Raw genomic sequence first — 57,671 nt, 5'->3', positions numbered from 1 at the left:
TTATTATGAGCTTGATCTATAAAATTTTCGGGACGCATAATTATACCGCCGTGAGGATTTTCCTTATTATTTTTTCAAGCCTTACACCTTTCCTGGTTTACCTTATCGCAAGAAACACCGTCAATGAAGAAACCGGCTTAATTTCCGCAGCGCTCGCGGCCATTTCCCCTTTGTTAATTTATAATTCATGGTGGGTGCTTTCAAACACATTCATGTATTTTACCCTGGCCCTGGGTGTATATCTTCTTACACTGCCCATGGAAAAACTGAAACCTCCGGTATTTCTGGCCTGTGGATTATGCATAGGCCTCGCGACCCTTTCAGTTCAATATGGAACAGCGTTTTATTTCCCTCTGCCTTTTATATGGGCATATTATAAATTCCCAAAAAACCGGCTAAAAAACGCCTTATTGATAACTCTTGGAATATTTATCCCCGTTTCTATCTGGATGGCGCGCAATTATATTGCTTTTAAAAAAGTTATCTACAATAACACAGAAAGCGGCGTCCGTTTCTGGGGCGGGAACAATCCCAGGGCCGACGGTAACTGGCTCCCGTGGATCGGCTCAGCCCGCTTCTTTTTTGACAGCCAGAAACCCGGGTGGCACGATGCATCCAATTGGATAGAGTTGTCGGAAAAAATGGGATATCCTTTTCAGGAACTCGTTCTCAATAAAAAAGACACATTGTCTGAACCTGAAATTAACGGACGTTACTTTAAACTCGCGATAGACTGGATTAAAAACAATCCCATTAAATATTTTAAACTGCTTGGGAAAAAATTTTTAATCTTATGGCACCCTTTTTCAAAACATTCAGTAAGCCCCTTTTTATCAAACACTTTCAGGAACATTTCTTTTTTATTCGAACTTATCATCCTGCCGTTTTTTTTGCTTGGAATCGCCGCAAGCATAAAACAATGGAAAAATTATATTTTTTTATATCTCCTTATCATTCACCAGATTATTATAGCGTTATACCACTTCGGAGATATACAGCAAAGAATGCGGGTCGGGAGCTTTATACTTATTTTTTCGGCACTTGGAATATATTCCGCAAAAAATACCTTAACAAGATTAAAAAAAGGGCAATATGAAAAATAACATTTTTAAAACAATAATTTTATTTGTCCATATTTTTATTTTATTCAGCGGCTGCCAAAAATCCACGGAGAAAAAACCAGCTAAAAATTATGGAGTAAAAGGCGTTGTAACTTACCAGGGCAAACCTATAGACTTCGCATTCGTTTATCTTTATAACGACGAAGATACCGGTTATAAAAAACAATACACTGCTATCTCTGAGGCAACCAAACGCGGCGGAGAATACTCAATCTCTCCAAAGCCAGGGAAGTATTTTCTTTTAGCGCGAAAACGCTGGAATTACGCCTCGACGGGACCTTTACGGATTGGAGATTACCAGGTAAATTACAATCAAAATCCTATTACCGTCGAGGAAAACAAATGGCTTGATATAAACCTTGAATTGGAAGAAATTAAAACTGAATCTCTGGCAGCCTCGCCAAAAAACACAGGGATAAAAGGTAAAATAGTTTCAGGAGCGGATAATATGGAAGGTGTATTTATTTATGTTTATTTAAACAGCGACAGTGACTTGCGCGGACCGTCTTATCATGCTTTGACAAAGCCGGACAAAGCCGGAAATTTCCTGCTTGATTTACCCGCGGGCAAATATTATGTTACCGCCCGGAAAAGAGCAAATAAAGATAAATTCGGAGGCTTAAAAAAAGGCGATTTAAACACCGACTATGAAAAGAACCCTGTGGAAGTCAAAATAAATAATTACACAAATCTTAGGTCTATTGTTTTAGAAACAATAGACCCCGGGAAATTAAAAAGCATACTGGAGGGTGAGATAAAACCAAATACCCAAACGATTATCAGTGGAACAATTAAAGATAAATCAGGCAGGCCAAAAGAAGGAATTTACGCGTTTGTATACCAGGATTCACAAATGATAGGAAAACCTTTATACCGCTCTGTTGTGACGCAAAAAGACGGATTTTACGAAATCTTTCTAAGCCGCGGCGGAAATTATTACCTGGGCGCAAGAAATACCTTCGGCGGGCCTCTCGCCCCGGGAGATCTCGTCGGCGCATATAACGGGACAACTGAACACATAATAAATATTAAAGATAATGAAATCAGAGAAAATATCGATATTGTCGTCGAAGAATTTTATTAACCCCCATATCCCCCTTATCAGGGGGATAGTTCATAATTTCTCCCCTGATAAGGGGAGATAAAGAGGGGTTTGGGATATTGAAATGAAAAAAAACTATTGGTTTTTATTAATTCTGTCTTTAGCTTTTCTTTTGCGTTTCCTGTATATTTACTATTTTACCGGTTTTTACTCTTCACCGGAATCCCATGGTTATTTTCTTGAACAAGTGGGTTATAATCTTTCACAAGGTGGAGGGTATGGTTCCAATCCGGACGCTCCGACTGCAAAAAAACCTCCCTTGTACCCTGCTTTTATTGCTTTAATCTACCTTTTTTTTGGGCATAATTTCGCCATGGCCAGAATAGGCCATATTTTTTTAGCTGTTTTAACCTGCATTTTCACATTCATGTTTTCTGAAAACCTCCTTCGGAATATTTCAAAAACAGACAACTTTTCTCTGTTCCCTTATTTTTCTTTAATAATCCTGAGCATCATTCCCTCTTATATTTATGTCTCAGGCTGGTTTTTAACTGAAAATCTATGCGTTCTTTTTTCCCTGCTGACAATCTATTATCTTTTAAAGACGGAAATAACCCCGTCTTTTTTCAACCAGGCCGCATCAGGGCTTTTTCTCGGATTGACTAACCTGACCCGCCCCAATTTTATTTCTTTTCTTTTTATTATTCCTCTATGGGCCTTTTTAAAATTTCCAAAAAAAGAGGCGGCTAAAATATTTTTAATAATTACCTTAACGACATTAACAGTCATAGCACCATGGATGATAAGAAATTGGAAAATTTTTAACGGTTTTATCCCCATCGCTACGGGCGGGGGCAGGATGTTCCTTGCCGGCAATAATCCCCAGGCACAGGGCGACGCAATCCTTGTCAGCGGTTCACCCCGCCTCTATTATTCCGAGGGGATACCGCAGGGGGATGAAAAAAGAGACTGGACAAAATGGGAGGGAGACACGTGGCAAAACATGTATCTTTCCGAACTTGACCCTGGGAATTTTTCTTCAGGCTTAAGCGAAAAGGAAGCCGACAGAAAATATTACCTGCAGGGGCTTATCTGGATTAAAGATAACCCGCTTCCCTTCATCAAACTATTACCTCGAAAAATTTACTGCTTCTGGCAGTACTGGAGTCCCCATACCCGCTGGCCCGCGATACCGGTCAAGTTAAAATTAATTGACCTGTTATTTTATGTTTCCTTCCCGGCCCTTGTTTTTTCCGGGTTTATTTTTTCTCTAAGGCAAAAGCGGACTTTTCTTCTTCTTTACCTTGTCCTGTTTTATTCCCAGATAACCACCCTCGTATTTTTCGGTGACGCCAGGCAAAGATTCCTGTTTCTGCCCTTTCTCGCGATCTTTGCGGGATGGGGATTAGAAAATATTATTATTTTTTGCAAAGCCAAATTCAGTCAATATAAACCGTATTAAAAACAGTAAAATATTTATTTTATATATGCTATAATTCGTTTATAAAATTCAATCGACAAGAAAAAAGATATAAATAAACTCTAAGTATTATATTATAATATGCCAACAATTCTACAAATATTAGGCTGGAGATTATTTTTTTATGCTAATGAAGGAAACGAACCAATTCATATCCATTGCAGGAAAAGTGAAAAAGAATGTAAATATTGGCTCCTTGTTAGTGAATTTGACTTAGAAGAGGTTTTTGCCTATAATATGAGTAGAAAAGATAAAAGAGAAATTAAAAAAATCATCTTTGAACATTTTGAATATATTGAACAACAATGGAAAGATTTTCAAAAAAGGAAAAACTAAATGGATAAGATTCATAAAATAAAAAATATCAAAATAGTTGGGAATAAATTGATAATAAATATTGATGATAAAGAACATACATACCAACTCAAAGAAATTTCGGAGAGATTATCCAAAGCGAGCACTATCGAAAGAAATAAATTTGAAATTTCTCCTTCAGGTTATGGCATCCACTGGCCTTTAATTGATGAAGATATTTCTATTGATGGTCTTCTGGATATAACCCATTCACCAAAGAAAAAAATAAAATTTCATAACTGTTCATTACACTCTAATGCCTATGACAGTAATTGAAAAATATTATTAGCTAATATTAAACTAAATATTCCTGTTTGCAAGACATCCCGCCGAAAGATAAACAAGCCCTGCCAGAAGAATAGTCAGGTTATAGCCGATACTCATTGACAAGACCAGGGCAAGCAGTGAGCCGAATACCGAGCTTGCTCCGTTGACCGCCCATACATAAGAAATGGATCTGCTTTCCTTAAGCGCGTTTATTCCCAATGGGAAAGGCATCCCCATAAAAAAGCCCAGAGGGAAAAGCAAAAATATAGTAAGGATATATTTGAGATAATAAGGCAGTGGAATAAAACTGTTAAATACACTGTCCAGGGGATAGCTGTAAAACAGTATTAAAAAAAATAAAAAGATAAAAATTGCTGCTTTTCGCTTCAAAAGGCCTTCCATTTTTTTGCTTGCCAGGCTCCCCGCCGCGCTGAATAAAAGCAGGCTGAAAAGAATAAGTGAAACCGCGTAAACGGGGTGCCCCAGTAAAAATATAAATTTTCGGATAAGGGTAATTTCCACAAGCATATATGCTATCCCGAGAAAAGAAAAATATGACGGAATTGCGATACTTCTTTCTTTAAAACCAAAAACCGCAATCAGCAGCAGATTTATAAATAAGAATATCAATAAAAATTTTCTTAATGTAAAAACCACTTTTAAAGGGAAATCCCTTTTTTCCTTCGGGCAGTGCCCCAGCCAGAAATCCACCGGTTTTAAAAATGTGGAAAAGAAGGGCCGGTCATCGGTGCTCGGGCGGACATCCAGAGGATAATTTTTATAGAAGGCCTTTTCATCTTTTGCGTTTATAAAATCAAACAAGTCACCTTCGCCTTCAAGACCCGGATAGTATAAAATATCGAATTGTTTCTCACTGCAGATTTCTTTTACTTTCCCAATCTCTTCCTGTGTGAACCTTTCTTTTTTCATTACAAAAATATTCATGCCGCGTTCCCTCAAAAGCATCAAATGTTTTGAAAAATCCTTTTCACCCCTTGTTTCCAACGATGCCCTTGCCAGGGAAAAAATCCTGAGTTTTTCCTCAGGGACAAAGGGCTTGATTATCGTTATCATGCCTCCCGGGTTAAGGTGATCTAAATAATCGATAAACGCCTCCTTCGTATAAAGATAATTTTCCGTGAAACTGAATGCTGACGCAACAGGATCAAGATAGGCGTAAACCTGCGTGGCGGTAATTAAATCATATTTTTTACCGCCTGTTTTTACTGCGTTTCTCCCGTCATCTACAATCGCGGCAACATTTTCCAAGCTGTAGGGGCTCCCGCTGAATTCTTTAAATTCGTTATCAACAAAATCAATAACCAGGGGATTTATCTCCGCGGCATCGATTTTCCTGGAGTTAAAAAATTTCGCGAGGAGAATTTCTTTGCCGCCGCCGGGGCCGATTATCAGCACTTCAGGCTGTTCCAGCAAATAGTATGGCAATGATATTAAATCATATTTAAGGAATTCCAGCTTTGATAAATCCCCGTCAAAATTTATTATCGGGGTGTAGTCTATTTCATTAACAACCATATTTAAGTGGGGCGGGACAAAACCTGTATACACGGAGCTCAAACCCCATAAATTGCCTATTTCCATATCATCCTGGAACGGATAAACCGCAACGTAGGAGTAAGAATTCCACCGGCTTTTCAATATATCTTGAAACCTTGACCTTACAAAATTTATTTTCGCGGGATTACTTTTAACGGAATATATAAATAATACTGATATTATAATCAATAATACTGCCAAAAATACTTTTTCTGTTTTTGAGAAAGAAAGCGATAAAAACCCTAAACCTATTCCGGAAACAGCTATAAATATAAATAAATTCGGGCCGCCGAAAACAGGAAGCAAAACAAAAATTAAAATACAGCCCAAACTTGCGCCAAACAAATTCCAAAAATATGTTTTTTCAATCTCAAAAGATGAGACGGTCAAAAACAGGCTTGATAAATATCCGCTTAAAACAAAGGGTAAAAGCATGAAAAAAAAACTAATCCACATCAAAAAAAGTGAGAATATTCCCGGATTGTTCAATACTATCTGTGACGGCCTGTAAAAAGGGTGCCGGAAATAATTAAGCAGGTTTGATACTTTTTCAGCATTTAATGACAGGAAAAAAAGCATCAAAAAGACAAAAATAAAACTAATACAATAAAAGATAAAAGAATAGAAAACAATTTTAGTGTAATTATTCCTGGCATAGTTCTGTGTCCAATAATAAAATACAGCTCCGATGCTTAATCCCATAAGGGCAAGGGCAATAGACAGGGAAGCAAAATGATAATAGATAATAACGGCAAAAATACGCGTTAATAATATTTCATAGAAAATTGTGGTTAAGGAAACAATGAATATCCCGGGTAAATGGCGTTTTTCAGGCAAGAAAAATCTAAAATTCATTTTTTATCAGGTTTACGCTGTGTGTGCGACTAATTTTAAGATATTTGTAGGTTTTGTCTGATTTTTTGCTTTAGTCTCAGCCTTAGGCGGATTAATTCCGCAAAAATCAGGCAAAACCTTCAAAAAAAAGTCACACATGGACTTTAAAAGTGATAATAATGGGGGCAATCCTGTTCATAAAGCTCAAAATATTTTTTTGTCATTTCTTTTGTAAGCCAGGGTTTAATTTTTAATAAAGCGTTATTAAAATACTCCTCTTTTATTTCACCGCTTTTATTTTGCACAGCCTGGAGAACCACGTCTTTGCACAAATTTTCTATGTCCCAGCCGGTATAACCTTCAGTGTTTCTGGCAAATTTCTCCAGATCCAGTTTATTTTTTCCCGCAAGATTTATTTTATTAACAAAAAATTTAAACATATATTCCCTGTCAACGGACGAAGGAGGGGGAACAAATATTTTTCTGTTAAACCTTGATTTTTCCTTAAAAAGGCACTGGTCGACCGCATCAATGCGGTAGCATGAGCCAGCCAAAGCAATATCTCTTATTCCTGAAATATTGTCAAGCTCTTCCAGAAATACAGTAGTCATTTCCCTGTCGGCAAAGGCAGAAGGTTTACCGCGGCTGAAACACCCTCCCCCTTCAGGTGCCCCCCTTCCCCCTGAAGGGGGTAATGGCCATGAATAATCAGCATGCGGCTGGGGCGCGAGCCACTCGGTATCCGAAACAAAAAGAACACACGGCCGGTTAAGACGGGCGGTTTTAAATGCCTCCTGCAGATCACGCGGCTTGCCTAAAATTTCCCGGCCGGAAACATAAACCAGCCTCACCTCTGCGTGGCTCGCGGCGGCCTCCGCCATCATTTTTATACCCACCCCCAGCGGCCCCCAGAGCATTACGCCGGTGGGAAGCTGTATTCCTTGTCTTTCCAATTCGCTTCCGCATACCAGTGGCAGGGAAACCAATTGTTTAACCTTTTCCTTAATCCCGGGATAACCGGCAATATTATCCCATGTAAGGACCGGTTCGCGGTTTTCGTAATAAACGCCCTGGGCTAATTTGTTGTGCATATAATCATGTCTCCTACTTTTATTTCCCCGCCATGCAAAACTTTCGCAAAAATGCCTTCTTTTGGCATCACACAATCTCCAACCTTATAAAAAACCTGGCACCGGGAATGGCATGTCTTTCCAATCTGCGTTATCTCAAGCAAAGCCTTCCCAATCTGGAGTTTTGTTCCAGGGGGCAGATGCATTAAATCTATGCCTCTGGTGGTTATATTCTCCGCAAAATCGCCGGGATTAACAGCGAGTTTTTTCTTTCTCGTTTTAAAAATTGATTCAACGGCTAAAAGGCTTACTTCCCTGTTCGGCGTCTTTGCGTGAGCATCATTTTCAACGCCAAAATTTTCTTTCAGTAAAATTTTTGCGACCCTTTTTTTACTTACGCCTTTTTCCGAGCTTATATTTACTGAAACCACCTCGCCGGTAATTATATCAGGCTTCTTTTCGGGCATAACTTCCACTTTTTCCTCCCTTTTTAAAAACTAAACTGATTTCTCCGATTTCCATACTTTTGTCAACTGCCTTGCACATATCATAAACCGTAAGTCCCGCGACAGCTACCGCTGTCAGGGCCTCCATTTCCACACCGGTCCTGTCTTTTGTTTTTATAAAAGATTGTATTTTAATTTTGTTATTTGCCTTATCCATTTCCAATTCCAGGCCGACATGCGTCAGATTAATCTGATGGCACAGCGGGATCAGCTCCTGTGTTTTTTTCGCGGCCATTATTCCCGCGATTTTTGCTGTTTCCAGGACGTTCCCTTTTGCAATTTTATTTCTATCTATTAACTTTATTATTTCAGGACTTACTCGGACAACACCCGAAGCAATTGCCTCTCTCTCGGTCACATCTTTATGCCCGACATCAACCATTTTGACTTTACCTCTTCCATCCAGATGAGATAATGTTCTCGTTGTTCGTTGCTCGTTGCCCGTTGCTCGTAACTTCTGACTTCTGACTTCTGACTTCTGCATTTTATTTTACCCTCCAATCTCAGCCATCGTCCTCCGGCATTCTGTAAAAAAATCGTTATTAACATTCAAATTATGTTGTTTAGGTTTGGTTAAAAGGGCTTTCTGCACCATATCAGCCAAATCTTTTTCATCTGCACCGGATCTTATCATATTTTTTATATCAACCTCAGTATCTGAGAAAAGGCATAAACGCAATTTTCCATCCGCGGTCAACCTTAAACGGTTGCATTTTTCACAAAAACATAAAGAAATCGGGCTTATAAACCCTATTGTCCCTTTTGAATCTTTTAACCTGAAATAATCAGCCGGGCTTTTATCGGTTTTATTGACCGGTATAAGTTTACCATATTTATTTTCGATAATTAACTTAATTGTTTCCACCGGGATAAAACTGCCATGCCAGTCGATCTCCCTTTCCTTAATGGGCATGAATTCAATAAACCGGACATGTAGATTTTTGTCTTTTGTTAATTTTGCAAAATCCGGGATTTCATCATCATTTATTCCCTTTAACGCCACGACATTTATCTTAACAGGGTTTATTCCCAAATCCAGCGCTTCATTTATGCCTTTAATAATTTTAATAAAATGATTATTTTTACTGCCGGTAATGCTTTCATATTTTTCTTTTTTTAATGTATTGACACTTATATTAACTCTCGTCAACCCCGCTTTAAAAAGCCCATCGACTTTTTCCTGGAAAATCACGCCGTTTGTAGTCAGGCTTAAATCTTTCAGCCCCGGGATGGTTTTTATCTCTTTAATAAAATCCACAATACCCAGGCGAAGAAGCGGTTCCCCCCCTGTAAGTCTTACCTTGTTTACACCCAATCCCGCAAGGATTCTGACAAAACGCAATATCTCTTCATAACTCATAATTTCAGAAGAAGATATTAATTTTACCCCTTCTTTGGGAAGGCAATATATACAGCGCAGATTACACCGGTCAGTAAGAGATATACGTAAATAATTAATTTCCCTGCCAAAACTGTCTTTTAACATGTTTTTTTACTTATTTAAAGTATCCAAATCTATATCAAACGGTTTCAAAATAATCTCTATATCTTTTATTTTATCATCAATTTTTATTTCAATTCCTTCTTCATTATAATTTCCATAAAGTTCCTCCAATTTCGGAGGGCCGCCGTATTTTATTCTTCCAATAATAAAAAACCTGCCTGTTTCAGCAATATTTACTTTAAATCTTCCCTCATTATCCGACGGTTTCGACATATAATCAGGCCGGCCGTTTATTTCTTTAGAACGGTAAACCATGGCATAACCGCCCTGGACAGGGCCGCCTCTTTCATCTTTCAGCACACCCTCGATAAAAATGGAGGTATTGGGTGATAACGGGGACAGCAGCATTTTCCCTTCGATTTTTCCCATCAGTATCTCAATTTTTACAATATCTTTCAATTTTAATTCTACCGGATTTTTATCAAACCTGCCGGAAAAATCGCCTTCTTTCAGGGGCCCCACATCTTCTTCTTTCGCCCTTTTCCTGGCGATAATAAAATATCTTCCCGGTCTTAAATTAATTTCTGCCACACCATTATCATCGGTCATATCAGAAATATGGTCCGCGGGCCCGCGAAAATCCGCATTGTTATTCAAATAAATGTATAACCTGCTCCCCTGCATCGGGTTCCCGGATAAATCCCTGATAGAAGCTTCAACCCGGCCCAGACCATCGGGAATTTCAGTATTTTCTATCTTCCGGCTTTTTGCTTCACAAAAGCTGTGATATCCGGCATTTATTATAAAAAAAATTGTCATCCATATTATTTTTTTCATAAATTCCTTTTTATTTTATTAACCAAATTTTGCATTCTTTCATTGAATTTTTCCTTGTCTCCGCTGGTTTTCCCGCCAATTAAAATTTGGCCGGAAGAATATTTAATCCAAACTCTCTCAGAGGAAATAAAAAAGGTAAGACACAACCCGCACAAAACCCCGCCTAAAGCGGCCCATGTAAACCATAAACACGGCTCATAACTGAGTTGAAGTCCTGTAAAATAATTCCTATACGCGTCCTGGTTAAATCCCCAGAAATAAATATTCAGCCCTTTATAATTTATGGATTTGTTAGGGCTGACGGATTCTCTTAGTTTTATTTCCCCGTTCTCAATTATATTTAAAAGGCTCTCGCTGCTTTTAACGAGATATAGATTATTTAATACTTTAATGGAATAAGGCAGCGGCATACTATTCCGGTAACCTGTATCTTTAGCAAAAATCCAGTAATTTGAAATAAAATTCCCGTCCCGGTAAATTTTAAAAAGGACTGCCGGGTCATGCATAAATTCGGAAATAGAATATACTTCATTATTCATCACCATGCTGTCCGGCAAAAAATCGAAAAAGACAATTTTATCATTTTTGTAAAATATTTCATCACCTTTTTTTAAAGAAATTCTTTTGTCCCCTATTTCCGCCTCAATTACAGGTGTATAATAATCAACATTCAGGTCTTCGACCCTGATTGTAAAAGGCAGAACCTGATATTTTTTTTTCGTCCAGTTGTAATAAGTATCTGTCTCTTTTTGTTCAAATATACCTACAGTGCCGACATAACTGAATAACGCGCTGATTGTCCCGGCTATAATAACTAAAATAATGCTGAAATGTGTAATATATGTCCCCCATGAATGAATTTTCCCCTTTTCTCCGTAAAATATTCCTTCATTATTATAAATCTTATAACCATCAGATGACAAAAATTCTTTTAAAAAGAGGGGGTTTTGGGGAGCTAAGCATGAAAAATGAAAAGGTAAACTAAGTATATAATTGTCTTCAACCGCATAAGATACCCCTGTCAATTTTCTCCAATTTGATTTTAAACGGTCATAAGTACAAACAGTTAAATTAACAAATAATAAACCTATTGCTGAAATAAATATAGGGGAATGATAAAATTCACCTGTTTCAAAATAAGACAGCCATATTGAAGGATCCAGGGGGGCCACCCCGGAATCAATTTCTCCGCGATTAAATATTGTGCCAAAAATTGCAATTACTGCCAATAAGAACAATAAACTTACTGCTAATTTTCTGGATTTAAAAAATTGGTAAATCCGGTCACCAAGCCTTTTTGTCAACATTTAAGCCTTTTGTGAACTTTCTGGCGGGATAAATAAGACTAGTGCTCTGGCAAGTTAATTTTTGATAGATAGCAGAGGCTATTTTGTCCTGATTCAAGGCGCTCGGAGCGCAGCATACCCTCTGTGGTATGGTAAGCGACGAGCAACGCAGAAGCAGGGCAAAAGAGCCCTGCCCTTCGGGAATGCCCATCTTTGGCCAATTTCTTCCTCACTCCTCCTTGATGTATCACTGCGGATACATCGCGTCGTCCTTCGTCGAAATTGTCTCAAATCTGGGGCATTCTATCTATCAAAAATTAACTTGCCAGAGCACTATCAGGTTACCATCGTAAAAGGCAACCTGCTAGTAAAACCAAGCCTTTATTTTTTTAATATCCTCTCAGCCTCTTTAAAGCCTCCTGGGCTAACTTATAAATTAAATCATTAAAAGGGGCAAAAATTCTTTGATAAGCGTTGATGGCCTCTTCTTTCTGGCCCAGCTGTTCATAACATTGGCCTATACTATACCAGCTGTAATTTACTAAATCACTATTCGGATATTCACGAATAAGCTTCCTGTAACTTTCAATTGCCTTTGGATAAAATTCTTTCTGTTCATAAATCCTGCCTATCTGGAACATGGCATTATCCGCTAAATTACTTGTGTCAAATTTATAAACCAGGTTTTCATAAGCGCTTAACGCTTTATCAACATAATCTTTCCGCTTATTTTCATCCTGCTCTAATTTACCTTGCTCTTCATAAACCTGCCCTTTCCTGAAATTGGCATTATCCGCCCATGTCCCTCCAAAATAGAAATCTATTACCTCATTATAACGTATAACTGCCGTATCATAACCTTCCAGAAGTTCATACGTATATCCCATAACATATAACATATCGTCATTCCATATCATATCAGGATAAGCGCGTTCCTGTTCTTCTATGGTCCATTTCCTGGCAGCTAACGGGTAAATTAAATGCTCATAGGGATACCCGGCAGATGTTGACTCAAAAAAACTAATTGCGTTCCAATAATTCTTATTCGCAACCGCTATATCGTCAACATCTAATACATCTTCAATCATTCTTTTATTACCAATATTAAAACTCACAAGACCCTCTTCCAATGGATTTACAGATGTCACTTTCGCGCTGACGTGGGCAATGCCGCCATTTTGCAATATCGGAGACGTATAGGTGGCATAAGCCTTACCCTCATTATTAGTCAAACCGTTCCCCTCATCCAAAACCTGTCCTACATCACAGGAGAAATATACTTTTATTTCAGGAACAGGATTTTCGAAACTATCAAGCAATATGACTTTTATCTGCGCCCGTTCCTGGCCGTCAGCTTTAATTTTGCTGTTCTGGGCGCTTCCTTCCACTTCTCCCCATGGGCTGTTGATCGGATTGGCCGGAGTTCCAATAGGCCTTGCCTCAATAAGGAGATACCTGACTCCTCCCGCGAGTAAAACTACACCAATTGTCTCTCCCACAGGACCTCCCGGCGCCTCCGGGGCAATTGCCTGGATTATGGTAAGACCGGTCTTTGTCCCTGCGGTATAAACTGCTTTTGCCTCGCCATTTTTATCCGTAAAAGGCTGGGTTATTTCAATCTTCCCGCGTTTTAATTCCAATTCTTCGGCCTTCGGGAGACCGTAGTATTCCGGCCTTTTATAGTCCTCGATATAATCACGGATTAAGAATTTAACTTCCACATTTTCAATAGGTTTATCACGGTCCAATTTATTGGTGTCCGGTTCATAATCTTCACTATATGGATCATTGATTATCTGGTCATCTCCGATATAACCTAAAAACGCGCTGATAACAGAAACCGATTTCCCATTGGCTTCTATCCTTAACGGCTTCGCCCTTAAAGAAATATATGCCGTCCCGTTACTTGTCCGCGGCTGCCCGGGGGTGGGAGTCAGGGCCTCCAGAAGAATATTCACCGTCCCTGTTTTTTTAGTAGTAACATATGTTACTCCTGCGTAACCGGTAGAACGGTCCTCAGCGGCAATATATCCCGTTTCAACTACATAGCCGGCTGTATATGTGGACACAACCATGCCTTTTGAATCAGTAACCCCTATTAAAGGATTCATATCTCCATAACCGCCGACCAGATGAAATTCTACCTCCCTGTTTTTCAAAGCGTTATTATGCCTGTCGCGCAATGTGGCAGTAATAACAGATTTCCTTGCTTCATCAGCATCATTTTCATTAGTAGAAATTTCCTCTGTACTTCTATCCATATTGACAATTATTATTGTATCAATCTTATAACTTGTTACCTGGATTTTATTTGACATATTGCCGTTTCTGTCCACAAGATAACCGGTTATGCTGACGGGGTTCATCCTGTCGCCCTGGATGATTCTATAGCTCCCGTTGTATATACCGGGATTATTCGGGTCTTCCGTCATTCGTATATTCCGTCTCATTGTCCCAATATCAAAATAGGCCACTCCTCCCGGCTCGCCTATCAAGGTGACTTTTAGTTCGTTGTTTACAACCAGGTATTGCCTGCGTTCATTTGACAAAACAGGGACTATCCCGTCCATATTAGTGTAAACAGGTTCAGTTGTTATCTCCTGTATCACAGGGGCCGTAGTATCGCTGGATACGCCAACCAGGGTCACATATGTAGAGCAAAGCAGCGTTGTTTCATGTCCGAAAGGCCCGACCAGAAAACCTGTTATCTGCGCAGACTCAACCTCATCGGTGTCTTTAACTATGTAGCTCCCCTCGTATGTCCCTGTCCGCCTGTCCCCGATTAAAATCTCGTTTATCCCTGTTTTTTCCACTATAACACTATCATTTTTTAATATGTTAAAATACGCCTTTGTTTCATAAACCTTATTTTTAATTTCATATTTCTTCCCCGGTTCACCCTTTATAGTAATAGAAATAGCGCTTCCCGCTTTTTTCGGAGCGCTTACCGTATTTTCTGCCACGCTATAAATTGCGGGAGGCCCTGTGATATCCGGGATTGTAAAGCCCAAATTATTGGAAACACTCTCATTTTCTGCTTCATCAACCGATGTGACCGCGTAAAAATAAGTTTCTGTCGGAACAGGGTTATAGTCTATGAAATGCAAAAATCCACTTGAATCTTTTTTGTCCTTTCTAATAAGCTTTTTACCGCTTATGATATTATTTGTATCAAGCACCGCTGCTGTTTCACTGATCGCGGAATATGACCTGTAGACCCGAAAGCCTGGAATATTTTCAGTAACATCCGGCCATGACAATTTCACTGTATACTCCTCAACCATGCCGCTAAGAGCGCTAATTCTTTCAGGCGGAACTGTATCGATTTTAATGGGCATTGATGTATCAGACAGCATATATGCGCTGTTCCCGGCAGGATCAGAATAATAAACACGGGGCAGGATGGAAACATTATTCGGGTAATCAACCGTTACTGTTTCCAGCGCAAAATACATACCGGGCTGCGAGGCCACCCGCATCAGCCTATTTTCAACAGGCCCCGCTGGTAAATTTACAACATTGTTCTCAGGCCATTTTACCAGGTCAAACGTTACATTATTGCCGGACTCCCCGGTACTTGTGACCATTAATACTTTACCTGCTTTAAGAGGCTTATCCACCGCATCATGATTAATCCTCTCAACAAAAGGAGGAACAATATCCACTCCAAAAACTTTTACTCCTATAGTATTAGACGCCTTTCCTTCATTCTTATCCAGGTCCAGCGCGGTTACTCCATAATAATATATGGTCCCGTTAGGTAAACCTATGTCCGAATGACGAAATATTCCATTAACTGCTTTATTTTTTGAAATAGAAGCAACGGGAAGATACCGCGAGGGACGCCCTCTCATAATATCGGCCAGATATTCTTCCTTAATCTCTGTGAGGTCCCTGTAAATCTGGTATACATCAATATTATTATCTTTATCAGTCGCTTCTCCCCACTCTAACTCAACGATACCGCTTTCAGTGCTCCATGCCCGCAAGGATGTAATCCTGCCGGGCGCGATACCACGGCCGGGAACACCCACGGCGGTTTTTGAAGGAGGACTCTGGTTACCAGCATAGTCATACGCCACAACATAATAGTAATAGGGGCGTTTATTAATCAAATTTACATCAACATAGTAATGTTGATAATTTGGTATCATCTGCCTGTTAATTTTGATCCATGGTGCCAACGGGTCATCTATGCTTCTCCGGTAAACATCATAGAAAAAAAGGTCATAAACAGGCCTTGTCGGATCAGGCAGTTTTGTCGCTTTATTGAGATTATATTTAGGCGGCGCCCATCTGATTTCCACCTGGCGGTCACCTGTTTTCACATCAAGCGCTGTCTTTGATGAAACAAGCGTCATCAAAAGCATTAAGGCTGCTAAACAAATTCTATTTATTTTCATTACATTATACCTCACTAAATTATACCATTTTTTCTTTTTTTTTGTTTCACAATATAATTTTATGGTTCCTCTCCTCCGGGGCTGCCGGGCGCATCCGTGACTTCATTATCAAGTATACACCGATAAGTAGTGTCCGGATTATTATCTGTTGTATCAAGTCCGGTAGTATCGTCAAAATACGGCCCATTCCCCATTTTATCTACAGCGTAAATGACAATCTTGGATAAGCTTTCATACATGCCTGTGGCAGTATTATAGGGTGTGTCCGGCAGTTGTGGTATTCCCGCCGTGTAATATAGATAATCATCCGTGCTGATTCTAAAATAGTATTTGTATTCCCCGTCGCCAAGCGGGACAGGTGAATAAACACCCCACCGTGTAACATCCAGCCTGCTGTAATCAACATATAGAAAACCTATTCCCTGCAAAATAGTCGTATCAGGCAGGTTCGTAACCGGGTCCATAATTTTCATTTTAAAACTCACAAAATCACCGTTTTTAAATATATTATCAGAATCAAAAATAAGCCCGTTACCTCCATACTGAACCGTTACATAATCAGTCGGGGTCGCACCTTCCATAAAAGATATAGTAGGAGTGGTGCCGGTTTTAAATACACGGGCGGGATTAGTAAGCATAAGCCACGGCGTACTGTCCCATATTGATTCATACGCGGAATCAAAATACGGTTCTCTTTCATCAGTACCAATCATCATACTGCTCTCAAAATCACCCTCATTTCCGTCATAGATAAAACCGTCATCCGGGTTATTATCCGCAAGGTAATCCACGGCAGTCACGGCATAAACATAATTCTGGTTTGCCGAGACATCCATGTCAACTGTTGTAGTTTCAGGTTTTCTTATTGTCGGTCTTCCCAGATATGTCAGTCTGGCGCTGTCCATCCATATGTTCCCGTCATTATTTCCCCAAATCATAATACCATTTTCATTTGTAGAATCCAGGCCGCTTGTCGGAGTCACAAAATTGAGTATATAATACTTCCAGTTGTAGCCGGGTTTTTTAATTGTCCTCCTCGCTATTAAGGTATAAGTTGACTCATTTCCGGAATTTAATTTAGTTGCTATATCAACATAAACATTACCCGGGTACTGGGCCACAAACTGGCCTTCCGCTTTTAACCATAAACCAAATATATAATGCGTAGTTGCTGTTTCCATGCCGCTGATAATGTATCTTGAGGTCTCAAATGTGTAGCCTGTTGTTTTAAGGTATGCCGCGCTCCTGACATACTTTGGATTAGCTGTTATTTGTTCATTTGGATCACCGTTATAATTATAAATATTCAGTTTCTGGGCAGGGCTTGACAACGTGCTGTCAATACTTGCCAATACATTAGTCGACCCCCATGTCCCGGCCTTCCATCCATCAGCTACAACTCCCAGGGTGGTTGAATAGCCGCTGTTAAAAGTGTTTCTGCCAAGCAATTCAAGTTCATTGGCAAAAGGAGTGGAATCCAGTGCGTAATCCACCTTATAAATCGAATATATAGAGATCCCTATTGTTGAATCTGAAGGTATCGGATATAAAGTAGTGTCCTCCTGGCCAAGCGTGTCGTAATCTTTTTTATCTTTTGTGCTCTTCCAGCCAAGAGTAACATCCGGGCCGCCGTCCCTGACTTTCCTGTAATCAAGTTTTTGCAAAACTGTCGGTTCGGGCGGCGTTGTGTCCTTATTTTTTCCTTTTGTAGCAGAAACTGAATAGTTTTTACCCGCAAAAAGAGACCTGTTCCCGGTAGAATCTACCGCACAAATTGCATACCAGTACGGGCTTGATGAAAGAGTACTTGTGTCCGTATAAAATTCAGTCGTGTATGTTGAACTGAGACGCACATTTTTATTGAAATCATATCCGTTATTATCTACAATGTCCGGGTTATCTTCCCTGCGCCATACTTCATAACGTGCGATACCTCCGGAATCATCGTACGGTTTTGACCATTTCAGACGTATGTAATTGTCCTTGCCTGAGCCGTATGCCGCCAGGTCAATAACCGAATACGGCCTGTTAATATCCTGCACTAAATAGGATGATCCTGTAAACGCCGACCGGCTCTTGGCGCTTGTTGTATCTTCTAAATATATACCATAGGCATACCTGCGGCCGATAAGGGCCTTGAACAAGGGATTATTATTTGCATGGTTAAACACGGTCGTAGTTGTATCTGACGGATAGTTTGCCTTTAATTCAGTTACAGCTCCCGAAATATTATCAGTGGCGTAACTGCTGAAATTGGTTACCATTATGTATTGAATCGGTGTTAGAGCTCCTGTTCTCGGCCATGCAACTTCGCCCCTCGGGGTATTTACAGGTTTAGAAACAACTGTTTCCCAAACCATGTTTGTATCAGCGACCAATATAGTATAACCCTGGGAACTATCGGTACTATCCACCGCAAAACTAATTCCTTCAATAGAATTATTATATGTTATGGTGGCTATTTCTTTTCTTGCACCTAAATCAAACATAATATATGTTGTCGAGAACGTATCATAAGCATCAGCAAGCCACAGTGACGCTAAGCTTCCATCGTTTGCGTTCGACGCGTAAGGCTGGTTGCTGCTTGCAGTAACATAACAATTAAGTGCCTGGTTACCCTGCGGCCACGCTGTAGTATCAAGTATCGGAGTCATGGTCTTTATCAAATTAATACCATAAGCGGTATCAATGTTAAGTGTTGTCCCGTAAAAAATGTGGTCTATTGTGCCGGCCGTTTCTTTTGCATAAAGTTTATATCCTCCTATTGTCGCTGAATAATCTGTTCCATACGAGAGGTTATACATATTTGTCCAGCTTAACCTGATTTCAGGTCCTGCCAGTCCCTGCAAATTAAAACCAGGGCCTACAACACCGGACGGCGGACGTGTCGATATCTGAGTACTTATTGACGAATAATTATAATCTGAATCCCAGGCCTGTATTTCATATCTATAAATAAAATCGCCGTATTTAGGCTGGGCCAGACTAGACTGCCATCGGCTGTCCGGCGTAGGATACAGTGCCGTCCAGGTGGTTTGATAGGTATTAATTACTGTGGTGTCCTGCGTTACCCATGAACTGCTTAACCACTGGTTGTAGGGTGCCATTTCGGGACGGTACTTGATTATATAATTCTGGAAATTAGTCGTATCCCGTCCTCCGGACCACGAGAGCCTGACACTATCGTAACCGTTTTCCCTTTCCGGCACAAGTGTGTAATTTAAATAATTAAACGGAGATGGAGGAATCAAATCGTAAACGGTCAATGATGCTATTTCATTCAAAGGTGATTCCAGGTTATTGACCGTTGCCGGCCTTCCATCAATAATGATCCGGACGCTATTATAAACAATTGAACCTGCAAAATAATAAGTCCCTACAGGATAAGTGGTATCTATATCAAGCCTGCCCCGCGCGTTACCCTGGTGGCAAACCCTGCACTCTGAGGTATCTCCGTGACTCAGCCTGTCATCATGACAGCCCGAACCCGGCGTCCAGCAGACAGAAGTGGTCGCGTGAATCATTGCAGTTTCAAAATAAGTGGAATTAAACCTCCAGGCCCTGTCCGTTTCAAAACGTTCATAGAACCTGTATTCTTTAAAATAGGCTGTTTCATAGGTGGCTTCATTAAATGAGAACCTGAAAGAAGTATTTGACTTTACCGTTTTAAATTTACTGCTTAAAGGGCTAAGTAGTTTAGTATTATAACCCGGCAATATTTGTTCACGGTATAACCTGCCCGCGCGGTCGGTGGTATAACCATAAACAGTGTCTGCGAGATTTGCCGCGGCAGTCGCGTATTTATCTATTGAGGTTACAGCATAATAATATACCTTATTCGGCTCAACATTATCCGTATACGTAATAACGTTTCCAAAATTATATTGAGAAAGGGCCACGGAATTATAGGCGGTTAAAACCGCTATATTTTCAATAGTTGTCAATGCAGTGTCTATCAAATTATAGGTATTCAGCTCAATCTGGTTAATAGGATCGTTAAGTTTACGGTAAATCTTGTATATCGGGATAGAAGCAGACTCTATGCTTTGAGCATTATCCCATGGGACCGACCATTCTAATCTGACATTATATCTATTATTTGTAGTATCAGTCAGATTAGCCGTTATATCCGGCCTTGCTTTCAAATCAGTTATCATGGATGGAACAGGATCTGCTATTCTTATATATTTTATGCTGTAAAGAGACGCGGTGTTATTTTGATTATCGGCCGGCTTTATGCCTAAAACATATACTTTCCTTTGAACTACCGCGTCTGAATCCATTGTACTTTCATTTGCATGAGTAGTAACATAATAATCTCCGAAATTTATTGCAGAAATTATATCCGTATTGAAGCTTGTATCAGTTACAGTTACAATATAATCAGTCAAATAAGCGCTAAGCGAAGAATAACTTGGATTAAACTGGGCAGTATCTATTATTTTATAGTATAAAGAATAATTTTTAGTAGCTATATTATCCCCCGGGTCCTGCCAGATAAAACGCATCTTGAAATTAAAACCTCCGCTGTCGTATGTCTCCTGGGTCAGGCTCAAGGCGGTAACCGGCCTTGGAGCAACGGTATTGGTGCTTGTGTAATAAGACCCTGCTGTATCCTGGCAGTTTGGTGTCAGCGCCTCATTATTAAAAGAATCCGCGGGGGCCACAATATAATAATATTTTTTTCCAAGGGTATGGGCAAAAGACGGGTCAATGGTATATAATGTATTAAATTCCCCGGTCGGCCGTGTAAGATTGCTGTCATAAATGCGGCTTACAAAGCTGTAATTCCATCCCGGCCATGTTTTAATGGTAACACCCGGCGGGTTGGTCTTATAGGCCTTATTTGCCTGGGTAAGTGTAGTCTCTCCGCGATATACGTTATAATGGTCAATCCATCTTGTACTGTCATAGACGGACCTCCATGCGAGGACAACATCAAAATCACTGGATGTTACATAAAGATTACTCAGCCCGGGAATTACCGTATTCGTATCGTAAACACCGGTTGTATTAAAATATACAAACAATGTATCTATGCTGTTCGGCGGCCTGTCAAAATCCATCTTCGTGGTGTCAACCATATTTCTCCACCCGACGAATGTTGTTCCAGGCTCGGTGTCCTTCCAGTTAACTTTGTAATTCCAGTTTGTCGGGCCTGTATTGTCATAAGGATGGCAATATACGGAAGGACGGCCCCTGTTATCTACATCATTACCGTGAGTGTCAAGTGTCGGCGGTTTCCGGAAATTATAAGCATAACATTTGTTGGTCAATAATTTTTCATTTGTAGCGGCGTGCGGGCCATGGCACATTGAACATGTAAATTTATGAAAATCACTCCGGACGATGAACGTTCTAAGATTAAGGCCCATATTCCCTACCGAGCTCCCTGTCCCGAATTTAGTCTCTCCTATTTTTGAACCGCCTATTACCGCCTCATGGCCTACAAAACGGGTTTTTGTGGTATCAATTCCTATGTAAGTAGTCTCAGGCCAGCCGGTAGCTCCTGCAATTTCCGGCATAGGATGGCACATATAGCAAAGATCATTTCCGGCCGAGGGAATATTCTGATTAAAAACTTTTTCACCGTATCGCATAGGATTTTCTGTGCCTACTGCACCATCAGGATGCATCTCCTGGGTCCCATAAAGATTATAATATGTTGTTATTCTGCGGGTGACAAAAAGTGAGTAATATGCGTCGTTTTGCAGGAGGGTGTTGACATCATAATCATAATTAAAATTTGCGAAATTTGCAAACTGATTATTAGAAGGAGTGCCGCCATAGGCATGCCCGATTGCAATGTCGGCCGGACTGCTTCGTTTCCAGAAGGTTACAGGCCACCAATATATTCTTCTATAATACGCGCGGCGAAGCCCGGCGGCGTCCTGGGGATAAGTGGACTCATAATTACTGCCGTAACTCGCGGCCAATCCGGTATTCCCGGGCGAACCGTGCGGTGTATGGCATGATAAACAAATCAACGTATTTCCCTGGTTTATAAAATCATCGTAAGGCATTATCGGGTGTTTTGACGCCCGCGCGGTAGTATATGCTATACCATCCGGTTTAAAGCTTCCCGGTCTTATACTGGAAAATGGCAACGCGCCATACGTGCCATATGTAAGCAAATTGAACTGGTCATAGGGTTTAGTCCACCATGTTGACATCCCGCCAGGAACATAATTTGGATCTCTTGGCCCCAATTTGGCAAAACGATTCGTAACATGGCATCCCCTGCTGAGGCAGAAATCCACTCCAGTAGCAGGATAACCGTCCTGGAACCACATTGCGCTGTCAACACGGTCCCCGAAGGTCTGCGAGTTCCTGTCCAGATCCTGCGGAACATTGTCCCGCACCATGCGTATACGGGTGGAATCTGAACCATGAGGATTATGACAGTAATCACAATCTTTATCTTTTCCATAAACATCGGGCGCTATATATTTATAAGCGCCGCCCACAGTCATTATAGAATCGTATTTTGTAAAATTTGTCCATTGCGATGAACTGTCTACAACCCCGAAATCCCACTGGCTGTAGCAGGTTTCTCCGGGGTAAATATAACTGCTCGCGTAATCAGGGTCGTATCCATACGGTTTATTATGACACCCAAAACAGAATCTGTTAATGCTGTAATTTGTGACAACCGTGCCATAGGTTGTGCTGTATACCTCATAACGTTTCCTGCCGTCGGGCTTGGGTTGAAGCATTAACTGCAGGCCGTAGACATTTGTAGTTGACGGGCTTGACGGGCTGCCGCCAAGGGCCGTATATCTATTTAAAACAGTTTCACTTAACAGCCGGTAGTTGCTTGTTCCATGCGGGTCATGACATGCCGCACATTCAACATTCTGGAAATGCTTATTTCCTGAAGTCATTGACTGTTTATTGAACTTATTCCATAAATTGCCGGTCCATTCCGGGACAGGCCTGTTTATCATGGACCCGGGGAATTTTATACCCTCATCCCACGTGGTCGGGATCACATTACTGATTGTGCTGTCACCATGGCATCCTACGCAAAAAGTATTCATAAGGACCGTGGCAGTTACATAAGCCCTTTGTCCTGTCAGCGGGTTAAGAACAACCGCATCTCTCTTCGCGGTATGCGGGTTATGGCAATTTGTGCATTCTATCCTGACATCATTCGCGTCCTGTTCCACGTCATCTACCATATGATGGGCACCCTGGTATGCGAATTTACTTTCAATGTCCTTCATCTTCCAGTAAAGCGGGTCGCCCGGAATGCTTCCCGGCGGGTTCACGCCTGTGGTATTGAATCTCCCGTTATGGCAGAAGTAACAGAATTTCTCTTCATTTAATTGATACAGCCGGACATTTTCCTTATCCAGATATTGTATCTCGCGGGCCATTATCCCGTCACGGTTATAATCTTTCTGTTCCTTGGCCTCCTCGAAGTCCTGCAGCATCGACTTATTGATCGACCCGTGCGGGTCATGACAATCTGTACAGCTTAACCCGCCGACAGCGGTTGACCCGAAGCTTGAGTCAAAATGGGCTGATGCAGTATCTATCGGATAATAAACTCCACCACCCGGTTTTGATACCGGTGTATCGGTACTGTCTAACGGTCTTAGCTGGACTGGTTTCCCTCCATAAGCAGGAGAAGAACCGCTGAAGGTGTATCCGGAGGCCCCTAAATTTGTAATTGTGTCAAAATTGATGTCCGGCCTCATATGACAGGACAAACAGAATTTAGTAACATTTGCTTTTGTGCTGTTATCATACTTCCACGTTCGCTGGTTCCAGACCATACTGCTGTCCACGTTAACAAATTTTATAAGCCCGCCTGTTCTCCTGTGATATAAAGTTGTGTCATTTTCAAGCTGGAGATGGCATTTCAAACATTCCATTTTTGATACATCCGTCCCAAAACTCGAATCAAAGGCATCGCTCTCCATATTTATCGGGTGGCGGCTCCCGCCGTCATAAGGATCAAAACTATTCGCGAAATACATTTTATAATCATATACTCCGCCCGCGTCCGCCTTAATCGCGGCATCGTCGCGCAGGACATCAAATATCCTGACCTCATCGATTATGGCGTCTGCCTGGCCTGTTATTCTTGCGCTGCTTCCGATTGATAAATTGACCGCCCTCTGGTCGGACACTGCCGTGTAAGCGGTATCGCCCGCCAGTATACCGTTTATATATAAATTCACACTATACTGGTCCCACGTGCCCGCGTAATGACGGAATGTCGTTGAATCCAAAAATGTGCTTACATCTATTTTAGCGCTTCTTAAAACCCCTGTTGACGAGTAAACATCGAACTTAATCTCTTTCGTTGTGTCATAATATAATGAAACACGGTCCTTTGTGAGGCTGTTATTATGGGCGTCAAATAAATAGTGTTGTTTTGTCGTATCTGTCCCTGTCCAGTTTATCGGCTTCATCCACATCTCAACGGTCCCGGAAACAGGGTTGAAATTATAGCTTGAAGCCTGAATGTTTGTCCGAATCTCGCTCTGGGTTTTTGCCGCTCCATCGATCAGCAATTCATCAAGCGCGGTATTAATCTGGCCGCTTCCCCCGCCGCACCCGACATAATAACGGCTTGCCGTGCTGTCCGGCAGGTTTGGACTTGATACTGAATTCTGCAGTTCACCGTCAATATATAATTTCAGGGCGGAGGTGTCCCATGTTGCCGCAAAATTGTGCCAGCCATAAGAAAGATTATCCGCTATAGAAACAGTGCTTGTCGTTGTTGAATTTCTTGAAGTAAATTTCCATGCTGCATCAGTATCGTGAAAGAGCGCCAGACTATTATTTGGGTCAGCGGCAGATGTATCAAACGTTGACCGGACAATATATCTTCTGCTCCCCGTATCTTTAATACCTGAATTAATATTGACCCAGACCTGGATAGTCCCGTTTTTCGCATTTATTTTATTCTTCGGGACAACACTTGGTTCGTATGCCTGGGCAGTGCTATAACCCCCTGTCGCTATCGTAATCCGCGGCTGGCTATAAGTATTTGATGAATCCGGTGCATTGGCATTACTTGTTTGTTTATAAGCCAACTGCCAATAACTCCCATTATAATATTGGTAATAAATCCTGTAGTATCCATTTGAAAGTTGTATTATATATGGGGCATTCGCACGGTCATTGGCAGACGTTCCTGTACCTAATAACTGCTGGGAACCAATGTTAGTGGAATCCGGCGCATTTGTATCATTCGTTTCCCTATAAGCCAGTTGTGCAAAGGTATTGTTGTTATAAGCGTAATATATTCTATATTTATTATCGGGGAGTCTTATAATACTCGGACTCTGTGCCTGATTTGTAATAGAATCACCGACACCTAATAACTGTCGGTAACCAATATTAGTTATTACCGGCGGGTTTGTATCACTGGTTTCCTTGTAAGCTAACTGCGTATATGTCCCATCATTGTAAAAATAATAAATCCTGTATTTCCCGTTATCAAGCTTTATAATATTAGGGCCGTTCGCCCGGTCTGATAAAGACGACCCTATCCCTAACAACTGGCGCGACCCAAGGCTGGTTGAATCAGGCAGGTTTGTATTAATAGTCTCCTTATATGCTAATTGGTAATAACTAAAAGAATATCCATAGTAAATCCTGTATCTCTCGTCACTAAGTTTTATTATATCAGGGGCCTGGGCCTGGTCCGAACTGCCGGAACCGATTCCCAATAAGAATTGAGAACCAAGATTAGTTGAATCCGGCGGGGTGGAATTAATCGTTTCCTTGCAGGCCAATTTCATAATACCGGTCCCGTCATTATAATAATAATAAATTAAAAATGTATTATTGTTGTAGCTTAATACATCTGATGAATCAATTAAAACGCCGCCGGCCGTGCCGCCTAAGAATCCCTGTGTCCATGTAATAGGCCCGGTTGAATCAAGGACACCTATCCCAAGGCTGTTATTAAAACCATTGGCCAGGGCCAATGACGAATAACCATTTCCTGACAAATAACTTATGGTGCCGTTCCCGCTGATTGACAAGCCGCTGTCAAATTTTCCGCTTACACGCGAAATATTACTCGTATTCAAAGCCTGTTCCCCACTCGCCCCATTGTATGTAGTATCATAAGACAATAACAAAGTTAAACTTGTAGGGTTCGGCAGGTAACTTTCTGTCGGGCTTGTGGTTGAACCTGTGCCTGTATTGCTTAAAGTAGCATATATGGATGAAATAATAGAAGTATCCTGCATAATATCTGTTATCCAAACCTCATCCATGGCCGCTTTTACCGACTGCGTGCCGTTCTCGAGAGACCCGATATAAAAAGCGGTATCTGTATATACCATCATTGTGGCGGTATCTATGCTATTCACCTGTATGCCATTTAAATACAGCTTCATTTTCGAGCGGCTTGAATCAAAATCTTCCCATGAAGCCGCGATATGCGACCAGATGCCTGCCGGCAGGGTGGCGGTATCATTAACTGAGTAAGAGACAGCAACCGGTGACGCGGCCCTGCCTCTTATTGTAAACGTTAAATTATTGGCGCTTGTTTTCTGGAGCCTGAAATAGTTATTGGTATCATAATTGCTTTCAAAAAAGGTATGATCTTCACTATCATTTCCATTCCAATACGGTTTTACCCAGAACGCCAGGGTCCCTCTTCTTGCGCTGAAATTCATTTCATTTTCCCCATTGTAATCAGCTAAAATTTCAGCACCGGGTTTTGTGTTATTTGAAATCTGGAATTCATCAAGGGCGGTATTTATCGCGCCTGCGGCAGCACTCGAAGAACCTATACGGAATGTCGTGCTTGTATATTTAGGGAAAAACAACGCCCCTTCAGACGCGACCAATACCCCGTCAATATATATTTTTAATTGTTTATCGGCCTTCGACCATGTTCCTGCTATATGGTGCCAGCCTGCTGTTAATTCATCCTTTGCGGACACTATATTATATTGGACTCCTGTTTCATCGCTTACGCCTATGTCCCATGTATTAAAATTGGAATGCCGGAGGAAAATTGCGTTTTTAAAAGGTTCTGCGCTTGTAGTCGCGTGAATGAATATATATCTATCCGTTGTCGTATCCTGTATTCCTGTCCCGGGATCGTCGATTCTTACCCATGCCTGGACCGACCCGTTATTGGTGGAATCCGATATATCAATATTTTTCTTGCTGGACAACGGCGTAACACCGGCCGCGGTCGTGCTGCAGGTCAGGTTATTGCCTGTTCCAAGATATACGGCCCCTGTAATGCCCGGGATATAACCTTCTACATAACTCACCCCTGTTGCCGTTGAAAGGCTGTTAATATATCTTTGGCCTCCCGCATCTTCATCATTGCATGTATTGTTGAACCGGAGGGTTAAATCGTTACTCTGCACATGCTGGACCCTGCCAATCTGGCCGGGCGCGCCTGTGGATTTAGTGGTCCACAACGGATAAGCTAATTTCGTAGTGCTGTATGTTGTTTGAAAAGAAAGCCCGAGATCATATTTTCCCGCGACATATGCCAAACCGGTATTTTCAATTGATCCTTCTTTGCTTTCTCCGTCATAACTCCCGTTTAAATGGAGCAGTAAAAGCGTATTATCGTCTTTTATTAACGGCGCAGGGCCATCCCTGAATTTACCTGTATCAAAAGGCGTTTGCTGGTCCGGGATACCCGCGTATCCATTGTGGCAGTTAAAACAGTTAGAAAATTCGTTTGAAGCCGCCTTGTAAGGATTATGCGCGCCGTGGCAGTTGCATCCGGCGGCATCCACGGTAGTATCATCAATGTTAAATACAGTTGAATAAACAGATTTTACCTTTTTCCGGACAAGCCCCGTGTCCGCGTAAGCAATATAAATAGCACTGTCAAGTGAAGTATCCAGTAATCTCGGGTGATATACAGCGGTATTCACATACAAATCCACCCGCTGCGGCGGAGGAGCTATCGGTATATCTCTCCATACAAGCATGTTTCTGTCATAGAATTGTGATTTTCCGCTGTGACAGCTTAAACAAATCTCGGTAACGGTGCTTAAAGCCAGCGTGTCATTGCCGCCGAGCGATGTATCTGTTAATGCCACACTTCTCATATTACGCATCATCTTGAAAGTATCAAGCTCGGAACCCATGGCATCCTGGATTTGTTTAGAATAATTTGACCCATGCATACTATGGCATAAACGGCACTCTAAAGGTTTCCCGTCTATCTGGCGGTAATGGCCTGTAAAATTCGGATATATTCCGTTTATATCCGGTTTTCCATATTCTTTCAGAATATTTTTATATTTTTCATCCGTAAGGCCTGTAATCCCCGGGGGAGGCTCATTGTCATGGCATCTTAAACAGAATGATATACCGCTGTCCCCCCATGCGCTCATTATTATATCCGGGCTGTCCGGGTCTGTAAGCGGCTGGGATTTTGTAGCTTTATGCTGGTTATGACAACTTTCACACTCGACCCTTGTATCGTCAATAACCCCGTTCGTCGTTCCCCATGTGGAGTCCAGCCCGCGCTGTTCATCGAGATAAACATTGTGGTGAGAACGGGTCCTTTCGCCATAAGTCTTTGTTACAGTATCAAATATTTGATAAAACTGGAGGACATCCGGGATACCTGCCCATGCGGTGTTCCAGTCACCACCATCATTATCGTGGTTACGATGACAGCCAAAACATACATCCTCTTCCCTGTAATCTGTGGTTCCATATCTTGTTGTAGTATAAATCGTGTCATAACTATGCCCGCCAAGGAGACCATCCTGGTTGAAATCGTAAACTTCTCTTAACAATTTTAATTTCATTGTCCCGTGAGGTTTATGGCAGGTCCGGCACCAGGCACCGCCAAGGCCGTGCGCCGACGCGGTATAACCGGATTTATCAAAACCAGTAAGGGCTTCTCCCTGCGCGTCCTTTTTAGGGAACTCAACATCCGGAGGAGGGTTTCCCCTGCTGAATTTCGGCACTAACCCCTCCGCAAGATGGCACGAAATACAAAAAGCGTCATCGCCCGCATTTACATCAGTTCTATAATTGGCAACAACAACCGGATATGCTTTATTCCCTGTATGCGGGTTATGACAGTTAAGACATGTGACTTTGGTATCTGTGGCAGTCGAATAAATATCATGCATTGAATAACTTGAATCAAAAAGCGCTTTAATATTTGCAATGCTGTAAGAACTATCGGGGGCAGTTAATACTTTGTTATGGCATTTATAACATAAAGTTATATTTCCTCCTGTTTCCGTGGTGCTCCCGATTTCGAGCATATCGTCGTTAAAGGTACTGTTAAATGCGCCTGTGCTGTCTGTCCCGCGGCCGTGAGGTTCATGACACCACGAACATTTCATACCGCCGTTTACAGGTTTTGTAGTTCCGTATTCTGCAGTATCCACATACGCATAAGGAGTAATAAATGTATTTCCGTGGCCCGCGCTCTCATAGACCGTCTTTCCTAACCAGAGCTTAGTCCCCGGGTTTGAATTCCAGGCATTGTTCTGGTAATATATACTGCTGTCATAAACTGAACCGGGGAGCGAATGGCATGCAAAACATACAGCCTGGTACCCTACTGTCCTGACCGATACATAATTAAAGCCCGTGTCCAGATCTTCCGCCCGGATTTGCCTGTTGCTTACAATAGTGGTCCATATATCGCTTGTGCTGTAAGTAATTAAATCTCTAATCTTTGTCCTCAAAAGTTTCGGGTTTTGAGATGAATGTTTTGTATGACAATCAAAACAATAAACTTTTATTCCGTATGTGGTATCGGAAGAACTCGTATCGCCCCTTCCTAATCTCCCGTGCCCGGCGCTTTCATAAGTTACATTAACATTCGGCGCGATCTTTCCGCCAAACCTTGAAGCCCCCCTGTGGCATGCCAGGCAGAATGTCTGGCCGTCAAGATATGTGGTTGCATAGCCAAACGAGGTGTCCGGGCTTGCGATAAAACCCCCCCCGGGCACATCATGATATTCATCTGTCCGAACAGGAGGATTAGTTCTTGTGGGCCGGACATGTTCACCATGACACTGTTTACAATAATTGCTCGTTGTGTCATTAATGCCGGCAGAGGCCAGATGTTTGGATACATAAGTAGTTGATACCGGATAAACGCCTGAGGTAACAAACTCCACATACGGGCTTTCGTATTGTGTAGGCGCGCCTCCATAAAATTTGGCGGTCGTGGAACTATATGTGTTTTCTGCCGGATGATGGCAGTCTAAACAATTCTGCGCAACACCTTTCGCGGAATTTACATACCAATAATCCGGAGTAGGGTTATGTGCCAGATAATGGCAGACAGAACATCCCAAAATACCGCTTGGCGGAACCGCACTAATTGTATTTGTATCCCAATATGGATCATGCTCATCAATATAATACGAAGAATCTATCGGGCCAAAAGGCACCCTGCGGGTCCTGTGCCGGGTACTATCCTGTTGTAAATTATCCGGGAAAGTGACCTGTGTGGTTAAATACTGCGGTGTATGGCACCCATAAGTTACAGCGGTATCCGCAGTATAGCAGAATTTTCTGCTGATTTTTGTATTTTCATTATAAAAAGCCTGGTAATTTCCAAAATTAACATATACACTGCTTATAAAATTGTCCACAGCGCTGTCTATTGGGTCAAGATATGCTTCATCCCTGATATTCGACGGATTGGATGAGCCATGCGGGCTGTGGCAGTTAATACAGTCAATAAGGCCCGGAAATTTAAAATGGCCGTTAGTAACATATGTTAATGTAGCAGGTATAGCACTCCCCTGCACCCCAAACCATTCATTCCCAATTTGTTTGGCGTTAATCCTGACCCCCGGTGGATATGCTATTGTAGTGGAATAGGTTGTGCCATATGGATATATTCTTGGATCAAGTTTTGGGAATGTTTCTGAATGACAGGCTGAACAGAACTTAGCCCTGTTTTCATGGTCTGTACTGTTATTTGTATTCAGAACACTGGAATAATCGCTTATCAATGACCAGTTATAAGGATATATTGTTGGATATTGTTTAGTCGCAAGATGGGGGTTGTGACAGTTAATACACTCAACCGCTCTTACAGAACTCTGGTCCGCATTTACTTTTCCCGTATCAAAAATAGGATGATGGGACCTCGCGTGGTTGCCGGAAACAGCCGTATCAAAATACTTTTTAATATCAGGAGCGCCTCCTATTGTTGACTCAAAATGGCACTGAAAACAAAGCTCCTCTTCGGATTGCCATAAAAGGGCCTTATTAACCGTCCCGTGCGCGTCATGACAGGCTGAACAATTTGACAAAATAAACGGGGCTGTCTGGACTGAATTATATACACCTTTATGTTTAGATGAATCATATAAAGGCAGGCCGCGGTAATAGCTTGGCATTGTTGCTGAATCGGTATAACTTGCCATACCCAGCGCGTACCATCTCTCATAGTTTGCAGGAGAATTTTTATTATGGCATGCTCCCCCGCAAAACCCGCTGACCGCCTTTAAAGAATCAAGGTCATATATATATGAATAAGTGGTTTCCAGATTATACGAAGAATCATAAGTGGTATCGCCTCTTTTAAACCTGGGATCTTTTACTACACCCTTGACCATTTTGTAATGTCCGGTCCCATGCGGGTTATGGCAGTCCGTACATACTACACCGGGGCCTCCAAGGGCAATATCCTTAACATGGCCTATTGAAGAATACCCTTTATCCGCGTAATGGCCCGCGGTTATGTAATTGATTGCCAGGCTTGTTTCGTGTATGTAAGTAAAAGCATATGTACTGTCCCTGGCAGCGCCATAATGACAATTCATACACATGTCAACTTCTGAAAAATCTCCCCGCATCAGAGAAGGATACGCTGAGGCGTGTCTTGAATGGCATACAAAACATGAAATATCATTGCCGAATCCGTAGGGGTTCCTCGGCTCAGGGACACTGCCAGCGGGCAGGTCTGACCGTATTCCATACCGTTCGAGAAGGCTATGCCTGGTTTCAAGGAAAAATGTATCATTGAGCTGTCTCCTCGCGGAATCCCATGTCAGTGTTTTCCATTTATCCGGATAACCATACTTGGAATGACAGCTTAAGCAATAATATTCGGTCGCATAAAATTTATTAATATCCTTTCTATCTGCTTTGGTTATTGTAGTGCCAAAGTTGGCATAAGACCCTTTTGACCATATAAGCCTCGGAAGCCTGCCGCCCATGGTATCCAGGGTGCTTTCGTAAATTCCGTGGTTATGACAATCAAAACAGCTGAATGTGTTTATGTCAATACCGCTAAATTCACCGGTCGTGCTGTAAAACATATGGAATGACCCGGCTGCTGACGCTGTAGCCACCCCGTATTCCGCTTTAATGTCATAAGGATTTTTACCTATCTGGCCGGAAAAATGGACAGTATCCACTCCCTGGAATTGTTTAGGTTTGTAATCCAGAAAATCCTGTTTAATGTAACCAAAATCCTTTAAAGCGGCCGTTTCCAGATTGGGATTTAAACCGCTGTGGCATACAAAACATACATCTCTCGTGTATTGGCTTATTAAGGAGTGGGAATAACCTTCCACCCTCTCGCCTCTTTGATGCATCCAGTGACAATTAAGACAGGATGCTGTTGAGTCAGGATTGTTTAAGTCGTGGGCACTGCCAAGCATCGTCCGCCGGTAATCGGTTGTTTCTATTGCCTTTATAAAAATAAAGGGGATTAAAGATAATATTAATAAAAATATTAAAGATATCAAATCTGTTTTATCATTTAAGATTTTAGGTCTCATTTTTAATTCCCCCTAAAAAAAAGCTATTCTAAAATATCCGGAGATTTACTATGGCAATTTACACATTCGTAAACAGCCCTGTCGTTAAATTTTCTCAAATGCAAATAATTCGAGCCGTGCTGGCGGTGACAAGTAATACAGCTCATTATAAAATTTTTCTGCGCTATTAAAGTCCTCGATGTATCAGAAACCGCAAGAAAAGAATCAAAATTAGGCCGGCCGCCGGGATAGTCATTTGTATCATAATCCAGAATCAAACTATCAAAAAAACTTATAAAAGCGGTATCAAGCCCAAGCTGCGCTCTTTCAGACGCCGCAGGATAAAGATTTAATAAGCTTACACCGGGACCCACCGGGTGCCGGGTATATACGGAATCAACCTTTATATTACCGGCAAACCTGTCATGGCATAAACCGCAGAATTCATGCATGCCGCTTACATATTTTGCTTTAGTTCCTGCTGACGTATATAAAACTTCGGCAATCCCGTAAATAGATTTGCTCTGGTTATCCGTGTTCCCGATGGCAGTCATCACATTTAACTGGGCGTAGTTATCATTCCCGTGCGGGGTATGACAGCCTGAGTATTTCGTCCCTGAACTGCATCTTAAATCGGTGGCTACACTGTAACCGCTGCCCGGGACAACCCTGCCCTTAATATCTACAGGATGAGTACTTTTGTTTTTGTAGAGAATATTAATCTGGGTTGTAGTAAAATAAACATCCGCGGTGTCTTCCCTGCTTCCGGCCGAGTCAAAGAAAATCTGCGGCGGCGGCGGCTGGGTAGCAGAAGTTTCCACGAGCGCCGGCCAATTGGAATTTCCATGGCACCTTTCACACAGCTTTTCCTGTAACTTCTCATGAAGCAAATGTTCATTTTGCTGGCTGGAAAATTTCTTTCCCGTCCCGACATCCTGGTAGACATCTATCGTATCTATCGCGTGCGAACCGGAAGTGTCCCATTCAACCACAACCTTTTGATATTTCACAGCGGCCGCTAATTCACTGGGTGACGGTAACTGATCATAAGCTATATACATTCCATAGTGCAGGGGCCTTATTACGTTACTGGAATCTATCGGGATGTCCGCGCTGTCGGGTTCCGAATGCTGCCCGTGCATGCTGTGGCATTTATCACACATCCCGAAACCGCCGCCGTCAAATCCGCCATGGTCATTATCAACTCCTATAATACGATAATGGCAGTTAATACAAAGTTCCGGCATGGACCGGAGGCTGTCAAACTGGCCCGCGGTAATACCCTGTCCTGAACTCAGCGCCAGGTTTTTTAATACCGTATTCTGATTGGAATTATGATTTTTATAATTATTTCCTATCCCTAGTTTTACACTATCAAGATTAGCTGTAATGTCTATACCCGCGTCCCCGCGGAGCAGGCCCTGCATCTGCGGGGCAAAAGCTGAATCTCCGGACTTCGGGTGGTCATTATGACAGGTCAGGCATTCAATCCTGTTATTAAACAACGGGACTTCCATAGTATCGGCATATAAATGGTAATACTCATTAATGCTAAGTGAATCTCCGACAGGCTTAGTAAACAAATCTATATCAATTCCGACAGGATGGCTTTTTCTTGTCATAGCTCCATATGCTTCAAAATGGTCCTTATGGCAGCCGGCGCAAAACATTGTAGGCGTGTGGGGATCTCTGTGGCATCCTGAATAAACACCATATTTATCACTTTCATCAACATAACCATAACATGTCTTTGCGTAAGTCTGGGAATGGTAATTTTGTAAATCAGGATCACCCGCCACCCGGGCGGTATCTTCTTTTGGCAGCATTGACGTTGCCACAGTCTCTCCATATTTAGTAAAAGCGCCTGACGGGTAATAACGGTTGGAAACACCTGTATTATGGCAGGCGAGACATAAATCTCTCGCAAAAAAATCTTCACCTTTTCCTATCGCTAAACCTTCTTTGATCAGTTTTCTGTTTGATGACGAAGAGTGACTGTCATGGCAATCGATACACGGGAGCCTGTCTCCCACGTTCAGGCCTGTTTTAGTACTTTCAGCCTGGATTACATGGCCGCCGTCCGACTCGGTCCATTTAGTCTTGTTCCCGTCTGAATTATTATAACTGACACCCCCGCCAATAAATCCAGGGGGCCTTACCCTGTTCTCGGTTGAGTCGTCAACACTAAGAGTAGTATTCATCGGATCGAGCGGGAAACCGTTGCTGTCATGGCAGGTTATACAAAAATATATTGTCTGCGTTTGCGATAACTTGTCGTCATTTGTAGTTTCTGTCGCCCGGTAAAAATCAGCCAGTTCCCTGCCGGCCCTTGCATTTTTTGGATCAAAAACACCGCCGCTTGCAGTTTGATAATGATTGATTTTACCGAATTTCAGGAAACCTTTAAATGTGGAATCAGAGGTATCAAACGGGTTTTCCCAGAACCATGAAGTTGAATCAACTCCGACTGCAACTGTATCATCTACGGGGTCAGGGTCATAATGGCGCACTCCTGAGCTGTCAAGACCGCTGAATTTTAACCTGAAAATACTGACATAAGTGGAATGGACTCCCCTGTCCACCTGGAGCGGATCATGACAACTCGTGCAATACATAACCTTTTTCCCGTCATTCAACAATTTGTCTTTCTCCATTCCCTTGACCGGGACAGGATGCGCGGAAGGCAGTTTCGCGGACGCGGTTTCAAGGTCTCCAAAATTACTTCTCTTGTCCCTGTGGCAGATATCACATGACCATCTGTCATAGTTAAAATCTTCAGTGCTGTCCACTATTCTGATTACATCACTTCTTATGGCCCATGTGCCGGTTTTTGCCTTTGATTTTCTTATGCTGTGACAGCCGGCGCAATTTTTACTCTGAGTTGTGTCATACGCATATCCGAATACATATTTTATACAGCTGAAATTGTAAATACCGATTGCTGCCAAAAATATTATTATAGGTATAAACAACTTTTTGTTATCTCTCATTTTCCCCTCATCCAACCAGATATACCTAAAACATTATTGGGAAGTTTCATAAAAAATTATTCATGCCCGTGCTTATTGATACTTGTGGCACCTCGTGCATAATTCATTGCTGTTCGGATCAGTCGTATCATCATTAAATTTATATCTTATCATTCCATGATTTTTTGTCCCATGCGGGTCATGACATGTAAAACACACAAAACGCCTCCCGGCATCTGATTTTGCCGGCAAATTATTCTTGTAATTGGTATCATATCCCCACTGGGATTCATCAGGCCAGTTATTGCCGTCTCCCGGCACCCTGTTAAAAGAAGAATGCATCCAGGAAGTGGAAGTATCCTGATTTTTATCCGCTGAATTATCCATCCCCGGTTCATTGGTCCCTCCCGTGTCATATATATCAATGTCTTTTCTGCTGTCCGTCCCATAATCATATATCCCGCTGTCCCAGGGGCCGTCACTCGTTTTTCGGACATATGTATAGGCATGGGACCAATCTCTTTCACCTGTTCTTATTCCTATCTGGTGGCATGCCGCCGCGCACCATCTGTCAACAGTCTTCGGCTCATCTGCTGGATTATAACTCGTATCATAAATATGCGGGGTATTATAATTAAACCCAGCCGGGTGCTTAACATCAGTTTTTAAAAGAGATATATTGGTGGTGTTCCCATGCGGGTCATGACATGCAAATTCATCTATCCTGGCGCAGGACATGCCGTATGATCCGCGCCTGGCCATCGGCAGCCGGTCAGTTTCATAATCGGCGCCAATATTCAGGGTGGAATCCACACCATGCCCGGTTGAATTATAGTATTTTTCTTTGTTCCAGCTGTGGAAACGGGTAGTATCATCCGGGGATGATGTATCTCCTTCACCCCAATAGACTTTTTTTGAAAATTTTATCCCCCTTGGAAGTTTTCCCCATAATGTATCAAGGGAACTGTCTAAATAAATCATACCGCTGTCTGAATTAACCTCACTGCCTGAATCATGACAGACAAGGCAGAATTTATTATAAACTTTGTATTCCCTTGTGCTGTCCGTTACCGCGGTATCATATATAAATTCAGAAGGCTTGAAAGGATACATCAGGTTTGTTACCACACTGTCATGTGTAGTATCTTTCCTGACTGTATGCGGGTTATGACAGTTAATGCATTCGATTATCAGATAATCAGTGTTGCCAAGCGTAGTGTCCTGTTCATTCCTGTGAACACGATGACGGCTGCCTCCATTTGAAGTATCAAAGTATTCGCTTATATTCTTGACCGTAGTATCACCCTTATCATACCAGTCTTTCGCATTATAAACCTTGCCGGCATAATAAGGGGTTGACCACACGGTTTCCCCGAATACATTCCATGTTGAATCAAAAGTATGGCATTTAAAACAAAGGATTTCATCTCCAAGGTTTACCGCGGTTCCATATCTCTCTCCGAAAACGCGCGATCCTCTCGTCCCTGCGCGCGTAAAACTTGAAAATCCCGGTGTATCGAATACATTAGTGTCCCAGCCGTAACCGCCGTGAGGCTCATGACAATAAATACAAAGACCCCGCCTGTAAGTAGTGTCTCCTTTCGGGGGTTTCCAGTAATAACTTTCAGGATGCCCGTTTGAAGGCGCGTAAGGCCCAATCCTGGTGGTATCAGACCATATTATAAAGTTAGGCTGCGTTGTATCGCCGTGTATTGATGATTCATACATTGTTGAAGAATAAAAACCATTATCATATACAAAAAAATGACAGCGGTAACAAAACTTATTATCATTTCCTGTCGTAGCATACGCCAGGGCCCCCGGGGCTCCGGTTGTGGCATATACATCCGGCGGCCGGTTTGCCGCCGTATCAAGTATTTTGGGTATCATGGAACCATGATAGAGATGGCAGCTCCGGCATTTCACCCGTTGTTCATCAACAACACCGGGCAGCCTCGAATCGCCCATTCTATGATTACTTACCTGGGTTAAACTCTGTCCGTGTCCCCCGATCCCGGTAGTCCCGAGTATCCCGCCAGAATCGTACAGGGCGCTTTCGTAAAAAAACGCGGCTGCCTTGGGCCCTCTGAAATAATAAGTAGACCCTAAATTTTTCGGCTCAACAGTGGTATCATGGCGAATCGCAGTCCCGTAAAGTATCTCAAACGGGGTCCTGTCATGACATGGGTCACATATTCCAACCGTATTATAACCCTCGTTATATATATTATAAACCGTATTATAATAACTTGTGGTCCCAAACCGTGTAGGAAAACGATACAATACTGTTTCCGCATTTGAATAGTCCGCTATCGAGGGATTTTTAAAACCTCTTGCATCCGTTGAATTAAATACAAACGGGTTCCATTCAAAAGTTGATGTTGTATTTCCATATTTATTAAATACATCAGAACTTGAATCGAACCTGCTGGTATGGGTATGATATCTTACGGTGTCACAAAGCGTATAGGGGTCACTTTTTCCCATCCATCTGGATTTAGTGGTATTATATGTTACCCACTGGTGGTCCCTGTGGCAAATTTCACAAGAGTTTCTTTCCGTAATAACAGACGCTGTTATAAAAGGATGGGCTGAGGAATCCGAAGCGCTGGATATCTTAAAAATATTGCCGACTGCTTCATGGCAGGAAATACAGGAAAGAATTGTATAAAGGCTGTCCAGGTTGATAATACTCGCTGTCGCATAAGGATTCCCTATTTCTCCTACTGCGACCGTAGGCCACAAAACCTCAGTGGTGTTATCGACTACCCCGCCGAGAACGGGATCATGGCATGCAACTATACATCTGATATCTTTTGTTTCGCCCGTCCCTGTAACTTTACAGGTATCAGTGTCTCTAATTTTCGTTCCGCCCGGGAAACCGATTGCCGCGGTAACATAAGTAGTCCCGTCAATATAAATATAATCCGTATTAAATACCACGTTTACTATACCATTATTATGAGTTGTATCGGTTGGACTGGGATGGCACATCATACAGGCATATTCTTCACCTTTGACATGGGTGTCATGAGCCCCAATTCCTCTTATTGTAAAAGCTGTATAAGTGGTATTATTATAATAATCCTGCGGATAATGGTCGTCTTTTTTAACACTTGGCCCGCTCGGGCCGTGACATTGGTCGCAATTGGCAGGCGGCCAGTCCCATGCATGACATCCCGTACATTTCGATATTGAACCTAATCTATGGTCTCCCATTGAGGGAGGAGGAAGAGGAGGGGTTAACCCGTCTATTACTGTTCCTGACGGCCTCCCGGATGTCCCATGGCAGGCTATGCACACCGATCTCGTCCTGCCAAATACACTCGCAGAATAATAAGTCGTAGAAAGCGGTTCATAATCTCCGACAATATTCAAGATGTAATTATCAGCCGCGGACTCATAAGTTTCCTGCGCTCCCTGTCTGTCTCTGTAATTTCCGGCAAGGTATTCAGCGTGCGGGTCATGGCAGGACGTACAGGACAGACGAGGCAATACCGATACACTATCATTGTTCGTAGTATCAGGATCAGCATAAACCGCGATTGATTCGAAATCGGGATATCCCAGGCTCTCATATCCCATAACGGCATCTCCATCCCTTGTAATTGTACTGCTGCGGTATAAATGCCCCGGGCCGTAACGTCTTATTATCGGACTTTCATACGCACCTGTAGAATCTTTATAAGCTATACCGTGTCTGCCATGCGCCCGGCCTAAAATGTGGGCTTGATATTTTCCCAGATAAAAAGTACCCGTACTATCCTGGTCAGCATCGAGCTCTGTCTGCCAATGGCAATATGTGCATAAGTTCTGAATAGTTGTTTTGCCTGTTGTATCTGTTAAACCCACCGGCCATAACCTGTCCCCCACCGCCTTGTGAGGCACATGGCATGCCGCGCATACACCGGCTAATTCTGTTCCGGTATATGTGGACTCATTAGTATGCGGGCCTTTTGCAAATATTTTTTCTCCAAATATAAAAAATAAACTTAAAACAACAAAAAACGTTAAATAAAATATGCTTTTTTTAAACATGATTTTTCCCAGGTTTTAATCGCTATTTATCTTTTCTCCATTCCCAAACCAAAATATTTCCTTTTTCAGTATTAGAAATGTGTATTTTATTCTTCTGGTCAATAAAAATACCCAGTGGGAAAGCTAAATTTTTTTCTCCCGATTTATCGCCCTGGCCGAATCTAAAAAGAAACTTACCTTCATTGTTAAAAACCGAACAATACCCCATCCCCCGGTCCAACACAAAAATATTGCCGTCACTGTCAACATCTAAATCAGTAATATCCAGCATTTCACCCGGACTAGAACCGCGGCTTCCCAAAGAAAAAAGTAATTTTCTTTCCTTTTTAGTGAACACATAAACTCTGTTAGTATAATCATCGCCCACATAAATCCTTTTTAGCTTGGAGGTTTTATAACGGTCAATCGCCAATGCCCTTACATAACCATATTGGTCTTTCTCCTTATCCGATTTTACCCACTGTCTTAAAAAATTTCCTTCTTTGTCAAAAATATATATAATTTTGGTGTATGCGGCAACATAGATGGTACCCTCTTCATCAACAACCACACCTCCAAGCGCATAATTCCACTCCGGTTTCGGGCTTACAGGCAGGGAAATCTTTTTAAGAAAATCTCCTATTTTTGTAAATTTCTCTACTGTCTTATAACCTGCGTTACAAAGGTAAATATTCTCATTAAGATCGATATCAATTCCTCTAATCGACGACTGGTTTTCAGAAGGCGGAGGAATCTGGGCATCCTGCAAAATAAAATCTCCTGTTTTCTCTCCCATCGGGTTAAAAATTGTAACAGCGTTTATACCCCGCCCCCCATTTACATAATAGTTACCTTTGGAATCAACAGCCAGGCCCCCTATACGATATCCGATATTAATAACCTGTGTGCATTTTACGGGAAGAGACGGTTCTGCTTTTGCAGTGTCCAGTTTCCGAATAGTTGTATCCAAAACGGTCGTTGTTTCCTGCGAATACGCCAGAGAAGAAAAAATTATCACGCCAGCCAAAACCAAAATTCTATTTAATTCAGCCATGATTATTATACCTCTAAATATATTAATTGGTTTCTCCGAAATTTATAAGAATGGAATGTTTTATTATATCAATGATTATTATAATCGGTCAAGAATATATTTTACATTACTTTTTTATTATTTTTTTATGTCCCTGCTTGAAGGATAATCTTTAAATTACTTTATGGTATAATATATAACAAATGAACCCAGCCCTTCCTGAATGAATAAAAAGGAAGGATTGGGTAAAATCAGTTAGTTTGGACATTAACGAAAAAAGGAAGAGCTGGGTGAAAAAAATTATATTTATTTTATTTTTCTTGTTTACCTGTTCCAATGCATGGGCTGAAAAATCCAAAGAGATAGAAATAGAATGCGCCCTGTGCCATATTGAACGCTTAACAAAAGATAATTCCCTGATCGAAAAGCAGGACATATTATCTTCCGATATGAAAATGTGTTATACATGCCACGACGGTTCAGTAAGCGACTCAAGAAATTCTATTATTGCCAAAGGCCATACAATAATAACAAAACAATCTCCGCAAACTAATATATCGGAAAACCTCCCGCTGACTAAAGACAAAAAAATCTACTGCGGGACATGCCACCGGCCCCATGGAATATCAAAAAAGAAGGTCGAGGAACCCGGTTTTTTCCGGATACCGCTTGAATCTCTTTGCCAGAGCTGTCATGTTAACAAAGCAGGCGAGGTCGCGGTTACCCATCTTTTTAAACAAAAAGATGAAAAGGAAACCGCCTCAAAAACAAAGGGATGTCCCGCCTGCCATATCATCCATAGTGCGCCGGAAACCACAACCATTGTGTCTCAAAAAGGAAAACCAATTTTATGTTTAACCTGTCATCCCGATAAAGACAAGTTAATAAACACTTCTCATAATCTGGTCAATTCCGCGCCCGGTGAAAAAAACATATTGGGAAAAACAGCGGAAGAGTCCGGTATCTGCGGGGCCTGCCATTCGGTACATAACGGGAACAGCTTCATGCTCTGGTCAAAACCGCTGGACCCGGAAAAAGAAAAAACCGCCACACTTTTATGCGCCACATGCCACGCTGACAACAAATGCGCCTCTAAAAAACAAATCGGGGAAATATATCATCCTGTAGATATAAATCTTGTATCTACGCCTCAAACCCAAAAAAGACTGACCTTGTCAAAAAACAATACACTTTCCTGTACCACGTGTCATGACCCTCATTTCGACAAAAAAAATTTTTTGCGCATGGAAAACAAGCAGACCGAGCTGTGTATAGAATGCCATCCTGAAGAAAAGGCGGTAATCGGGACAAAACACGACCTTTCTGCGGTATCCACCGGCGCGGAGAATAAGCCTTCCGGGCAAGTCCAGGAAACAGGTGCGTGCGCGGGCTGCCATCTTGTCCATAATGCCTATGATATAAAGCTCTGGTCAAGAACGATAATCTCGAAGGACGATGTCATTTCAGCTTTGTGTTACAGTTGTCACAATGAAAACGATATTGCAAAAAACAAACTTATCGGCAATTATTATCACCCGATAAATGTCCCCATTTTAACACTTAACTTAACTTCAACTTTACCTTTATATACGAAAGACGGGATAAAACTTGTCAGCGGGAATATCACCTGCGCGACCTGCCATAATGTGCATCAATGGGACCCGTCAAATACCGAAGGCGGCCAGGCAACTGAAGAAGAAGGGACCGGTAAAAACAGTTTTTTAAGAAAAACGGCAAATTTTTCCAGCGAACTTTGTTCCGACTGTCATAAAAAAGAGGGCGTTATTGCAAACTCCAATCACGATATGACCCGGATTGCCCCTTACTCTTTAAATATACAAAATAATAAAATAGAGGCCTCCGGGAACTGCAGCGCGTGCCACCTTATCCACAACGCGTCCGATTCAACAAAATGGGCCAGGGAATTACCTAAAGAAGGCATCCTGCAAAACAATTTATGCCAAAGCTGTCATAATGAAAACGGCATAGCAAAGGAGTCTCTTGTTAAAGAAATTTCTCACCGGATAAATATCCGGGTAAATAATAGTATTCCCATTCGTCTTCCGCTTTATAACTCTGACGGCATTGTTGACAGGAATGGGCTCATTACCTGTTTAACCTGTCATGACCCACACCTGTGGGACCCTGAATATTTCACAAAAACCGAATTGCAAAAATCAACCAGGGAGGACATCAAAAAACTCGAAAAAGAAAAATTTACAGATGAGCAGGTGGACCTCGCCTATATTGGAGAAGTTGCTTTTATCCAGGGAGATTATATTTATATAAACCTTAAAGAAAATTATGATACCGAAATCGGGAGGATATTTGTAATTATTGATGAAGAAAATGTAACAATAACAAAAATAATAGTAGAAAAATATAATCCTTACGCTAAAACTTTTAAAGCATTTGCAAAAATATTATCCCCTGAAACTATAGCAGACATCCATGAAGGTGATTATATTATCGATGTCAACCTATTTTTAAAAGGAAAGATTGTAAAAGGGACAGGAGAAAACAGTTTCCTGAAAATTTCAAACAAAAACTCCTTTTTATGTTTAGACTGCCATCCTAAAGAAAAATCTGTTTTGGGAACAAAACACGACTTATCCATTCAGGCCCCGGCTGAAAAAAACATTCAGGACAATACCGTCCTGGAATCCGGGCCATGCTCCGGGTGCCATCTTGTCCATAATAGTATAAACATTTTTTTATCGGCAAAACCCCCCAGGGGCCCGAACCCGGACCCTGCTTCAGGGATCTGCTTTGCCTGCCATGTAAAAGAGGGGATCGCCCCTAATAAATCTATAGATTATAAATGGCACCATAACAGTAATTATTTTCAATTGGAAAATAAGCCGCAATTAAAAAAGCCCGTATTCCCATTACCGTTTTTTGATACCGGGACGGCTGTTAATTTCGACCTGGGCATAGTGAGTTGCGCGACATGCCATAATGTCCATCAATGGGACTCGTCAAATGCCGAAATAATAAGCCAGGAAGAAGGGGACGGCCAAAATAGTTTTTTAAGAGTAAAAAACCCTGCCAATCAAATCTGTAATGAATGTCATACATCTCCTGTAAAAAAAATCATGACTTTGCTTGCGTTTGAATCAGCACAGGCCTTAATACCAGAATATGTGTCTGAGTGGTATGAAGAAGAAATTCCCCTGACTGTTGAAATTACATCTTTGGCCAATAACCAGATAATAAATAATCCTGAACAAACCATTCAAGGCACAATTTCCGACACTTCATTAACGGTAGCAACATTAATTTTAAACGAAGATTCTCTCCCGGTAGAAGTAAAAGAAGGAAGTTTCTCAAGCATAATAAAATTAAAAGAAGGCAAGAATAATTTAAAAATGACCATAACCGACAAAAAGAGCAGGATTGCGTCATCTCAGCTTTTGAATATAACTTTAGACAGCACCCCGTTAAACATCATTTCTTATGTTTATCCCAGACCCGTAAAATTAAGCAATGAATTTAAAATAAAAGTGGTTTTCAATAAAACCATCGATACTAACTTCCCGCCTGTCATAACCCTGATCGGCAATGGCCGTGTATCGCCTTTGGTGGGAAAAGGCGGTGAAATAAAAAGCACTTCACAAACTAACGACACTTATATAACCCCTGATATTTTACTGGACGAAAACATGGCCGGTGAAATCACTATTGTCGTGAGTGACGCCCGCGATCCCGCAGGGAACATAATAAAAAAAGTGGCTGAAGAAAATTTTATCCTGAAACCCGAAAGAGGGTTTAACCTGGATAAACCGGACAGTATAATTATCGAAGAAGGCAATTTTACATTTTCCCCGCAGATAAATATTAAATTCAATATAACAGAAGCGGAAGAAATGATGATTACAGAAGATGTTACTTTCAAGGCTTCTCAATGGCAGGCCTTTAAACCTGTAAAAACCTTCCCCCTCAGCAGCAGCGAGGGAGAAAAAATTATATATTTTAAGTTTAAAGATTCAGCCGGCAACATTTCCGCTCCTGTAACCAAAATATGTACTTTTATTTTGCCCCAGGGGAAACAAAATTTACCTCAAATAATTGATACCAACCTGGTTTTGACCCGGGAAAACAGCCCGTATTACCTGCGGGGTGAAATTACGGTGGGGCGCGATGTTACGTTAACCATACAACCCGGCGTCCAATTACTTTTTTCTGAATTAAAAAAACGGCAGGTTGCTGATGAAAAAGAAATATCTGTCACGGAAAAACCGGCGTTAATTGTTGAAGGCAAATTAATCGCCAGGGGAGAAAAAGATAAAGAAATAGAATTCGATATTCAATCGGCATCTCCCCAGACAGGGGACTGGAAAGGAATAATTATCAAAGGGGTACAGGAAAATATTTTTGAATTCTGTAAAATCAATTTCGCAGACATCGCTGTAACACTGGATAAATCCAAGGCTGTTTTAACAAATTCTATTTTTTCTAAAAATAATACTGCTGTTTCCGCCGCTAATAACTCATTGTTGAAAATCGAATCATCAAAAATTGAAAATAACAAAAATGAGGGTATCATATTGCTGAACTCCAGCGGGAGCATCATTAAGAATGAAATATTTGAAAATAAAACCGGGATTTTCTGCGATGATGTCTCCTCTCCATCAATTATGAATAACTATATTATGAATAATGAAATCGGGATCAATTGCCAGAGAGGGTCATCCCCCCAAATAGCCAATAATACTATCATGGAAAACACGAATATTGGTCTTAAAATAGCTTTTTTATCTTCTCCTGCCTTAGTCAATAATCTAATAGCCAAAAACAAAAATGAGGGTATTTATCTGGTAGAATCTTCTCCGTTGATTTTTAAAAATCTAATCAGGGACAATAAGACCGGTATTTTATGCGAGAAATTCAGCCGGAAATTTTTAATTCAAAATAACAGTATTTTTAACAATAAAGAATTTAACTTTTATTTAAAAAATTTTAATAACGATTTAGATGTAATGAATAACTGGTGGGGTACTGATAAACCAAACTTTATTGAACTGTATTTCTACGATAAAAATACAGATGAGACACTGGGCCAATTAATATATAAACCCATACTCCCTGCTCCAATTTTGTCCGAATCAGAAGCCGCGCTGGCACTGACAGATACTCAAAAACCAAAAATAGAAAGCGTCTCTATCCCGAAGACAGCAAGAATAAATCCTAAATTTCACATAAAATTTGAATTAAATGAGCCGATAAACCCGTATATTGAGCCAAAACTTTATATCAAAAACTTAAGCGGCGGGAAAAATCCCGTTACATCAAATAATAACTGGGCGTTTTCAGACAACAAGTTTTCAAATAACATACTCACAACTCCTGACATAATCCTTGATACAACCATGTCAGGTGAAAACGAGGTATTTATAGAAAATATCCAGGATTTATCCGGAAATACCATCGGGTTGACAAAAATAGGCTCTTTCGAATTAAAAACAAACGTTGGAATAGAAAATGGAGAAATTACCAAGGAAAAAGAAATAAATATTATTTTAAATAACCCTCAAGCCTCAGAAATTCAAATAAGTGAAAATGCTTCCTTCGAGAATATTGAATGGATAAGATACACTGAACTGCTTCCCTTTACTTTATCCGGGCCCGCGGGCAATAAACAAATTTATGTCCGTTTTAAAGACGGCGAGGGAAATATTTCAGACCCGGAAAAACTTATGATTAATTATGATAACATCGCCCCCGAAATAACTAATTCAATACTTCCCGAAGACATAAAAACATTACGGTCATTCCGCATCAAACTGATTTTTTCCGAAACACTGGACATTAATACAATACCTAAAATAATCCTTGTAATAAATAATAAAGATAAAATACCCGTGCTTGAACAAGGCGGTTATTTCGCAAGTGAAAACGGATTTAACAACATTTACTTCAGTTCAAGCATACCTTTAAAGGATTCTCTCGCCGGAAATATTGATTTTGAGATAGAAAATGTATCGGATTTAGCCGGAAATAAAATGCAAACTGCTTCATTAACAGGTTTTATTTACGATATATTGCCCACGGAAATAAAAAGCGCCCTTATAAAAGAAGGCGTATACACCAATAAAAAAGAAATCCATATTTTAATGAGTGCCATTAAAGCAAGTTCAATGCAAATCAGTGAAAATCCTTCTTTCCTGGAAAGTAAATGGATTAAATATTCCAACAATACTCCTTTTGTTTTATCTTCCGCGTCCGGCCAAAAACAAATCTATATCAGGGTCCGCGATGAAGAAGGAAATATATCAAAAACGGTTACACTGAATACCAACCTGGATTTAACAAAACCCTCGGTTATTTCGTATAACTATCCTAATCCTGTAACTTTAAACAGCGATTTAGTAATCTCAGTTATTTTTGATGAAAGTCTCGACACAACAATAATCCCCGAGGTCATCCTAATCAGCACCGGCACAGAAAATCCCCTTGTCTCCAAGGGAGGTTCTTTTTCAAGAAGCAATACACCAACCTCTCTGGAAAATGATACTTATACTACTCCTCCTGTCAGCTTATCACCCGGTATGGGCGGGGCAATAACTATTGTAGTGAAAAACGCTTCTGACCTCGCGGGGAATATCATGGATATTATTTCAGAAGAAACATTTCAGTTAGACACGTTCCCGCCGATCCTGAATAATTTTTCCGCGGAAAGAGAATATACCAAGGAAAATACGGTCAATTTAATCATAAGCTCGGATGACGCAGAGTTTATTATGCTAAGCACGAATGAAATTCTTGATACTACTGCCGAAGATCTATGGAGAAGTTATATCGACTTTGCTCCTTTCCCTCTTTCTGAAGAACAGGGAAGAAAAAAAATATATCTGAGGCTGCAAGACCAGTTCGGCAATATATCCGAGCCGTTTAAGGTCGAGGTAATAGTTGACAAAACCAGCCCTCAAAATCTCTTTTACAAATTCCAGTATAATCCTGAAAACTCTTCTCTTACACTTTCCTGTGTTTTTAACGAATCAATGGATATAAGCCGTAATCCTCAAATTACGTTCATAGGATTGGGGGAAAATACTCCAAAAATTCCCGCGGGAGGGACTTTTTCCACAAGTATAATACAAAACGACACATACACTACCCCTCCCGTTATCCTGAAGGAAAACATGACAGGAGAAATTATTATTGTTATAAACGAGGCATATGACATGGCTGGCAATAATATATCAACCACGGCAAAGGCTTCCTTTTTTTACAGCCCGATTTTTCCAATTATAACAGCCACAATACCCATGGAAGAAATTTTTACATTTACTCCATGGGTCAATTTATATATCTACGCTTATAATGCAAAATATTTAACGGCCTCAGAAGATCCTGATTTTTCAAATAGTCCATGGGTCCCTTTTTCCGAAAGATTTTCTTTTAATCTTTCGGAACCCCTGGGAGAAAAAACAATATATTTTAAATTTAAAGATGATAACGGGAATATTTCATATGTCAGCAATATTAAAATTGAAAATATTGCCCCGCCAAAAGATTTTATCCAAAATTCAGAAAAAATAGAAATAGTGCCGCAGGACACAACTACAGCACGGGAGATAACTATTAAAACCAAATTTGAAAATTATAACTATCAAAAAGTCAGCGAAAACCCATTTTTTGAAAATGCCAGGTGGGAGGCTAAAAAATCAGAATTTCAATATACGCTCTCACCAGGATACGGCGAAAAAATAATTTATTTCTGGCTGCGGGATGAAGTAGGAAACTATTCCGATATATTCAGCAAGAAAATTTTTCTCAATGTCCCCACACCCTCCAAGGCCTCTATTTTACAAAAAGTATCTGAGGGAATAACAACCACAAAAGAGGCGGTCAGCAGCCTGCCCGAAAAAACCATTGATATCACCCAGAAGGTCATAAACCTGCCCATTGAGGCTGTCAAGAAAGTTACACAGGCTATTATTCCATCTAAAACGGACACCACTGTTATTCAAAAAACACCCGATACTACTAAAACACCGCCTCCAGAGGCTTCGCTTCCTGCGAAGGGTCTGGAAATGGCCGCTGCTTTACCTGAAAAAACCATTGATATCACCCAGAAGGTCATAAACCTGCCCATTGAAGCTGTCAAAAAGGTTACCCAGGCCCTTATTCCTTTAAAAACAGATACTACTGCGTCTGGACCAACTGCAGTTCCGGATAAAAAACAGGATACGGCCGGAGAGCCGTTATATGCGCCTGTTGTTCCTAAACTACCGGAAACATCAAAACAAAAACCTGCTGAAACTGCCGCCGTAAATATAGAACCAATGGAAATAACAGGGACAGCTAAAACAGTCCCTGCAAAAGAATCTAAAACCAGTAAAGAACCGGTTTTGCCTCTAACAGAAAAAACCGCGGGTCTTTTACAAGAAAAGCCAGTGGAAACCACCACAGCCAAAGCGGAAACTTTGAAAATGACTGACACCGGAGTATACAAGGAACCGGTATCCGCTGAAACCAAAAAGGAAGAAATTACCAAATTGGTATATGTCCCCCCTAAAAAAATTAAACAGATATGGACTATTGAAGTGGCATCTGACAAAAACAAAGACTGGGCTTCTAATTTTTCAGATAAAATCAACAAGACAGATTCACGCAATTATGCCTATGTTAAAAAAGTCATTATTAATGGAATGATATGGTATACTATACGTTCAGGGCTTTTTAATGACAAGAAAGACGCCGAAAAACACGGGGAAAAACTAAAACAGCAGTTTGAAGAAATAAAAGAATACAATATAGTTCCGATTAAATGAATGGTCCGACAGTTTCAGGCCATTCATCCTGAGGAGCCAGGCGACGAAGTATCTTTAAATATATGGAAAATAATAAATTGTTAAAATGCAGCATAGGAATAATGGCGTATAATGAAGAAAAAAACATTAAAAAAACCATAGAATCCGCTGCAGGGCAAAAAATCATTTCCGGCTTTATCCTCGAGATTATTGTTATCGCGTCAGGGTGTACCGATAATACCGTAAATATTGTAAAAAATATCCTGCCTGAAATTAAAACACTAAAACTTCTTATACAGGAAAAACGACAGGGAAAGGCTTCCGCGATAAATCTTTTCATTAAAGAAGCCGCTGGAGATATTTTAATCCTTCAAAATGCGGACAATATCCCTGAAGAAAATGCTTTTGAATCTTTAATTAAACCTTTTTTAGACCCAAAAATAGGAATGACCGGCGGGCACCCTGTTCCAATTAATCCTAGAAATAAATTCATGGGGTATGTTGCGCACCTTCAATGGCAAATACATCATAATCTCAATAAAGAATCTGTTAAACTGGGTGAATTAATAGCCTTCCGCAATGTAGTCAAAAAAATCCCGGACAATACGGCTGTTGATGAAATATCTCTGGAAGCCGAGATAAAAAAACAGGGATTTAATCTTGCTTACGCGCCCGGGGCCCTAGTTATAAACAAAGGGCCTGAAACCGTTAAAGATTTTTTAAAACAAAGACGAAGAATATTTGCCGGACATTTGCAGGTAAAAAAATCGCTCAGTTATGAAGCATCTTCCATGAACCCCTGGCGGGCGGTCAGTTTAACCTTCAGGGAATTTAATAACGACCGGAAACATATGTTCTGGATTCTGGGGGCGGTTTTTCTTGAAATGCTCGGGAGACTGCTGGGGGTATATGATTTTTATATAAAAAAGAAAAATCCCGTTGTCTGGGACATGATAGAATCTACCAAGGAATTAAACAGCAATTAAACAATATGCCTTTATTAAACAAAATACCTGTTTATAAATCTTTCCGTCAATTTAACCGGCCGCGGCTTTTGCCGTTAAATTATACTATCAGCCTAACATACCGCTGCAATTCGAGATGTAAAACCTGTAACATATGGCAAAAAAAATCAGATGAATTGACCCTGGAAGAATATAAAAAAATATTCGCTGGCTTTGGGACATCTCCTTACTGGATAACTATAAGCGGAGGAGAACCATTCTTAAAAAAGGACATTGCTGAAATAATCCAATGCCTGTATAAAACCTGCCATCCTAAAATAATAAATATTCCGACCAATGGAATTTTAACTGAACTTATCGTTGAAAAAATTAAAATAATTTTATCATCGTGCCCAAAAACCAAGTTTGTCATTAATCTTTCGCTGGATGAAATCGGAGAAAGGCATGATGATATAAGAAATATAAAAGGAAATTTTAATAAAACAATCAACACATTTAACTGTTTAAAAGGACTAAATTATCCGAACTTAACACTCGGGATACATACGGTTGTTTCGAAATTCAATGTCCAGAGGCTCCCTGAAATAGCGGCGGAACTTCTTAAATTAAATCCTGACAGCTACATTACTGAAATTGCGGAAAAAAGGATAGAGCTTGATACGATTAATTCGGACATAACACCGTCCGCCGAAGAATACGCGGCCGCCATAGACAATCTAATCGGCATTCTAAAAAAATATCCGGCTTCCGGGCTCGGCAAGGTCACGCAAAAACTCAGGTTCAGCTACTATAATCTTGTAAAAAGAATATTAAAGGAAAATCGTCAGATACTCCCCTGTTTCGCGGGTTTTGCCTCATGTCATATAGCGCCTGACGGAGACGTATGGATGTGCTGTATCAAGGCCGAACCGATAGGCAACCTGCGGGAAACAAATTATGATTTTAAAAAAATATGGTTTTCAGAAAAAGCATATAAGGTAAGGGATTATATTAAGAAAGGTGAATGTTTCTGCCCGCTCGCAAGCGCGAGTTACACAAATATGTTATTTAATATAAAAACCATCAGCAGAATCGCCTTAAGCTCTTTTTTTAAACTCTTGTCCCGGGAATAAATTGCCTTTAAAAACTATTTGCAAATATATGTTTTTAGGATTATAATATGTAAATTATGAAAAACGACATAGAAAATTTTTTGTGTTCGCTTATTGAGGAAGAAGGCATCGGGTCTATTTATGAAAGGTTCATGCTAAAGGCTTTTTTTGAGAAGCTGGGGACCAGATATCCTTTTAAAAACGTATTGGAATACGGGTGCAAAATAACAAAAGGCTACGATAATCTAAGCTTCATGAATGACAAAACCGTAACGGTCGCGGATGCGAATATAGACTTGGTGAAAGAAAGATGGAAATTTCCTTCCCGCCCTGAATTTTCCGGTTTAGATATAGCACAAAAATACGATTTAGTCTGGAATTTCGCCCTCATCCAGCAGCACCCTCAGATGCTTTCGAAAATGAAGGATTTAAGCCGGAAATTTATCATGATATTTACGCCTAATATTTATAACTGCGGGACACCTTTCCACTGGAGCTACCACTTTATTACAAGGACACCCTGTAACCATGCCGAGCAGGGGAGCAAAACCCTTCGGACCCTGAACGGACTGAAAAAACTTTTGCTGCAGAACGGCTTAAAAATTGTTGAATACGGTTATATTGATATGCCACCAATCCCCGATATCGGGTTTTCCCGCGCAGAACTGCGCAGATACCTCGGATGGGAAAAGAAGGAAAAAGAAATTAAGGATAAACCTTCTGCCGAAGCCATACTCGGGCAGATAAATAAAATGATGATATTTGAAAAAATGAACCTTTCTCTTTGCCTGCAAAGCATTGTTGCTCATCATAACTATATAATTGCCGAAATATAACAAACCCCACACCAAAAATTTTAGTGCGGGGGAGGCAAAACCGGGGGGCATTCTCAATAAGGTGTGGGGTAAAAAGGAACAATATGGATAAAAATATTATAAGAAAATACGATGACGGCCTGGGAGCTTTTTATGGACGGCTTGCTCCCATTCTCCTGCTCGAAAAACTTGCCGGAAAACATGACCTGAAAAGTTTGCTGGAATTAAACGCGGTCTATATTGCCCACACACCGGGATTTACCTCAAACCTTCTTACACAGGACAATTTTAAAGCCGGGGTGCTGGTCAACAGCCAAGATTACGAAGAAACCGTTTCCGCCTGGAAAGAAGCAGGCTTATATGATAAGGCTTCCATAGTAAAAGGCGATGATGATACCCATACCTCCTTTAAGGATAATGAGTATGATATAGTCTGGAACCATTCTGTTTTTGAAAAACATCATAATCCTGAATCACTGGTAAAAGAAATGAAAAGAATCAGCCGCAGATTTGTCGTTAATTTCACCTCCAATTATAATAACCTGGGCGTCAAAATGCACCACCGGCATCACAGACTTGAAAAGAAGGAATGGGACCACGGAGAGATATCGCAAAGCCGTATTAAAGCATTAACCGAAACCTACAAAAAATGCGGCCTTAAAATAATTGAAACCGGCGGGGCGGATGTCCCGCCGTGGCTTTGCACGCTCGACCTTGAGATAGGCGGGGGGAGGACATACGTCCGCAATATCATCGAAGGCGAAGAAAAAAAAGAGAAAGGATGGGTCTGGTCAACTGTCGACCCGTCCGCCAGAAACAATAAATACATAAAAGCCTTTTTAAACTGGGAATCTACTTTCCCGCGGTGGTTTAAGGTTTTGATGGCACATCATGTTTATTGTATCGGCGAAAAGGAGTCCGGAACATGAAAACCGTTTTTAATTTTTTTAAAAATATATTTATCATTCCTGTCTGGATTGGACTGACCTTTTTAACGACTCTTGTATTATATTATATGATTTTTCAAAACAAGAAGAGAAAAAATTCCTGACAAAATTTTTGTAAACTATCATGGAAACAGTTGTTATAAACCCGGCAGATAATCTTTATGCGGCTATTGCCGACTGCATAGAAAAAGTCGGTTTTTCTCCAAAACACCGGGAAATAATCATTAAACCAAACCTTGTTGCCTCCCTTCCTTCAGGCTCCGGTTTCATTACCGATGTCCGGCTAATACGGGCTTTAATAAAAGTTTTAAATGATAAATTTCAGCCCGAAAAAATCTATATAGCTGAAAGTTCAAATATCTCAACTGACACTAAAAAATCTTTTCATTCTTCCGGATATATTTCACTTGAAAAAGAATTTAAAAACGTCAAGCTTATTGATCTAAAGGATGAACTTTATCATGCGACGTCTTTTAATATTCAAAGCCCCGACATTCTGGATAACAAAACACTGATTAATGTGCCGGTGCTTAAAGGGCATCCCCAGGTAACGATAACCTGCGCCGTTAAAAATTTAAAAGGGCTGTGCCGTGATGAAGACAAAAGGAACATTCATAAATGGGGTTTAAATGAACATTTGCCCCTCCTTATGAATTTTAAGCCGGAATTAGTTTTAGTCGATGCAACTGTTGTCAGGGAAACTTTTGTACGTTTTTTTCCGCGGAAATTCAACTTTAACCGTATAATTTGCGGGAAAGATCCTGTTGCCGTAGACTGCATTGCCTGCCAATTAGTAGGTATTGACATTAAGGATGTGCCATACCTTAAAGCTCTTGTTAAACCGGAAGAGAAAATAAATATCATAAACTTCCCTGGACAATTGGCAAAATGGAATCCCTTATCCCTGAAAGTTAAGCTTGGTAAAATAACTGTTTTTATAGGCAGCGGCTGCACAAGCTGTATAGATGCCTGTTTTGAAGCTATTAAACCCGGTTTTACAAAACGCGAATCCAGTTTCTGGGACAACATTAAGACGGTTTTTTTCTGCCTCAGCCGTAAAAAACCTATTCTATTGATTATCGGAAAAGACCCCTATCTTGATAAAAAAGACAAGGCAAAAAGAATATACTGCGGACAGTGTGCAATTAAAAATATTTCGTCTGAAGGCGAAAAAATACCAGGGTGTCCCGTCGAGGGAGAAAAAATACGCGAAAAAATGGTTTAAATAAATGAATAGAAAAATAAATAAAATTTTACTTATTTCTCCACCTTATACTTTGATGAAAGGCCGTATTAACAGGGCTGTTCCTCCACTGGGGCTGGCTTATATCGGAGCTGTTCTTGAAAAAAATAATTACCATGTCAAAATTGTCGATGCGGCCCTGGAAGGTTTCGGCACACAGGAAAAAATCAACGAAAACCATTACCGCCATGGATTAACGCCTTTTCAATTAAAACAGCAAATTCAGGAATTTAATCCGGATATAGTCGGGGTCAGCTGTCTTTTTTCCCCGCAATTTCATAATCTGCAGATGGTATGCAAATCAGCAAAAGAAGTAAGTCCGAATATTCTTACTATGATAGGCGGTGAACATCCGTCGGTTTTTTCAAAAGAAATACTGGGAAATAACCAAACTGTTGATTTTGTCGTCATAGGAGAAGGTGAACAAACAGTTTTGGAACTGATAAAATGTATTGAATCAGGCAAGGACTATTCTTCAATCGACGGGCTCTCTTTTCGTTCAAATAACGAGGTTATAGTTAATCCAAAAACCCGGTTTATCACTGACCTCGATGCTGTTCCCCTGCCTGCGCGACATCTTTTAAACATGGATAAATATTTTGATATAAACCTGCCGCAGGCAACCACTCCGTTAAAAAAACCGAATACATCCATGATTACATCCCGCGGATGCAGCGGGCATTGCATCTTTTGTGCTACCACCAAACACTGGGGAAACCGGTACCGGGCACGTTCTCCGGAGAACGTGTTACAGGAAATTAAATTTCTTACAGATACTTATAAAATTAAAGAATTGCATTTTTTGGATGACAATTTGACTTTAAACAAAAAAAGAGCGCTGGAAATATTCCGGAAACTAAAAGATATGAATTTGGATTTAAAATGGTGCACTCCCCAGGGAGTGGCCACCTGGACACTTGATGAAGAACTCTTGACCGCAATGAAAGAATGCGGATGTTATGAGCTCACCCTTGCTATAGAAAGCGGCGATGAAAATGTGTTAAAAAACATAATTCGTAAACCGGGAAACATTGAACATACTAAAAAAGTAGTAAAAATCATGAAAAAACTTAATATTTCCACCAGCGCCTTTTTTGTCAGCGGTTTCCCGGGGGAAACAAAAGAACAGATTGAAAAAACTTTTCGTCTCGCTGACGAACTTGAGCTTGATCATGCAATGTTTCTGATTGCCACTCCTCTTCCCGGTACTGAATTATACGATATTTGTAAAGAAAAAAATTATCTGGACAGCAATTACAATTATAATAACATTGAATATGCTGCCTGCTATATCAATACCAAAGATTTTAGCTCTTCAGAAATTGATAAAATGGTTTCCCGCAAATATGTCACATATCATTTTAATATTTTATTCCGTAATCCAAAGGTTTTTTTTAAACGATACGTCTGGTTTTTTTTAAAAAATCCTGTTTTTATGACGGGATTTTTAAAATACATTTTTTTTATGATTAGAGGTAAAATATTCAGCAGGGAAGTCAAGGTGTAAATTCAGATGGCAGATTTTGTCTTTATCAATCCTCCATATAGTTATACAGATATAATAAAAACTAAAAGTAAAAAAAGGAACAAAGGTTTTTATGTTAATTATCCTCACCTTGGGTTGGCATATTTAGCTGCGTCTTTGGAAAAAAACGGATTTTCGGCCAGAATCATCGAAGCGTCAGCTTCTCTTTTGAGCGAGGATGAAATAATAAAAAACATAAAAGAAAATTTACCTTCCCTGATAGGAATTACAGTAACAACCTTGACGCTTAGGTCAGTTTATTCATTAATACAAAAAATAAAAATAAATTTTCCTGAAATACCTGTTATCCTTGGCGGTGCCCATATTTCTGTCCAGCCTGATTTCATACAAAAATTTAATTCGGATTTTGGTTTTGTCGGAGAGGCTGAATATGGCCTGGTTCAGCTTTGCAGGCATCTTCTCCGCGAAAAACAGGACCTTGATAAAATAAAAGGACTAATCTATCAAAAAAGCGGGGATTTAATTGTAAACGAAAGGGACTCGGTTCCAAACCTTGACGAGATTCCTTTTCCTGCAAGGCACCTGCTGCCCAACGACCGGTACTTCAGCCCGGTTATTAACGGGCGTATCACATCAATGGTAACGTCCCGGGGTTGTCCTTTTAACTGTCTGTATTGTTCACGGCCGGCTGTGGGAAAAAACTGCCGTTTCCGCAGCCCCGAAAATATACTAAACGAAATTATTGAAGTAAAAAATAAATTCAATGTTAAATACATAAACTTTGAAGACGATACCTTCACGCTCAGGAAAGAAAATGTAAAAAAAATATGCGAATTAATTATAAAAAACGGCATCAAAATCAAATGGGGATGCCAGACAAGGGCCAACCTGGTTGACGAAAAACTCTTAAAATTGATGCACGAATCAGGATGTATAAAAATTTCTTTCGGTGTTGAGGCCGGTTCGGAAAAAATCCGTAATGTCTTAAATAAAAATATTTCTGATGAAGATTTCAGACAGGCATTTAAATGGTGCCGGAAAATAGGAATAGAAACCAACTCATTTTTTATGTTCGGCCATCCCACTGAAAATGTTAATGACTTGAAGAAAACGATAAGTTTCGCACGTGAACTGGCTTCCACGTATGCAGCTTTTAATATTACATATATACTGCCCGGTTCACCTTTATTTGACTACGCGCAGAAAGAGGGATTGGTATCAAATAATTCATGGGAGGATTATATGCACGGACGAACGCCGCTTCCTGTTTATATTCCATCCGGCCTTTCCAAGGAAACCCTGGAGAATTTCCAAAAGAAGGCATTTACACAATTTTATTTATATCCGAAATATATTTTCCGTAGAATTTTTGACATAAATACCTATTTAAACCTGCCCAATAAAATAAAAACTGCTTTTGTAATATTAAAAGACGTTATTCT

25 protein-coding genes (1 of these 25 running past the window's edge) are annotated in these 57,671 nt (G+C 40.7%); 13 read left to right on the top strand and 12 right to left on the bottom strand.

Annotated features, from left to right (window positions below):
• The 5 genes from AB1498_07390 to AB1498_07370 form a co-directional block, all read left to right on the top strand.
• On the top strand, positions 1 to 1,103 hold the 3' portion of the coding sequence (locus AB1498_07390; protein MEW6088113.1) for a glycosyltransferase family 39 protein. The gene continues 220 nt to the left of window position 1, outside the view; the window shows 1,103 of its 1,323 coding nt (coding positions 221-1,323); its start codon lies beyond the left edge, outside the window; it ends in the stop codon at positions 1,101 to 1,103.
• Entirely contained in the window at positions 1,093 to 2,205 is a 1,113-nt protein-coding gene (locus AB1498_07385; protein ID MEW6088112.1) for a hypothetical protein, read from the top strand. Before AB1498_07390 ends, AB1498_07385 begins: the two co-directional genes overlap by 11 nt.
• 82 nt (positions 2,206 to 2,287) lie before the next feature.
• A complete protein-coding gene (locus AB1498_07380; GenBank protein ID MEW6088111.1) occupies positions 2,288 to 3,625 on the top strand; it encodes a glycosyltransferase family 39 protein in 1,338 nt (445 codons plus the stop codon).
• Positions 3,626 to 3,724: 99 nt separating this feature from the next.
• The gene (locus AB1498_07375; protein ID MEW6088110.1) at positions 3,725 to 3,979 is read left to right on the top strand and encodes a DUF4160 domain-containing protein; all 255 of its coding nucleotides are present in this window, start codon (positions 3,725 to 3,727) and stop codon (positions 3,977 to 3,979) included.
• Positions 3,980 to 4,273, top strand: coding sequence for a DUF2442 domain-containing protein (locus AB1498_07370; protein ID MEW6088109.1), 294 nt, complete (start codon positions 3,980 to 3,982; stop codon positions 4,271 to 4,273). It abuts the gene before it with no gap.
• A gap of 24 nt (positions 4,274 to 4,297) precedes the next feature.
• Here the strand turns inward: AB1498_07370 and AB1498_07365 are convergent, their stop codons facing one another.
• The 12 genes from AB1498_07365 to AB1498_07310 all read right to left on the bottom strand — a co-directional run bounded on the left by AB1498_07365 (position 4,298) and on the right by AB1498_07310 (position 40,947).
• The gene (locus AB1498_07365; GenBank protein MEW6088108.1) at positions 4,298 to 6,676 is read right to left on the bottom strand and encodes a hypothetical protein; all 2,379 of its coding nucleotides are present in this window, start codon (positions 6,674 to 6,676) and stop codon (positions 4,298 to 4,300) included.
• 143 nt (positions 6,677 to 6,819) lie between these two features.
• A complete protein-coding gene (locus tag AB1498_07360; protein MEW6088107.1) occupies positions 6,820 to 7,746 on the bottom strand; it encodes an AAA family ATPase in 927 nt (308 codons plus the stop codon).
• A complete protein-coding gene (locus tag AB1498_07355; protein ID MEW6088106.1) occupies positions 7,731 to 8,192 on the bottom strand; it encodes an MOSC domain-containing protein in 462 nt (153 codons plus the stop codon). The genes AB1498_07360 and AB1498_07355 overlap by 16 nt, the downstream gene beginning before the upstream one ends.
• Positions 8,173 to 8,715 (bottom strand): cyclic pyranopterin monophosphate synthase MoaC, encoded by a 543-nt coding sequence (gene moaC, locus AB1498_07350; GenBank protein MEW6088105.1) that lies wholly within the window; start codon positions 8,713 to 8,715, stop codon positions 8,173 to 8,175. The genes AB1498_07355 and moaC overlap by 20 nt, the downstream gene beginning before the upstream one ends.
• A gap of 6 nt (positions 8,716 to 8,721) precedes the next feature.
• On the bottom strand, positions 8,722 to 9,717 hold the full coding sequence (gene moaA, locus AB1498_07345; protein ID MEW6088104.1) for a GTP 3',8-cyclase MoaA: 996 nt from the start codon (positions 9,715 to 9,717) through the stop codon (positions 8,722 to 8,724).
• A 6-nt stretch (positions 9,718 to 9,723) separates the two neighbouring features.
• Positions 9,724 to 10,512 carry a hypothetical protein gene (locus AB1498_07340; GenBank protein ID MEW6088103.1) on the bottom strand — a complete coding sequence of 263 codons (789 nt, stop codon included), beginning with the start codon at positions 10,510 to 10,512 and terminating at the stop codon, positions 9,724 to 9,726.
• A complete protein-coding gene (locus AB1498_07335; GenBank protein MEW6088102.1) occupies positions 10,509 to 11,819 on the bottom strand; it encodes a cytochrome c biogenesis protein ResB in 1,311 nt (436 codons plus the stop codon). Before AB1498_07335 ends, AB1498_07340 begins: the two co-directional genes overlap by 4 nt.
• A 368-nt stretch (positions 11,820 to 12,187) precedes the next feature.
• Positions 12,188 to 16,201 (bottom strand): Ig-like domain-containing protein, encoded by a 4,014-nt coding sequence (locus AB1498_07330; GenBank protein MEW6088101.1) that lies wholly within the window; start codon positions 16,199 to 16,201, stop codon positions 12,188 to 12,190.
• Between the two features lie 59 nt (positions 16,202 to 16,260).
• Positions 16,261 to 32,928 carry a cytochrome c3 family protein gene (locus tag AB1498_07325; protein ID MEW6088100.1) on the bottom strand — a complete coding sequence of 5,556 codons (16,668 nt, stop codon included), beginning with the start codon at positions 32,926 to 32,928 and terminating at the stop codon, positions 16,261 to 16,263.
• Positions 32,929 to 32,951: 23 nt separating this feature from the next.
• Positions 32,952 to 35,897, bottom strand: coding sequence for a hypothetical protein (locus AB1498_07320; protein ID MEW6088099.1), 2,946 nt, complete (start codon positions 35,895 to 35,897; stop codon positions 32,952 to 32,954).
• A 72-nt stretch (positions 35,898 to 35,969) separates the two neighbouring features.
• Positions 35,970 to 39,914 (bottom strand): cytochrome c3 family protein, encoded by a 3,945-nt coding sequence (locus AB1498_07315; protein MEW6088098.1) that lies wholly within the window; start codon positions 39,912 to 39,914, stop codon positions 35,970 to 35,972.
• A gap of 22 nt (positions 39,915 to 39,936) precedes the next feature.
• Complete coding sequence (locus tag AB1498_07310; protein MEW6088097.1) at positions 39,937 to 40,947, bottom strand: 6-bladed beta-propeller; 1,011 nt, start codon at positions 40,945 to 40,947, stop codon at positions 39,937 to 39,939.
• Between the two features lie 269 nt (positions 40,948 to 41,216).
• Between AB1498_07310 and AB1498_07305 the strand changes: the two genes are divergently transcribed.
• The 8 genes from AB1498_07305 to AB1498_07270 all read left to right on the top strand — a co-directional run.
• Positions 41,217 to 49,703: a cytochrome c3 family protein gene (locus tag AB1498_07305; GenBank protein ID MEW6088096.1), complete on the top strand. Its 8,487-nt coding sequence runs from the start codon at positions 41,217 to 41,219 to the stop codon at positions 49,701 to 49,703.
• A 62-nt stretch (positions 49,704 to 49,765) separates the two neighbouring features.
• Positions 49,766 to 50,668: a glycosyltransferase gene (locus tag AB1498_07300; GenBank protein MEW6088095.1), complete on the top strand. Its 903-nt coding sequence runs from the start codon at positions 49,766 to 49,768 to the stop codon at positions 50,666 to 50,668.
• A 5-nt stretch (positions 50,669 to 50,673) separates the two neighbouring features.
• Positions 50,674 to 51,759, top strand: a complete 1,086-nt coding sequence (locus AB1498_07295; GenBank protein ID MEW6088094.1) for a radical SAM protein — start codon at positions 50,674 to 50,676, stop codon at positions 51,757 to 51,759.
• A 56-nt stretch (positions 51,760 to 51,815) separates the two neighbouring features.
• Positions 51,816 to 52,574, top strand: coding sequence for a hypothetical protein (locus AB1498_07290; GenBank protein ID MEW6088093.1), 759 nt, complete (start codon positions 51,816 to 51,818; stop codon positions 52,572 to 52,574).
• Positions 52,575 to 52,657: 83 nt separating this feature from the next.
• A complete protein-coding gene (locus tag AB1498_07285) occupies positions 52,658 to 53,482 on the top strand; it encodes a methyltransferase domain-containing protein (protein MEW6088092.1) in 825 nt (274 codons plus the stop codon).
• Positions 53,483 to 53,624: 142 nt separating this feature from the next.
• Positions 53,625 to 54,725, top strand: a complete 1,101-nt coding sequence (locus tag AB1498_07280; GenBank protein ID MEW6088091.1) for a DUF362 domain-containing protein — start codon at positions 53,625 to 53,627, stop codon at positions 54,723 to 54,725.
• Positions 54,726 to 54,729: 4 nt separating this feature from the next.
• The gene (locus AB1498_07275) at positions 54,730 to 56,250 is read left to right on the top strand and encodes a radical SAM protein (protein MEW6088090.1); all 1,521 of its coding nucleotides are present in this window, start codon (positions 54,730 to 54,732) and stop codon (positions 56,248 to 56,250) included.
• Between the two features lie 6 nt (positions 56,251 to 56,256).
• Positions 56,257 to 57,671 (top strand): radical SAM protein (locus AB1498_07270; GenBank protein MEW6088089.1); only part of this gene is annotated, 1,415 nt, incomplete at its 3' end.

Source organism: bacterium (genome assembly GCA_040754625.1).
GTDB lineage: Bacteria > JACRDZ01 > JAQUKH01 > JAQUKH01 > JAQUKH01 > JAQUKH01.
Note: the sequence above shows the minus strand (reverse complement) of the source record. Positions and strands in the feature narration are given on the sequence as shown.

What these genes read in the sequence shown, in the direction of transcription:
- AB1498_07365 (MEW6088108.1), bottom strand. Translation starts at nt 6,676, where the DNA reads ATGAATTTTAGATTTTTCTTGCCTGAAAAACGCCATTTACCCGGGATA.
- moaC (MEW6088105.1), bottom strand. Translation starts at nt 8,715, where the DNA reads ATGCAGAAGTCAGAAGTCAGAAGTCAGAAGTTACGAGCAACGGGCAAC.
- AB1498_07320 (MEW6088099.1), bottom strand. Translation starts at nt 35,897, where the DNA reads ATGAGAGATAACAAAAAGTTGTTTATACCTATAATAATATTTTTGGCA.
- moaA (MEW6088104.1), bottom strand. Translation starts at nt 9,717, where the DNA reads ATGTTAAAAGACAGTTTTGGCAGGGAAATTAATTATTTACGTATATCT.
- AB1498_07290 (MEW6088093.1), top strand. Translation starts at nt 51,816, where the DNA reads ATGAAAAACGACATAGAAAATTTTTTGTGTTCGCTTATTGAGGAAGAA.
- AB1498_07380 (MEW6088111.1), top strand. Translation starts at nt 2,288, where the DNA reads ATGAAAAAAAACTATTGGTTTTTATTAATTCTGTCTTTAGCTTTTCTT.
- AB1498_07325 (MEW6088100.1), bottom strand. Translation starts at nt 32,928, where the DNA reads ATGAGACCTAAAATCTTAAATGATAAAACAGATTTGATATCTTTAATA.
- AB1498_07335 (MEW6088102.1), bottom strand. Translation starts at nt 11,819, where the DNA reads ATGTTGACAAAAAGGCTTGGTGACCGGATTTACCAATTTTTTAAATCC.
- AB1498_07285 (MEW6088092.1), top strand. Translation starts at nt 52,658, where the DNA reads ATGGATAAAAATATTATAAGAAAATACGATGACGGCCTGGGAGCTTTT.
- AB1498_07295 (MEW6088094.1), top strand. Translation starts at nt 50,674, where the DNA reads ATGCCTTTATTAAACAAAATACCTGTTTATAAATCTTTCCGTCAATTT.
- AB1498_07275 (MEW6088090.1), top strand. Translation starts at nt 54,730, where the DNA reads ATGAATAGAAAAATAAATAAAATTTTACTTATTTCTCCACCTTATACT.
- AB1498_07355 (MEW6088106.1), bottom strand. Translation starts at nt 8,192, where the DNA reads ATGCCCGAAAAGAAGCCTGATATAATTACCGGCGAGGTGGTTTCAGTA.
- AB1498_07385 (MEW6088112.1), top strand. Translation starts at nt 1,093, where the DNA reads ATGAAAAATAACATTTTTAAAACAATAATTTTATTTGTCCATATTTTT.
- AB1498_07360 (MEW6088107.1), bottom strand. Translation starts at nt 7,746, where the DNA reads ATGCACAACAAATTAGCCCAGGGCGTTTATTACGAAAACCGCGAACCG.
- AB1498_07375 (MEW6088110.1), top strand. Translation starts at nt 3,725, where the DNA reads ATGCCAACAATTCTACAAATATTAGGCTGGAGATTATTTTTTTATGCT.
- AB1498_07340 (MEW6088103.1), bottom strand. Translation starts at nt 10,512, where the DNA reads ATGAAAAAAATAATATGGATGACAATTTTTTTTATAATAAATGCCGGA.
- AB1498_07300 (MEW6088095.1), top strand. Translation starts at nt 49,766, where the DNA reads ATGGAAAATAATAAATTGTTAAAATGCAGCATAGGAATAATGGCGTAT.
- AB1498_07370 (MEW6088109.1), top strand. Translation starts at nt 3,980, where the DNA reads ATGGATAAGATTCATAAAATAAAAAATATCAAAATAGTTGGGAATAAA.
- AB1498_07330 (MEW6088101.1), bottom strand. Translation starts at nt 16,201, where the DNA reads ATGAAAATAAATAGAATTTGTTTAGCAGCCTTAATGCTTTTGATGACG.
- AB1498_07310 (MEW6088097.1), bottom strand. Translation starts at nt 40,947, where the DNA reads ATGGCTGAATTAAATAGAATTTTGGTTTTGGCTGGCGTGATAATTTTT.
- AB1498_07315 (MEW6088098.1), bottom strand. Translation starts at nt 39,914, where the DNA reads ATGTTTAAAAAAAGCATATTTTATTTAACGTTTTTTGTTGTTTTAAGT.
- AB1498_07280 (MEW6088091.1), top strand. Translation starts at nt 53,625, where the DNA reads ATGGAAACAGTTGTTATAAACCCGGCAGATAATCTTTATGCGGCTATT.